Genomic DNA, 57,523 nt, shown 5'->3' on the forward strand with positions numbered 1-57,523 from the left:
CGTCACGTACAAAAAGTTGGCGCTGCCACAGGCCGGGTCGAGCACGCGGGTGGTGCACAGCTGGTGGTGGAATTTTTTAACCTCGGCGCGGGCCTCGGCCAGCTTGGCTTCTGCCGCCTTGCCCTCCAGCGCGGCGGCTTCGTGCGCCAGCACCAGGGCGGCGGCCTGGGCGTTGGCCCAGTCGGCGCGCAGGGGCTCGATCACCGTGGGCAGCACCAGCCGCTCTACATAGGCGCGGGGCGTGTAGTGCGCGCCCAGGGCGTGGCGCTCGGTGGGGTCCAGCGCCCGCTCCAGCAGGGTGCCGAAGATGGCGGGCTCCACCTCGCGCCAGTTGGATTGGGCGGCTTTGATGAGCAAATCAATCTGCTCGGGGGTGAGCAGCAGGCTGTAGCCGTCTTGCCCCGCGCCCTTGAAGAGCTTGCCGTTGAAGTGCAGCACGGGCTTGGCCAGCGCGGCGCTAAAGCCGCCCCGGTCCATGTCGGCCCACAAAATGCGCAGCATGTGCTGCAAGGTGGCGGGGTCGCCCCTGTGGGTTTGCAGCAGGCCCAGAAAGGCGCCTTTGGGCAGCAGCTCCACGTCTTCGGCAAACATGGAAAAAAGGCAGCGGGTGAGATAGGCTGCTACTGTTTCAGGAGCTATTGGCGCTTGCTTCGTAAGCGCTGGAGGCTGGTTTGGCTTGAAGTTTGCGCCATTACCCTCCAGCGACTTGGCCAGCTGCGCCAGCAGCGCGGCCACTTCGCGGGTGACCTGGGCGCTGATGCGGGCGGGGTTGAGGCTGTCGGGGTCGGTCCAGATGCGGCGCAGGCGGTCTTGCACCTCGGGCCGGGCCAGGTCGGCCAGCTGGAGGCGGTGGCTGCGCGGGTCGGGGTAGGGGGTGTAGGTGCCGCCGGTTTTGCTGAACTCGGCATACACCTCGATCACGGTGCCCACATCGACCACCAGCACAAAGGGCGGGCGGCCCTCGGCGCCGGGCAGGGCGCGCGCATAGGCCTCGCCCTGGCTGCGGGCGCGCAGCAGGCCGTCGTCAAAACCCTTGGTGTGGCTGCCGGCCTTGAGTTTTTTGGCCTCCAGCACAAAGTGGCCGCGCCGATAGCAATCAATGCGGCCGGCGCTGGTGCTGCCGTCGCCATGGGCAAAGGTGACCGGGCGCTCGAACATGTAGGTTTGCTCGGGCGTGGGGTGGGGCTTGTCCACGCCGAGCAGCTGGCACAGGTCCATCACAAAGCTTTGCGCGGTGGCCAGCTCGCTGGCGGTGTTGTGTTGCCAGCGCTGGATGAAGGCGTGGGCGGCGGCTGTGGTGGTGGTGTGTTCTCCCATGCCGGGGATCATAGCCACGGGGCGGGTGCTGGCCGGTGCCTGCGCGCTATGGAGTTGGCTTCGTTGAGACTGAAACACACCCGTTCGGGCTGAGCCTGTCGAAGCCTCGCGCAGCGCTGCGAGAGGCTCAGCGAGAACGGTTCAACGGGGTTTCACGGGATTCCATCAGGCCCGGCGCTTTGCGTGCTGGCGCAGCCAGGCGGCGAAGGCGTCTTCGGGGAGGTCGCCTGCGGCGACGGAGAGCATGGTGAGCGTGGTGTCGGCCTGGCTGGCGGTGAGCCTGTACCCGTTGACGTACAGAAACAGGCCGGTGGCCAGCAGCGCGGCGCGCTTGTTTCCGTCGACAAACGGGTGATTTTTGGCCACACCCACGCCATAGCTGGCCGCGAGGGCTGCAAAGTCCGGTTCACCGTAAGCGGCGAGGTTGATGGGGCGGGCGAGCGCCGAGTCCAGCAGCCCTTCGTCCCGCATGCCCTGGCCGCCGCCGTGTTCCGCCAGGCTTTCTGCGTGCAGCAGCAGCAACGCCTGTTTGCTGATCCAGCGCCAGCTCATTTGGCCAACTGGTGAAAGGTGTCGCGGTATTCGCGCATGAACTCGCGGCCTGCGGTGATTTCTTCTTCCAGCGCCGGGTCGTAGGGTGTGAGAATGAATCCCTCGGCGCATTCGGTCAGAAAGACCGATTCGCCCTTTTGCAGCTTCAGCCGTGCCAAAGCCTCTTTGGGCAGTACAACGCCCACGGAATTGCCGATCTGGGTGAGCTTCAGGGTGTGCATGGCGGCTCCAAATGTTATTACGGTTGTAAATACTAACATGCAAACCAGCCCATGGCCAGGCGCTGGCCAGGCGCTGGGTAACGCAGGCTGCAGCAGGCTTTGGTAACGTGGCGTCCACCCCCGCAATAACCTGCTCTACTGCCACCATGCCCGACACTGCCCACCTGGCCGCCCGCCTTCGCACCGCACAGCCCTGCCTGTGGACCAACCCGCAGCGTCAGGCGCAGCCGCCTGCCGTGGTGCAGGCGCTGGGGCATGGCATCAGCCTGCAAGACACGCACGCCGCCGCTGCGCGGTTCGCGCGGTTTGCGGGCCTGCTGGCCCAGGTCTTTGCGGAGCTGGCGGCCAGTGGCGGTGTGGTGGAGTCGCCCCTGCTGCCCGCCGCCGCGCTGCAACCCGCGCTGGGCATGGCGCCGGGGCAGGGGCGCCTGTTCATCAAGGCCGACCACCGCCTGCCCGTGGCGGGCTCCATCAAGGCCCGGGGCGGCATGCACGAGGTGCTGGAGTTTGCCGAGGGGCTGGCGCTGCAGCAGGGTCTGGTGGCGCCCGGCGGCGACTACCGCGCGCTGGCCACGCCCGAGGCGCGTGCGGTGCTGGGCCGCTACCAGGTGGCGGTGGGCTCCACCGGCAACCTGGGGCTGAGCATCGGGGTGGTGGCGTCGGCGCTGGGGTTTCAGGCCACGGTGCACATGTCGGCTGATGCCAAGGAATGGAAGAAAGACCGCCTGCGCCAGCGCGGCGTGCAGGTGGTGGAGCACACCGGCGACTATGAGCGCGCCGTGGCCGCAGGCCGTGCCGAGGCGGCCGGCAACCCGCTGTGCCACTTTGTGGACGACGAGCAATCGGTCTCGCTGCTGCTGGGCTACAGCGCGGCGGCCCTGCATCTGCAGCGGCAGCTGGCAGAGCAGGGCATTGCGGTGGATGCCGACCATCCCCTCATCGTGTACCTGCCGTGTGGCGTGGGCGGCGCGCCCGCGGGCGTGGCGTTTGGGCTGCGGCAGTTGCTGGGGCCGCATGTGCATTGCTTTTTTGCAGAGCCGGTGCAGTCGCCGTGCTTTCTGGTGCAGATGCTGGCAGGGCCGGGGGAGCACCCTTCGGTGTACGACTGGGGCCTGACCAACCGCACCGAGGCCGATGGCCTGGCCGTACCGCGTGCTTCGCTGCTGGCCGCCGGGCTGATGCAGCCACTGCTGTCGGGCGTGTTCACCGTGGCCGACGACACCTTGTTTGCCCACCTGGTGCAGGTGCTGGACACGCTGGGCGAGCGCATCGAACCCTCAGCCGCCGCAGGCTTCAGCGGCCCGGCGATGCTGGCCGGCACCCCCGTCGGGCAGGCCTGGCTGCGCAGCAGCGGCGTGGGCGCGGTGCTGCAGGGCGCCACGCACCTGGTGTGGACCACCGGCGGCCTGCTGGTGCCCGATGCGCAGTTTGCAGGCTTTGTGCAGCGCGGGCGGGCGGTGCAGGCTGTGCCTGTTGAATGACTACAGGAAAGAAAGGAAACCCCATGGAATCAGCAGACACCATCGTGATTGGCGCGGGCATTGCGGGCGCATCGGTGGCCTGGCAACTGGCGCAGTCGGCCAGCGTGCTGCTGCTCGAGCGCGAGTCGCAGCCCGGCTACCACACCACGGGCCGCTCGGCCGCGCTGTACATGGCGACCTACGGCACGCCCAACATCCAGGCGCTGACACGGGCCAGCCGCGCGTTTTATGACGCGCCACCGCCCGAGTTCGGGGCCAGCCCCATCCTGTCGCCCCGCGGCGTGGTGTATGTGGCGGGGCCAGACCAGCTGGCCATGCTGAGGCAGGCCTATGCCGAGGCCCACGCCATCTCGCCCAATGTGGAATGGGTGGAGCAGGCCGCCCTGCTGGCCATGCTGCCCTGCCTGAAACCCGAGGCCGTGGCTGCTGGCATGAGCGAGCCCGAGGCGGCCGACATCGACGTGCATGCGCTGCACCAGGGCTACCTGCGCGGGCTGCGCCAGCGTGGCGGCCAGGTGCTGACGAATGCCGAGGTGACGGCCCTGACGCGCCAGGGCGATGGCTGGCAGGTGACGTTGGCCGATGGCCGGGTGCTGCAGGCCAGAACGATCGTGAACGCCGCTGGCGCCTGGGCCGATGTGGTGGCAGGCCTGGCAGGCGTGCCGCCCATTGGCCTGGAGCCGCGCCGCCGCACGGCTTTTACTTTTGCGGTGCCCGAGGGCATGGATGCCACCCACTGGCCCGCGGTGATCGCCATTGACGAGAGCTTTTACTTCAAGCCCGATGCCGGCCAGCTGCTGGGCTCGCCCGCCAATGCCGACCCCACACACCCGCACGACGTGGTGCCCGAGGAGCTGGACGTGGCCACGGGGATCTATCACATCGAGGAAAAAACCACCTTCCAGATCAGGCGCCCCTCGCACACCTGGGCGGGGTTGCGCTCGTTTGTGCCCGATGGCGACCTGGTGATTGGCTGGGACAACCATGTGCCCGGCTTTTTCTGGCTGGCCGGGCAGGGTGGCTATGGGATTCAGAGTGCGGCGGGCGCCTCGCTGCTGGCGCGGCAGCTGTTGCGCGGCGAGCCTTTGGATGATGCGCTGGTGCGCGAGGGCGTGGTGGTGCAGGGGCTGTCGCCTGCGCGGCTGCGGTAGGCCGGGGAAGATCAGGCGAAGGTGTTGACCTGGGTGCCCAGCGTGCCCGATGTAGCCAGGGCGGGCTGGGGCATGGACTGCTGCATGGCATCGATCAGGGTGGAGGCCGACACGGCCTGCATGTCGAGTGCCTTCTTCAGCACCACCATGTTCAGCGCATCGGACGTTTTGGCACTGGCCAGCGAGGTGGCGGTGTTGACGATGCTGTTGGCGAGTGCGACGTCCATGGGGGTTCCTTCGGGTGTTGGTGTTTTATCGGCATGCCGAGGCCCGGCTTGAGCGCCGTTACAACTGCCCGCGTTGCCAGGAAGCCCGCCTATTCGAGTGCGGGTACGCCCAGGGCCGGGCAGGCCGCCAGATCGGACGGGCGCGCGCTGGCGGTCTGGCGTGCCGCGTCGCGCAGGGCCGTGCGCAGGCCTTCTTCAAGGGTGGGGTGGTAGAACGGCATGCCCAGCAGGGCATGCACGGTGAGTTTTTGCTGGATGGCCAGGGCCAGCAGATGCGCCATGTGTTCGGCGTGCGGCGCACACAGCTCGGCGCCCTGCAGCTGGCCCGTGGTGCGGTGGGCATGGATGCGGATGCCGCCGTGGTTGAGCTGGGCAGTGCGTGCGCGGCCCTGGTTGGCATAGCTGGCGCTGCCGGTGATGGTGTGGTCAGGGTCCAGGTCGGCAAGGCGCCGGCCTGCGGTGGCGATCTGGGGGTCGCAGAACACGATGCCCAGCGGGGTGCGTCGCTGAAAGGTTGTGGGGGTGTCGGCCAGGGCATTCATGCCTGCGATGTGGCCTTCGTCGGCGGCTTCATGCAGCAAGGGGGCGTGGGTGTTGGCGTCTCCGGCCAGAAACACGGGCAGGTCGCCAATCTGCTGGGTCTGGCGGTTGACGCTGGGCAGGCCGCGCTTGTCCAGCGGCACGCCCAGGGTTTCCAGGCCCAGGTGCTCGATGTTGGGCACGCGGCCCATGGCGGCAATCACCTGGTCCACCACCACGCGGTTGGGGCCGCTGCTCACTTCAATGCCGCCGGGCACCTCCCGCAGCTCGGCCGGTGCGCCCGTGTACAACACCATTTCTTTCTTGAGCAGCGCGGTCAGCTCGGCGTTGAGCGCGGGATCGCTCAGCCCCGCCACCGTATCGCCGGTGGTGAATGCGGCCACCTGCAGGCCCAGCCGCGCCAGGGCCTGCGAAATCTCCACGCCGATGGGGCCCATGCCGATGACGGCAATGCGGGGGCCGAGGCTGGGCTGCTCGAACAGGGTGTCGGTGGTGAGCATGCGGTCGCCAAAAGCCAGCCATTCGTCGGGCAGGCTGGGGCGGGAGCCGGTGGCGATGATGATGCTGCGGGTGGCGTAGGCGGTGCCGTCGATGTCCACCCGCTGTGGGCCCAGAAGGGTGGCGCGCCCCGAAACCGCCGCTTTGCCCAGTGTGCTGGTGGCTTTCACGGCGCCGGCGACAAAGTCATCCCGCAGGGCGCGCACGCGCTGCAGCACCGCGGGCATGTCGGCAGTGAGGGCACTGGCGCCGCGCAGGCCGAATTCTTCAAACGCGTGGCGGCGGTGGAAGGCGTTGGCGGCTTCGATCAGCGCCTTGGACGGCATGCAGCCCACGCGCGCACAGGTGGTGCCCCAGGGGCCTTCGTTGACGATGAGGTAGCGGTCGGTGCGCTTGCGCACTTCGCGCAGCGCGGCCAGGCCTGCCGTGCCTGCGCCAATGATGATGGTGTCGAGCGGTTGGCTCATGGAGGGTCCTCGTCAGCCGGTGATGCTGCGAGTGTGGCGGCACGGTGCTTGTGCGCGTGTAGGCGCAAAGGCATTTATGGCTGCACCGCCTGATCGGGCCTTGCCGGTGGGGGCTCAGTCTTCTGGCTCAGTCCAGCCCACGCGGCCCTGGCCGCTGTTGTTGATGCGCAGCACGAAGTCGGCGGCTTGCGCTTGTGGCAGGCGCAGCTGCAGGGTTACCAGCGTGCCGTGCTGCACGCCCGTCAGCTCGGCGCCTGCGGCGTCGATTTCGCGGCGCAGCAGGCCCTCGAGCGCGTAGGGCACGTGGCACTGCAGGGTGGTCATGCGCTGCAGCGTGACCTTGGGCGCGGTGAGCAGCGCCTGGGCAATGGTGTCGGTGTAGGCGCGCACCAGGCCGCCCGCGCCCAGCTTCACGCCGCCAAAGTAGCGCACCACCGTGGCCAGCACGCCTTCGAGGTCCTGGTGGCGCAGCACGTCCAGCATGGGGCGGCCCGCGGTGCCGCCGGGTTCGCCGTCGTCCACCGCGGCCGACTGCCCACCGGCCAGCAGGGCCCAGCAGATGTGGGCGGCGCCGGGGTGCTGCTTCCACAGCGCATCCACGGCGGCCTGGGCGCTGGCCCGGTCGGCCATGGGTTGCACGCAACCGATGAAGCGGCTCTTCTTGATCGTGATGTCGCTGTGCGCCGGCGCGGCCAGGGTGTAGGGCATGGGGCGCAGAGTGTAAAGCCGGGTGAACGCGGTGCTTTGGGTGGTGGCGGCACCGCCTGCGCGCCAGATAGTGTTGTTTTATGTCTTCTGTCACACACCGCGAAGGCATGCGTTCCTACACTGGAACCTTCTTGCTCCGGCCTACGCTCGTGCTACCAATTTGAAAGCACCCCGGTCAGCAGAAAAGGAACGCCATGTTTGCCACACCCGCCTCCGCCGCATCGCACGAACCCTCTTTGGCCAGCCGCGTGTTTGGCCGGTGGGCGGCCCAGCGTACGCCGGTGGGCACGGTGCCGGTGGCAAGCATGTCTGCCTCCCCGCAGGTTGCAGCCGCAGATGACGAGAACGTGCCCGATCTTGCGCAACGCGTGCGTGAAGTGGGGGAGTGGTAAGCGAGAAGCAGTGCTGCGGCTTGCCGCGGCTTTGCCCCACTGAATCCTGGCCCTGAGGGGCCATTTTTTTGCTGCACAGGGACACGGCGCCCTGCAGCGGCGCTGCAACCCCCAAGTCCCCCGTTATGCAAGGGCAAGGCGCAGGCAGCGACAAAATGACCCTGCGGCCGTAAAATCGCGGGTCAATCACCACCGCTGCGCCCCATGAGGCCCTTGACGCTCAAGGGCCGGCCGCGAACCTCCTTTGCATGAACGCCCCCGTTGACGTCTCCTTTTTTGCGCGCGCCGCAAAGCCCTTGACCAGCTACCGTCCGTACTGGGCCAAGCGCTTTGGCACGGCCCCGTTTTTGCCGATGAGCCGCGCCGAGATGGACAAACTGGGCTGGGACAGCTGCGACATCATCCTGGTGACGGGCGATGCGTATGTGGACCACCCGAGCTTCGGCATGGCCGTGATCGGCCGCACGCTGGAGGCCCAGGGCTTTCGCGTGGGCATCATTGCCCAGCCGGATTGGCAAAGCGCCGAGCCGTTCAAGGCACTGGGCAAGCCCAACCTGTTCTGGGGCGTGACGGCGGGCAACATGGATTCGATGATCAACCGGTACACCGCCGACCGCAAGATCCGCAGCGACGACGCCTACACCCCCGGCGACATTGGCGGCAAGCGCCCCGACCGCGCGGCCATCGTCTACAGCCAGCGCTGTCGCGAGGCCTACAAAGACGTGCCCATCATCCTGGGCGGCATCGAAGGCAGCCTGCGCCGCATCGCCCACTACGACTACTGGAGCGACAAGGTGCGCCGCTCCATCGTGGTGGACAGCAAGTGCGACCTGCTGCTGTTCGGCAACGCCGAGCGCGCACTGGTGGAGGTGGCCCACCGCATTGCGGCGCGCGAGCCGGTGGAGCAGATCACCGATGTGCGCGGCACCGCCTTTGTGCGCCGGCCCGATGATGAAAGCGGCAAGGGCTGGTTCGAGATCGACTCCACCAGCGTGGACGAGCCCGGCCGCGTGGAAGCGCACGTCAACCCGTACATGACCACCAGCGAGCAGGCGGCAGCGCAAGGCAGCACCTGCAGCAAGGACGACGGCAGTGCAAACGTTGCTCCTGAATCAATAGCTGCTGGCGCAAGCGGTATAAGTGCTGGCGGCCAAAAAGACCAAAAATTGGCCGAGCCCAACCCCGCCATCCAGCCCATGCTGTTCGTGGCCAACCCGGCGCTCAAGGCCAAGCTCAAGGTGCCCCCGCGCGACAAGAGCGTGATCCGCCTGCCCAGCTACGAGCAGGTGAAAAGCGACCCCGTGCTGTACGCCCACGCCAACCGCGTGCTGCACCTAGAGACCAACCCCGGCAACGCCCGGGCGCTGGTACAGGCCCATGGCGAGGGCGTGACGGCGCGCGACGTGTGGATCAACCCGCCGCCCATCCCGCTGACCACGGCCGAGATGGACTACGTGTTCGACCTGCCTTACGCGCGTGGCCCGCACCCGAGCTACGCCGACGAAAACGGCAGCCACGACGGTGCAACCAAGATCCCCGCGTGGGAGATGATCCGTTTTTCGATCAACATCATGCGCGGCTGCTTTGGCGGCTGCACCTTCTGCTCCATCACCGAGCACGAGGGCCGCATCATCCAGAGCCGGAGTGAAGACTCGATCATCCAGGAGATCGAGGACATCCGCGACAAGGTCAAGGGCTTCACCGGGACCATCAGCGACCTGGGCGGCCCCACGGCCAACATGTACCGCCTGGGCTGCCGCTCGCCCGAGATCGAGGCCGCCTGCCGCAAGCCCAGCTGCGTGTACCCCGGCATCTGCCAGAACCTGACCACCGACCACGGACCGCTGATCAAGATCTACCGCCGTGGCCGCGCGTTGAAGGGCATCAAGAAGATTCTCATCGGCTCGGGCCTGCGCTACGACCTGGCCGTGAAGAGCCCCGAGTACGTGAAGGAGCTGGTGCAGCACCACGTCGGCGGCTACCTCAAGATCGCGCCCGAACACACCGAGCAGGGGCCGCTGACCAAGATGATGAAGCCGGGCATCGGCAGCTATGACAAGTTCAAGCAGATGTTCGAGAAATTCAGCGAAGAAGCGGGCAAGAAGCAGTTCCTGATCCCGTACTTCATTGCCGCGCACCCGGGCACCAGCGACGAGGACATGATGAACCTCGCCATCTGGCTGAAAAAGAACGGTTTTCGTGCCGACCAGGTGCAGACGTTCTACCCCAGCCCCATGGCCACGGCCACGGCCATGTACCACAGCAACAAGAACCCGCTGCGCAAGATCACGCGCGACAGCGAGGCGGTGGACATCGTGCGCGGCGAAAAGCGCCGGCGCCTGCACAAGGCCTTTTTGCGCTACCACGACCCCAACAACTGGCCGCTGCTGCGCGAGGCGCTCAAGGCCATGGGCCGTGCCGATCTGATCGGCAACGGCAAGCACCACCTGATCCCGACCTTTCAGCCGCTGACGGACGGCGGCTACCAGAGCGCGCGCCGGAAGAACTCCACGCCCGTGGGACAGATGGCAGAAGTGCCCAAAGCCCAGCCCATGCGGGCAGCCAAGCCGGGTCAGCCACAGAAGGGTCGCATCCTGACCCAGCACACCGGCTTGCCGCCGCGGGTAACCGGCGCGGGCAAACCCTCCGCACGCAAGCCGCGTTGATCGCTGCCGCGCGATGAGGCGGTCGCGGCAAGCGACCGTCGGCCAAGGCTTGAACGCACCGGGATCTCGGGATCCTGTTGTTCAACCTTCCGCTGCGTGGGTGCCCACCACGACCGATTGCGGCCCCTCACCTGCAGGCTGCGAGATCAGGTCTTCGATGATGAAAGTGCGGTAGTAAAACGCAGTGACCGCGCCTTCGGGGGCGATGGCTTCCACCAGGGTGTCGGTGTTGTCCTTGTCGGCCATGGTGATCAGCATGCCGTGATGACCTTGTCCTGCCAGGTCGGCAATGCGGCGCACCATGTCGCCTTCGGCACCCACGGAGGGCAGGGGCGCGTCGGCCGTGCCGAGCGTGCGCACGATGTCTTGCAAGATGACGTCCGGGCTGGCATAGGCGGTTTCGCCGTGGTGGCCCGCTGCCTGCAATGCCGTGGCGGCCTGGCGCACACAGTCTTCATCGGGAAAAAGCGCAAACACATGGCCTGTGGGGTAGAAAACACCGCCCATGTTGGTCATGGAGGAGTCGAGAACAAGGTTTTTCATGGGCATCTCCCGGGGTGTTGTTTCAGACCCCCTGATTGCACCCAACTACGACCACTTTCGCTGTAGGCCAGCGGGCCAAATGCGGGTCAGCCTGGATTGAGATTTCAGGAGCAAAAAAGCGTTGCAGCGCTCTGCAGTGTTGCGCAATCAGCTATCAAAATAAAAGCGGGTGACGCGTTCACCCCAGCCCGCCGAATGCCCACACCAGCAGGGCAAGGCAGTTGAGCGCCACCGTCACCCAGTACATGCGCCGAAACGGTACCTTGGCCGTTTTGTGGCGCAGCAACTGCTGCGCAAACCATGCCCCGGGCCACCCGCCTGCCAGGCCCAGAAGGTGCAGGTGGCTTTCCGGCGTGCGCCGCTGGGCTCCGCCCTGTGCGGCGCTTTTGTCGAGGGCGTAAATGAGCACGGTGAGCACGTTCACCGAGACCGCCGCTCCCAGCACCCACAGGGGTATTTGCCCGGCCCGTGCCCCCCACGCCAGCGCTGCGGCCCAGGCGGCAACAAGCAGCAGTACGCCCCCTGTGGATGCACCGGAATGCCGGCCCCTGCGGCCGCGGTGTGGGGGATCGTTGCGTTGCGGCATGTAAGGGCTTGAAGCGGGGGATTGCTGTCAGGTGAGCGTGTGAAGCGGAATGTCTTGTGCCGCCGCCAGCGCGTCAAGTTCAGCCCTTGTCTTTGTCAGGACAAAGGCCGCGACGGCGGCATGGGTGGCCGCACTGCGCAAGGTGGCGGGGTTGCCGTCGGCAGGCAGGCCAGCGGCAGCGCACAGGCTGGCCGCAAAGTGGGGCTCCAGCGCAGCCACGGCCACGCGGCCATCTGCACAGGGGTAGATGCGGTAGCCCGCATGGTGGCCGCCCACGTCGCCGCCGGGCGTGGTCAGGCCCCAGTCGCGCGGCTGGGCCAGCCAGGCTGCGGCGTCGGCCAGGGCCACTTCGATGCACACGCCACTGCCCGTGTGGGCACGCTCCAGCTGGGCCTGCAGCACGGCCTCGCTGGCCATCAGGGCGCCGCCCATGTCGGCGTACAGGGTGGGTGGCATCTCGGTGCCGGTCACCAGGCCTGCGTCCGCCAGGTAGGTGAGGTCGTGGCCGGGTTCTTCGGCACGCTCGGCCGCAGCGCCCACGATGCGCACCAGCGAAAGGCGGGGGTATTTGGCTTGCAGGGTCTCCCAGGAGAGGCCCAGTTTGGTGAGCGCTGAGGGGCGAAATGAGGTGATCAGCACATCGGTGCGGGCCAGTTCCTTGTGCAAGGTGGCCTGACCTTCGGGTGTCTTGAGGTGGGCATGCACCACGCGGACGCCCTGGTGCAGCGTGGCATAGGCCGCCGGGCTGTAAATGCCCATGGGATCGGCACTGGGGTGGCCCGGCGCGGGCGGGGGTTCGAGCTTGGTGCACTCGGCCCCCATGCGTGCACACCGCACCAGGGCGGCGGGGCCGGGCAGGTTGAGCGCGAGGCTCAGGACGCGGACATTGCGCAGGGGCTGGGGCAGGGCAGTTGTCATGGGTGTGGGGTTGTGTCGGTGTTGTGGTTTTGAACGGAAGGAGAAAGCGCGGCGCTGGAACTTCACGGGGCGCGTGGGCTCATTCCCTGCGTTATACATAATTTGTTACGCTCCCCGACCCATGCAACGCAGAACCTCGTTGGCCGCCCTCACGGGCCTGGCCGCCTTTCCGGGAGCTTTCATGACCACGTCTCTGAGCAGCGCTGCCACGGCATCTGCGTTGCAGGCGCTCAAGCCCTCGCCCCGCATGCCCGTGCTGTTTGTGGGCCACGGCAGCCCCATGAACGCCATCGAGGACAACGCCTGGCGACGCAGCTGGCAGGCCTTGGGAGCGGAGCTGATGGCGCGCGCAGTGCAGCCGCAGCTCATCCTGTGTGTGTCGGCCCACTGGCTCACACGCGGCGGCTGGCAGCTGACGGGCATGGCCCACCCCAAGACCATCCACGACTTTGGCGGTTTCCCGCAGGAGCTGTTTGACCAGCAATACCCCGCGCCTGGCGCTCCGCAAGTGGCGCGCAGTCTTGCGGCCGAACTGAAGTCACCCGCTACTGGCGCCGCACTGGGCGTGGACGAAGCTGAGTGGGGCCTGGACCACGGCACCTGGTCGGTGCTCAAGCCCATGTTCCCCAAGGCGCAGATCCCTGTGATGCAGCTGAGCATGGACTACAGCCGCGCCCCGGCCGAGCACTACGCGCTAGGCCAGCAGCTCGAAGTCCTGCGCGAGCGGGGCGTGCTGATCGTCGGCAGCGGCAATGTGGTGCACAACCTGCGCCTCACGCGCCGTGGCACGGCCGCCAACGAGGCCTACGACTGGGCCACCGAGTTCGACACCGTGGTGCAGGAGCAGATTAAGAAGGGCCAGCTCGGCGCCCTGCAGGACTTCCAGAAACTGGGTGCCGTGGCCAAACAGGCGCACCCCACGCACGAGCACTATCTGCCGCTGCTGTACGCGGCGGGAGCCGTGTTGCCCAGCGAGATGCCGCGCTTCTTCAACACGGGCTACCAGTCGGCGTCGATCTCGATGCGGTCGGTGCTTTGGGGGTGATGGGGGCGTCCTGTCTGTAGTGGTTTGCTTCAATTTTTATAGCTGGTGGCGCTTATGGATAAAGCGCTAGAGGCCAAAATGGCTTGAAAACTATCCGCACTGGCGATCAGCGCGGGAGGTCATCCGCCCGGATCGTCAGCCACGGCCAGCGTCCGCTGTAGCTTTCCGCCTTGGCCTGGAACAGCGCCAGATGTGGACAGGCAGGGTTGGGGCGCAGCAATCCGGCATACAGCTCTTCAAGTCCGTAAGGCAGGTCGTAGTCCTTGATATTCGCAGTCGGCGCCCAACCCGACTTCAGGTTCCACACCGTCTGAAACAGGCAGCCCGCCACCAGCCAGACATCGGGCAGGCCCAGAAACGGCAAACGCTCCAGAAGGTCCGCGTTGTGCGGGTTCTGGAGCGCTTCGCTCACAAAGCGGCGCTGAAGATCAGAGTGAGGGTTCAAGGGGGCATTCAATGGATTGCGTATCGCCACTGCCCCCCGAACAAGCGCAGCCCATGCGAGGTAGCCGCGCAAGGGCCGCCCCGCCGCGCTGGCTGCGTCCCCCTTCCCGAATTGCGCAGCAATTCGAGAGAAAGGGGGAAGGCGCGCAAGCGCCTCAGGGGGTTAAACCACCTTGGCGATCGCCTGGCAGACGTAGTCGATGTTCTTGCTGTTCAGGGCAGCCACACACATGCGACCGGTGTCGGTGCCATACACGCCGAACTCGTTGCGCAGGCGCACCATCTGGTCTTTGGAGAGGCCCGAGTAGCTGAACATGCCGATCTGCGCGGTGATGAAGCTCATGTCCTGCTTCACACCGGCAGCCTTGAGGCCATCCACCAGCTTCTGGCGCATGGCCTTGATGCGCACGCGCATCTCGCCCAGTTCCTTCTCCCACAGCGCGCGCAGCTCGGGGTTGTTCAGCACGGCAGCCACCACTGCGCCACCGTGGATGGGTGGGTTGGAGTAGTTGGTGCGGATGACGATCTTGAGCTGGCTGAGCACGCGCGCGGCTTCTTCCTTGTCGGCGCACAGCACCGACAGGCCGCCCACGCGCTCGCCATACAGGCTGAAGCTCTTGCTGAAAGATGTGGAGACAAAGAAGTTCAGGCCGGCAGCCACGAACTTCTGGATAACAGCGCCGTCTTCGGCGATGCCGTGGCCGAAGCCCTGGTAGGCCATGTCGAGGAAAGGCGTGAGGTTCTTGGCCTTGACCACGGCGATGACCTGGTCCCACTGCCCGGGGGTGATGTCGTAGCCGGTGGGGTTGTGGCAGCAGGCGTGCAGCACGACGATGGTGCCGGGGGCTGCGGCGTTCAGGCTGGCGAGCATGCCTTCGAAGTTCACGCCGCGCTTTTCCGCGTCGTAGTATGCGTAGGTGCCGACTTCAAAACCGGCGTTGGTGAACAGCGCGCGGTGGTTTTCCCAGCTGGGGTCGGAGATCAGCACCTTGGCGCCCGGGCTGACCTTCTTCAGAAAGTCAGCGCCGATCTTGAGGCCACCGGTGCCGCCGATGGCCTGCACGGTGGCCACGCGGCCAGATTTGACGGGTTCGCTGTCGGCGCCGAACACCAGGCTCTTGACGGCGTTGTCATACGCCACGATGCCGTCGATGGGCAGGTAGCCACGGGCCGTGGGGGTGGACATCATGGTCTTTTCTGCGGCCTGCACACATTGCAGCAGGGGCAGCTTGCCGTTGTCGTCGAAATAAACGCCGACGCCCAGGTTGACCTTGTTGGGGTTGGTGTCGGCGTTGAATTGCTCGTTGAGGCCCAGGATGGGGTCGCGGGGGGCCATTTCGACGGCGGTGAACAGAGACATGAAAATCCTTGGAAAGAGGTTGTCAGTAGCGAGGAAGCCGGGTGTGGTGTACCGTTCCGGGTTCCGCCGATTTTAACGGCCCGCCCATTCCCATCGTTGACCGCCACCATGCCGGAACCCACTGAAGTCATTACGGAAAAGCAGGACGGCGAGTTCGTCCGCTTCCCCGATTCCCCGTTTGAGCTGTTCCAGCCGTATCCACCGGCAGGCGACCAGCCCGAGGCCATCAACAAGCTGGTGGAGGGGCTGCATGACGGGGAGACCTTCCAGACGTTGCTGGGCGTGACGGGCTCGGGCAAGACCTTCACCATGGCCAACGTGATCGCGCGCATGGGCCGCCCGGCGATCGTGTTCGCGCCCAACAAGACGCTGGCCGCTCAGCTGTACAGCGAGTTCCGCGAGTTCTTTCCCAAGAACGCCGTGGAGTACTTCGTGAGCTACTACGACTACTACCAGCCCGAGGCGTACGTACCCCAGCGCGACCTGTTCATCGAGAAGGACAGCGCCATCAACGAGCACATCGAGCAGATGCGGCTCAGTTGCACCAAGAGCCTGATGGAGCGGCGCGATGTGGTGATCGTTGCCACCGTGTCGGCCATCTACGGTATTGGCGAGCCCGAGAGTTACCACCGCATGGTGATGACGCTGCGGGTGGGGGACAAGCTGGGGCAGCGTGACGTGATTGCCCAGCTGATCCGCATGCAATACCAGCGCAATGAGGCTGATTTTTCGCGGGGCAAGTTCCGCGTGCGGGGCGACACCATCGATGTGTTCCCGGCCGAACACTCCGAGCTGGCCATCCGTATCGAGTTGTTTGACGACGAGATCGAGAGCCTGCAGCTTTTCGACCCGCTCACGGGCCGCGTAAAGCAGAAGATTCCGCGCTTTACCGTGTACCCCAGCAGCCACTACGTGACACCCCGCGACAAGGTGCTGGCCGCCGTGGAGACCATCAAGCTGGAACTGGCCGAGCGCCTGCAGCAGCTGGTGGCAGACGGCAAGCTGGTGGAAGCGCAGCGGCTGGAGCAGCGCACCCGGTTTGATCTGGAAATGCTGAGCGAAGTGGGCCACTGCAAGGGCATCGAGAACTACACGCGCCACCTCTCCGGCGCCGCGCCGGGCGATCCGCCGAGCACGCTGACCGACTACATGCCCAAGGACGCGATCATGTTCCTGGACGAGAGTCACCAGATGATCGGGCAGCTCAACGCCATGTACAGCGGCGACCGCTCGCGCAAGACCACGCTGGTCGAATATGGGTTTCGCCTGCCGTCAGCGCTGGACAACCGGCCGCTCAAGTTCGAGGAGTTCGAGCAGCGCATGCGGCAGGTGATTTTTGTTTCGGCCACACCGGCCGACTATGAAAAGACCCATTCCGGGCAGGTGGTGGACCAGGTGGTGCGACCTACCGGGCTGGTCGACCCCGAGGTCGAAGTGCGCCCAGCCACCCATCAGGTGGATGATGTGCTACAAGAAATACGCATTCGCGTTGAAAAGCATGAGCGTGTACTCATTACTACGCTGACCAAGCGCATGGCCGAGCAGTTGACCGACTACCTGACCGATAACGGCGTGAAGGTGCGCTACCTGCACAGCGATGTGGATACCGTGGAGCGGGTAGAGATCATCCGTGACCTGCGCCTGGGGGCGTTTGACGTGCTGGTGGGGATCAACCTGCTGCGCGAGGGGCTGGACATACCCGAGGTGTCACTGGTGGCCATTCTCGATGCCGACAAGGAAGGCTTCCTGCGCGCCGAGCGCAGCCTGATCCAGACCATCGGCCGTGCGGCGCGGAACCTGAACGGCCGTGCAATTTTGTACGCAGACCGGATCACCGACTCCATGAAAAAAGCCATGGGCGAGACGGAACGTCGGCGCATCAAGCAGATCGCACACAACGAGGCCCACGGAATCACGCCGCGCAGCATTGTCAAGCGGGTGAGAGACCTGATTGACGGCGTTTACAGCGAAAAAGCCGGCAAGGACGCCGAGCGGCTGGAGCAGGAGGCCTTGCAGCGGGCGCAGGTGGAGGACATGTCCGAGAAGGATGTGGCCCGAGAGATCAAGCGCCTGGAAAAGCTCATGCTGGAACATGCGCGTAATCTGGAGTTTGAGCAGGCTGCCCGGGTGCGCGATCAGCTCACGCGGCTCAAGGACCAGGCTTTCGGGGCGCATGGCAACGATTCCGTGGCCTTGTGAAGGGCGAACGATGGAAAATAACTATCAGGTCGATTAAAAACCAGTTGGTTATTTAACCCGACAGAATCGATAGGGATTTGTGTTATACTCCTGCAAAATACTCAAGAAAACAGCCCAGCGATGAAGGGCTCCGTGCCAGGCAACTGTGCGGAGTAAGGGGCGGAGACGGTGCCTCGCTGACGACCAGTCAGTGCAGGTGGTTTCTACAACGAACAAGCCTTAGCACAAGGAGCTTGCGATGCGTCTCACAACCAAAGGCCGTTTTGCGGTCACCGCCATGATTGACCTGGCCCTGCGCCAGAACAATGGACCTGTCACCCTCGCCGCCATCAGCCAGCGCCAGCAGATTTCGCTGTCGTACCTGGAGCAACTCTTTGGCAAGCTTCGTCGCCATGAACTGGTGGAATCTACACGTGGCCCTGGCGGCGGTTACACACTGGCCCGCAAGGCAGGCGACATCACGGTGGCAGACATCATCGTGTCGGTGGACGAACCCATCGACGCCACGCAATGCGGCGGCAAGGAAAACTGCCTGGGCGAAGCCGGCCGCTGCATGACGCATGAACTGTGGGCATCGCTCAACCAGCGCATGGTTGAGTTCCTGGACTCGGTCACCCTGCAAAAGCTGGTGGACGAGCAGATCGCCAAGGGTGTCCAGATCGAAGACAAGCCAGTTGTGCGCCGCGCCATCTCTACCACCCCGGTGGTGAAGCCGATTCGTGTGAATGCTCCGAACTCCGTATTTGCGCTGGGCAACGTTTTCGCCAAATCCTGACTGCCGAGAGAGGCCTGTGCCGGCCCCCGGGTCGGCACCGCCGTGAGCCCTGTTTGAACCCCATTTGTTTTATTGCGTTTGCCAGCCAGCAACCCTACTGAGCCAGCCATGGACATGACCCCGCACTTTCCCATCTATCTCGACTATGGCGCCACCACGCCTGTGGACCCCCGCGTCGTGGATGCCATGATTCCCTGGTTGCGCGAGCACTTCGGCAATCCGGCGTCGCGCAGCCACGCCTGGGGTTGGGAGGCCGAAGAGGCCGTGGAAAAGGCGCGCGTTCAGGTGGCAGACCTGATCGGTGCCGACCCCCGCGAAATTGTCTGGACCAGCGGTGCGACCGAGTCCATCAACCTGGCCTTGAAGGGTGCTGCCCATTTCTACAAAGGCAAGGGCAAGCACCTCATCACGCTCAAGACCGAACACAAGGCCGTGCTGGACACCATGCGCGAGCTGGAGCGCCAGGGCTTTGAAGCCACGTACATGGATGTCCAGGAAGATGGTCTCGTCAACATGGATGCCCTGAAGGCCGCCATCCGCCCCGACACCGTGCTGGTCAGCATTCTGTTCGTCAACAACGAAATCGGCGTGATCCAGGACATCCCTGCTATCGGCGCGCTGTGCCGTGAAAAGGGCATCCTGCTGCATGTGGATGCCGCCCAGGCCACCGGTCGTGTCGAGATTGACATGAACGTGCTGCCCATCGACCTGATGAGCATGACCGCCCACAAGACCTATGGCCCCAAGGGCGTTGGCGCGCTGTATGTGCGCCGCAAGCCTCGTGTTCGGCTGGAAGCGCAGATGCACGGCGGTGGCCACGAGCGCGGCATGCGTTCGGGCACCTTGCCCACGCACCAGATCGTGGGCATGGGTGAGGCTTTCCGCATCGCCAAGGAAGAAATGGCCGAGAGCAATGCCAAGGCCCATGCCTTGCAGCAGCGCCTGCTGGATGGCTTGAAGGACATTGAACAGGTGTTCATCAACGGCAGCATGGAGCGCCGCGTGCCGCAGAACCTGAACATGAGTTTCAACTTCGTCGAAGGCGAATCGCTCATCATGGGCATCAAGGGCTTGGCGGTGTCTTCGGGCTCGGCCTGCACATCGGCCAGCCTGGAGCCCAGCTATGTGCTGCGCGCCCTGGGCCGCAGCGACGAGCTGGCGCACAGCAGCCTGCGCATGACCATCGGCCGCTTCACGACGGAAGAAGAGATCGACTACGCCATCTCCACCATCCGCGAGAACGTGGCGCGCCTGCGCGAGCTGAGCCCGCTGTGGGAGATGTACCAGGACGGCATCGACATCAGCACCATCCAGTGGGCTGCGCACTGATCCCCTGAAGACTTTGTATGAATTGAAGAGGTAAACATCATGGCTTACTCCGAAAAAGTGGTTGACCATTACGAGAACCCCCGCAATGTGGGTTCCTTCGACAAGGGGGATGATTCGGTGGGCACCGGCATGGTGGGCGCGCCCGCTTGCGGCGACGTGATGAAGCTGCAGATCAAGGTGAACCCGGAAACCGGCGTGATCGAAGACGCACGCTTCAAGACCTACGGTTGCGGCTCCGCCATCGCCTCGTCGTCGCTGGTGACCGAATGGGTCAAGGGCAAGACGCTGGACGAAGCAGCGGCCCTCAAGAATAGCGAGATCGCTGAAGAGCTGGCCCTGCCGCCCGTGAAGATCCACTGCTCCATCCTGGCTGAAGATGCCATCAAGGCCGCTGTGCTCGACTACAAGACCAAGCACACAGCCGCTGCCGCTGCCTGATTTGACAGATTAATAGATCGAGAGACATGGCCATTACGCTGACAGAAGCCGCTGCCCGGCACGTCAACCGCTACTTGTCCCGCCGAGGCAAGGGCCTGGGCGTGCGCCTGGGCGTCAAGACGACCGGCTGCTCCGGGCTTGCCTACAAGCTCGAATATGTGGATGACAGCGAGCCGGAGGACATCGTGTTTGAGAATCACGGCGTCAAGGTGCTGATCGATCCCAAGAGCCTGGCCTATATCGATGGCACCGAGCTCGACTTCGTGCGCGAGGGGCTGAACGAAGGCTTCAAGTTCAACAACCCCAACGAGCGTGACCGCTGCGGTTGTGGGGAGAGCTTCCGCGTTTGAGCGCACGCTGTCCTTCGCGCCGACAAACCGCCATCGCGCTGCGTGCTGGCGGTTTTTTCTTGGTATTTTTGACTTTCCGTCTGCTTTCCAGCGCATGAACCTGCAATCTGACGACTTCGAACTGTTTGGCCTGGAGCGCCGCTTTGCGCAGGAGCGTAGCGCCATCGACGCGCGCTGGAAGGAACTTCAGCGCGAAGCCCATCCCGACAAGTTTGCGGCGCAGGGCGGGGCCGCGCAGCGTGTGGCCATGCAGTGGTCGGTGCGCATCAACGAGGCCTACCAGCGCCTCAAGGATCCGATGCGCCGCGCCGCCTACCTGTGCGAACTTCACGGAGCGCCCATCAACGCCGAAGACAATACGGCGATGCCCGCGGCATTTTTGATGCAGCAGATGGAGTGGCGCGAGGCGCTGGAAGATGCACGGGAAGAGAGCGCGCTTGATGCGCTGGAAGATGGCGTCAGCCAGGCCCGCCGCGCGGCGCTGGCGCAGTGCGAGCAACTCATCGACCGGCTACAAGACTACGCGGGCGCGGCCCGCCAGGTCAGAGCCCTCATGTTCATTGCGCGATTTGCTGACGACATTGAACGTCGCCGAGAGCAGCTGGGACAATAGAACATTGAGCGGTTTAGCTTTCCCACAGGGAGCCCGGTTGTTGTGATGGCGGGCTCCACCACGTTGAGACCCGAAATTTCATGGCGCTTTTGCAGATCTCCGAACCCGGCCAATCCCCCGCCCCGCACCAGCGGCGTATTGCGGTAGGCATTGATTTGGGCACCACCCATTCTTTGGTGGCGGCCGTGCGCAATGGCGTGGCTGAGTGCTTGCCCGACGCCCAGGGCAGGGTGTTGTTGCCCTCAGTGGTGCGTTATCTGGAAAAGGGCGGGCGCCAGATCGGATACGACGCCGTTGCCGCGCAAACACACGATGCACGCAACACCATCGCCTCGGCCAAACGCTTCATGGGGCGTGGCCTGAACGATGTGGCGCAAGCGGACAAGTTGCCGTACGACTTTGTAGCTTCCAGCGATGCGCAGGCGGGGGGGATGGTCAGTGTTGCCACGGTAGATGGCAACAAGTCTCCCGTCGAGGTGAGTGCCGAGATTCTGGCCACCCTGCGCTACCGCGCCGAAGACACGTTCAATGATGACCTGTACGGTGCCGTCATCACGGTGCCGGCCTATTTCGATGACGCCCAGCGGCAGGCCACCAAGGATGCCGCCAGGCTCGCGGGCATCCATTTGCTGCGTCTGATCAACGAGCCCACCGCGGCTGCGATTGCCTATGGACTGGACAATGCCAGTGAGGGGGTCTACGCCGTGTACGACCTGGGCGGGGGCACCTTTGACATCTCCATCCTGCGCCTGACCCAAGGGGTGTTTGAAGTCATTTCCACAGGCGGCGATTCGGCGCTGGGCGGCGACGATTACGACGCTGCGCTGGCAGACTGGGTGCTGCAGCAGCTCGCGCTGGAGGCGACCACGCCTGCAGACAAATCAGCAGTGCGCATGGCTGCGCGTGCCTGCAAGGAGGCGTTGACTGCTACTGATATTGCAGCATTCAGCGCTTTACTATCAAGCGCTGAGGCCCGATTTGACGTCAAACTTAGTGACTTCGAAGCGATAACGGCCAATTTGACCGCGCGCTCCATGGCCGCTGTGCGCCGTGCGTTGCGCGATGCCCATCTGGGTCGCGATGAGGTGCAGGGTGTGGTCATGGTGGGCGGCTCCACGCGCATGCCCCAGGTGCGGCGTGCCGTGGAGGAATTTTTCGGCAAACCGCCTCTGACCAACCTCAATCCCGACGAAGTGGTGGCGCTGGGCGCAGCCATCCAGGCCAACCAGCTGGCGGGCAACAACACCGCAGGCGACCTGCTGCTGCTCGATGTGATCCCTCTGTCGCTGGGTATTGAAACCATGGGCGGGCTGGTGGAGCGCATCGTGGCGCGCAACGAGACCATTCCTACTGCCAAGGCGCAGGATTTCACCACCTACAAGGACGGACAGACCGCTCTGGCGATCCACGTGGTGCAGGGAGAGCGTGACCTGGTACAGGACTGCCGCAGTCTTGCGCGCTTTGAGCTTCGGGGCATCCCGCCCATGGCTGCGGGAGCCGCTCGCATCCGTGTGACCTTCACGGTCGATGCCGATGGCCTGTTGAGCGTAAGCGCGAAGGAGCAGGGCAGCGGCGTGGAGGCGCGGATAGACGTGAAGCCGTCTTACGGCCTCTCGGATGACCAGATAGCCCGCATGCTGCAAGACGGCTTCGCGACCGCCGCGCAGGACATGAAAGCGCGCGCCGTGGTCGAAGCCCGTGTGGACGCCGACCGCATGCTGATCGCTACCCAGAGCGCGCTGGACGCGGATGGCGATGTGTTGAGCGCGCAGGAGCGTGCCGCCATTGATGGCCTCATGGTGACTTTGCGGCACCAGCGCGACTCCGAAGACGCTGCGGTCATCGAGGCTGCGACCGATGCCCTGGCCAAAGGTACCGAAGCCTTTGCGGCCCTGCGCATGAATCGCGGAATTCGGCAGGCCCTGGCTGGCAAGAACGTGCAGGCCCTCTGAGCCTGGTGAACGCACCCCACCGTACAAAAAATACAACCCCCATGCCCGTCATCAAGATCCTTCCCCATCCCGAGTACTGCCCCGCAGGCACCGAAATCACGGCACCCGCCGGCACCTCGATCTGCGAAGCCCTGCTCGACAACCACATCAACATCGAGCATGCCTGCGACATGAGCTGCGCCTGCACCACGTGCCACGTCATCGTGCGCCAGGGTCTGAACTCGCTGAATGCCGCTGAAGAAGAGGAAGAGGACCTGCTGGACCGCGCCTGGGGCCTGGAGCCGCAGTCGCGTCTTTCCTGTCAGGCCATCCTGGCGCAGCAGGATCTGGTGGTGGAGATTCCGAAGTACACGATCAACCACGCCAAGGAAAACCACTGATGTCCAGGCAGATCGTTCTCGATACCGAAACCACCGGCCTTTCGGCCGAAGGCGGGGACCGCATCATTGAGCTCGGCTGCGTGGAGCTGCTCAATCGCAAGCTGACCGGCAACAACCTGCATCTGTACTTCAACCCCGGCCGTGAAAGCCATGAAGACGCGCTGAAGGTGCATGGCATCAGCAACGAGTTCCTGAAAGACAAGCCCAGATTCGCCGAAGTGGTGGAAGACATCCTTCAGTACCTGCAGGGCGCCGAGATCATTATCCACAACGCTGCGTTCGACGTGGGCTTTCTGAACAAGGAGCTGGAGCTGGTGGGCCGTCCGGCTTTCCGCACCTATGTGGAGAGCGTGACCGACACGCTGGCCATGGCCAAGGAGATGTACCCGGGCAAGCGCAATTCGCTCGATGCCCTGTGCGACCGCCTGGGGGTGGACAACTCCGGCCGGACCTTGCACGGCGCCTTGCTGGATGCGGAGCTTCTGGCCGATGTGTACATCAGTCTCACGCGCGGCCAGGACGCCCTGTTGATGGTGGATGATGAAAACGTCACCAGTGATGGACTGAAGGTTGCAACGATCGACTTGCGGCTGTTGAGCCTGCCCATCCTGCGCGCCAGCGAGCAGGAGCAACTCCAGCATGCGGATGTGCTGGCGCAGATCGACAAGGCAAGTGGCGGCAAAACAATTTGGCGTGCCGTTCAGACAAGCTGAAAACCTGTGCCATAATCGTGGGCTGTCACAGAGACACGGGTGATTAGCTCAGCGGTAGAGCACTGCCTTCACACGGCAGGGGTCACATGTTCGATCCATGTATCACCCACCACGCTTTCTGACGGTCGCGAATGCATTCTGATCAGAGTGCCATCGTCGGGTGATTAGCTCAGCGGTAGAGCACTGCCTTCACACGGCAGGGGTCACATGTTCGATCCATGTATCACCCACCAATTTGAAACCCCTGCAGATTCCGTCTGCAGGGGTTTTTTCATGCCCATGCGCATCCAGTGATGGGGTGCGCGCTGGCGGCGCCAGTGCAGCTAAAGTGTTGTGTCGTCTTCCAATGCGGCTGCTTTTGGCGGCTGCCCCGATAGTCCTCTCACCCCTCTCGCAGTGGATGCGCCCGAACCATGATCACGTTTCACAACCCTCTTCATCAAGGCCATGCGCCGGCCCACGAATTTTTTCGGGGTGAACGTGTGCCCTGTTTCGAGAAGCCCGCACGCGTGGACTACGTGGAAGCGGCGTTGCGGGCGCGGGGTCACGGTCTGCTGCCGCCCGACACAGATAGCGGGCCAACGTTGTCCGAGGTGCATGCGCCGAGATACCTGGCCTTCCTGCAGACTGCTTGGCAGCAATGGCTGGAGCTTGATCCTGCGAATTCCGCCATCCAGCCGTTTCCGTCGGTCTGGCCGGTACGCACCCTGCGCAGCGATTTGGAGCCACTCAATTTCGTGGCCCGCCTGGGGCTTTATTCGATGGACAATGGCACCCCCATGGCGCCGGGAACCTGGGCTGCAGCCAAGGCCGGTGCGGATGCGGCTGCAAGCGCTGCGTCCAGGGTTGCCCAGGGTGCGCGCGCAGCGTTCTGCTGTACACGCCCTCCGGGCCACCATGCGGGCCCCGACTTCATGGGCGGCTACTGCTTTCTGAACAATGCGGCTGTGGCTGCGCAGGTACTGCGCCACCAGGGTGCGCGGCGTGTGGCAGTGCTGGATGTGGACTACCACCACGGCAACGGCACGCAAAGCATCTTCTATGACCGGGCCGACGTGCTGTTTGTCAGCATTCATGGCGATCCGCGTACCGAATACCCGTTTTATCTGGGCCATGCTGATGAAACCGGCGTGGGAGAGGGCGAAGGTTTCAACCTGAACCTTCCGCTTCCTGCGGGCACCAGTGCCGCCGCCTGGTTGGATGCTCTGGAGTTTGCCTGTGCGCGTATTGACCGCCACGGGGCTGACGCCCTCGTGATTTCACTCGGACTCGATACCTTCGAGGGTGATCCCATTTCCAAGTTTGCGCTTGCGTCCGCTGATTTCCGCCGGGTGGGTGAGCGCCTGGCCGGTTTGCGACTGCCCGCCGTCTTTGTGCTTGAAGGCGGCTATGCGGCTGCAGAGCTGGGGACCAATGCCGTCAATGTGCTTGACGGGTTCGAGCAGGTCTGAGGACTTCGCATTCATTTAAGGTTTGTGTGATGGCAGATGACGTGGAATGTGTGGTGGTTGGCGCTGGTGTGGTGGGGCTGGCGGTTGCGCGCGCACTTGCCCTGCAGGGCCGCGAAGTGATGGTGCTGGAGTCCGCGGACGCCATCGGGACCGGAACCAGCTCGCGCAACAGCGAGGTGATTCACGCCGGGCTCTACTATCGCCCTGGCTCGTTGAAGGCCGGGCTGTGCGTGCGGGGGAGGGACATGCTGTATGCCTACTGCGCCGAACGGGGCGTACCCCACAGCCGCTGCGGCAAGCTCCTGGTGGCCACGTCAGAGGGCCAGCTCCCGGGTCTTGAGTCCATCCGGGCGCGCGCACATGCCAACGGCGTGCTGGAATTGCGCTGGATGGAACGGCACGAAGCTCTGGACCTGGAGCCCGCGTTGGACTGCGTCGCCGCATTGATCTCGCCCAGCACCGGCATCGTCGATAGCCACGCACTGATGCTCGCACTGCAGGGTGATCTGGAGCACGCTGGAGGAATTGTGGTGCTCAATACGGCTCTGGGGCTTGCTGAGTGTGCGCAGGATGCTATCTATTTGGGAGCAATGGACGGCACGCGGTTGCGAGCGCGCACCGTGGTCAATGCGGCGGGCCTGCACGCACCCGGACTCGCCAGCCGGTTCGCTGGCTTGGCGCCGGTTCATGTGCCGCACGCCCGCTATGCCAAAGGCAGCTATTTCACTTTGTCGGGAAAATCCCCCTTCAGGCACTTGATCTACCCGGTGCCTGAAGCGGCAGGCCTGGGGGTGCACTTGACCCTGGACCTGGGTGGTCAGGCCAAATTCGGGCCCGATGTGGAGTGGGTCGATTCGCCCGAGGATTTGCTCGTAGACCCCGCGCGCGGGGACGATTTCTACGCTGAGGTACGCAAATACTGGCCCGGGCTGCGTGACGGATCCCTGTCACCGGGATATGCGGGCATACGTCCCAAAATCCACGGCCCGGGCGAGCCTGCGGCGGACTTTGTGATTCAGGGACCATCAGCCCATGGTATCCCGGGCCTGGTCAACCTGTTCGGGATCGAATCACCGGGGTTGACAAGCGCTCTGGCAATTGCCGAACATGTGGCCGAACTCGTTTGATCTGCGGCAAGGCATTTTCAATCCGTTACCTCATGCGACCCCGTCCTACGAAGGGGAACAGCACAGGTGGATAAGATGAACTGGTGTTCTGAATGGCTCGGCCGACAGGGCTGCCCTATTTTTTTGTTGCTTCAAGAAAGGCTTGTATGACTGCTTCCGACACCACCACCACCCAGGGCGAACTGGAAAAGCTGGTTTCTGATCTGCGGGGGCTTCTGGCCAACAAAGATCTCGACGCAGTCCCTGAGATCAAGCTGCTGCGCCAGCGCTTGGACGATGGCATGCACAACGTTCGCGAATCTGCCGTGCGCGCTGCGCAAGACGCAGCTCGGCAGGCCAAGGAAGCGGCCCTTGCAGCGGACCGCTATGCGCATGACGAGCCTTGGCGCGTAGCAGGCGCCGCACTCGCGGTGGGGGCACTGGTGGGTTTTCTGCTGGCGCGCCGCTGATCCGGGCTGCTTGGGCTTGAGTACGCAACACAAGGGCTGCGAATGAACTGGCTTTCTCTTCTGGGGCTGGAGGCACTGGTAGCCCGTTGGCGCGCCAATGTGATCGAAGGCGCGATTGCGGTGGAAGACCGGATGGACCTGGCCAGGCTGGAATGGCACGATCAGAAGCAGCGTTTGCAGCAAATGCTGGTGCTGACCATCGTGGTCGCAGGGCTCACGGTGGTGGCGTTGATCATGCTTTCGCTGGCGGTGCTGGTGCATTTCTGGGATACGCCCCATCGTACGCTGGTGGCCTGGCTGGTTGCCGCTGTATGGACCGTGGGATGGGCCGCGATGCTGATGTCGCTGGTGTCTGTGGTTCAGAAGGCGGGGAATGGTTTTGCCCTGACGCGCCGCGAACTCGCGCAGGACTGGCGGGATATCAAGGAACGTCTGTGATGGCAACCCCGACTTCATCGCTTCAACCCATGACGCAGCAGGCTGTTCCATCGCCGACGGCTGACCAGCAAAGGGTGCTGGACCGTATTGCTCTGCAACGCGAACGTCTTCGCGCCCGCAGGGCCGCACGGGCCCAGTCGTTGGCACTGGCGCAGCGTGAACCGCTTGGCGCCGCCTTGGACGAGTCTATGCTTTTGCGTGTTGCAGGTTTTGCGCGGCAGCATCCTGTGGCGGTGGCCACCATGGCAGGTGTTGCTCTGGTAGCGGGGCCGCGCCGCCTGATCCGGTGGGCTGGGGTGGTTCTGCCGATGCTCATGCGGTTGCGACGCTGAGCAGGCGCCGGTATTGGGCCTCAAGATGCCCGCCACTTCACATCAAAAAGCCGCTGTTGACAGCGGTTTTTTATTGGACACGGGACTGCCGGAGATATCGTGTATTCATCTCATGGCTTTGATGGCCTTTGCCGCCTTGACCACCAGTGCAGGGCCTTCGTAGATCAGCCCCGTATAGATTTGCACCACATCCGCACCCGCGCGGACTTTGCTGACCGCGTCTGCTGCGCTCATGATGCCGCCCACCCCAATGATGGGAAAGCGGCTGCCAAGCGCGGCGCGCAGCTGGCGGATAACCTGGTTGCTGGCCTCCAGCACCGGCGCTCCGCTGAGTCCACCGGCTTCCTCGGCATGGCGCAGGCCCTGCACTGCGGTGCGGCTGATGGTGGTGTTGGTGGCGATCACGCCGTCCATCCCGTGGCGTTGCAGTGTGGCGGCGATCACCGACACCTGGGCTTCATCGAGGTCGGGGGCAATTTTCACGAACACCGGCACGCGGCGACCATGCTGGGTGGCCAGGGCCTCACGCCGCTCGGCAATGGCACCCAGCAAGGCGTCCAGGGCAGCGTCGCTTTGCAGGGCCCGCAGGTTCTGGGTGTTGGGTGAGCTGATGTTGACCGTCACGTAGTCAGCGTGGGGATAGACGCCCTCCAGACAGGTCAGGTAGTCGCTGGTGGCATTCTCGATGGGGGTGGTGGCGTTCTTTCCGATGTTGAGGCCCAGCAGCAGGGGATGTTTGCGGCTTTGCGAGCGAAATTGCGCCTGCTGCACGTTGTGCAGGAACGCGTCCAGGCCCTCGTTGTTGAAGCCCAGGCGGTTGATCAGCGCGCGTGCTTCGGGCAGGCGGAACATGCGCGGCTTGGGGTTGCCAGGCTGCGCCTTGGGCGTCACCGTGCCGACCTCGACAAAGCCGAAGCCCATGGCCCCCAGCGCGTCGATGCAGCGGGCGTTCTTGTCCAGGCCTGCCGCCATCCCCACGCGGTTGGGAAAGGTCAGGCCCGCCAACACCACGGGGTCGTCCACGGTTTCATTGCACCAGGCCCATTGCAGCGGGGTGCGCTGCCCGCGTGCCAGCATGTCCATGGTGAGTTCGTGGGCGGTCTCGGCATCCATGCCAAAGAGAAAGGGGCGGGTGAGGGCGTAGGGGATGAGGGACATGGAGAGATAATTCAAGGATTACCCCCGATTTTCTCCCATGACGACCACTCCTTCCCTCACCCAAGACGAACTCAAGACCCTGGTAGGCCAAGCCGCGCTGCAATACGTGGTGCCTGGCGAGATCGTGGGCGTAGGCACCGGCTCCACCGTCAACAAGTTCATCGACGCTCTGGCCACCATGAAGAACCAGATCAAAGGTGCTGTCTCCAGTTCAGTGGCCAGCACGGAGCGGCTCAAGGCGATCGGGATCCCAGTGTTGGATGCCAACGACGTGGAATCGCTCGCGGTCTACATCGACGGAGCGGATGAAATTGATGGCAAAGGCCACATGGTCAAAGGTGGTGGCGCCGCCTTGACGCGCGAAAAAATCGTTGCGGCGCTGGCCAGGCGCTTTGTGTGTATTGCAGACGAATCCAAGCTGGTCCAGGTTCTGGGGCAGTTTCCTCTGCCGGTGGAGGTGATCCCGATGGCTGCCAACCATGTTGCTCGGCGTTTTGCAGCGATGGGTGGCCAGGCGCAGCTTCGGATGCGGGATGGGCAACCGCTGGTCACCGACAACGGTCAGCAGATCCTGGATGTCCGCGGGCTCTCGATCACGGACCCGTTGGCGTTTGAATCCGACATCAATCAGTGGCCGGGGGTGGTGACGGTGGGGGTTTTTGCGCACCAGAAGGCATCTGTCTGTCTTCTGGGCACCGCACAAGGTGTGAATACGCTTACTTACTGACCTGCGCTGCGGATGAGTGGTGACAAGCACAGGTGCCCGATCTCGCCGACACGCGTCTAGTTGAGATAGCGTCGGGCTGCGGGCAGGGTGAAGTCAACGGGACGACGTGTCTTCCGCAACCGGAGGGGAGAACAGATCCCAACTGGCCATGAAAAGTGCTGCGATGACCGGGCCAATGACAAACCCGGTGAGTCCGAACAAGGCCATACCGCCCAGCGTGGAAATCAGCACCACGTAGTCGGGCATCTTGGTGTCCTTGCCCACCAGGATGGGGCGCAGTACGTTGTCGACCAGCCCGATCACGAAGATCCCGAAAGCAGTCAGCACCACGCCTTGCCATATGGCACCCGTGGCCAGAAAGTAGATGGCAACGGGTACCCAGATCAGTCCCGCGCCCACCGCGGGCAGAAGCGACAGGAACGCCATCAGTACGCCCCACAGTACGGGGCCCTGGATTCCGAGAAACCAGAACATCATTCCGCCCAGTGCGCCCTGGGAGGCCGCTACGACGATGTTGCCCTTGACAGTCGCACGGATCACGGTGGTGAATTTCCCCACCAGTTGCCGCTTGTGCGTCTCATCCAGCGGGGTGGCCTGCCGGATACGCAATGCCAATCGGGCACCATCGCGCAACAGGAAGAACAGCAGGTAGAGCATGATGCCGAAGCTGACGATGAACTGCAGCGTGTTCTGCCCAATGCTCAGCGCCTGCGTGGCAATAAACTGGCTGGCCTGTACGGCGAACGAAGACAGCTTTTGTTGAAGCTCACCGAGGCTGGTGAGTTCAAGACGGTCCATCAAGCTCGCAGCCCATGGCGGAAGGGCTGCGATGACCTGTTGCAGGTACAACCCGAAGTTGATCTGGCCGGAGCGAACCCGCTCATAGATCACCGTGGCTTCTTGAATCAGTGACACGGTGATGGCGGCCATCGGCAGGATCACTACCACGAGACACAGGCCCAGCGTGCACAGCGCAGCCAGCGTGGGGCGTCTGGGCATTCGGCGCAGCAGCTTGCGGTGCAGCGGCGCAAAAAGAACGGCCAAAATCACCCCCCAGAAAACCGCCCCATGAAACTGCCACAGGATTGCGCCAAATGCGATCGTGACAAGGATGAGCAGTAATAGGAAAGCTTTGTCCTGAAGGTTGTGATGCAGCATGGATAGGCAAAGGAGTGAGACCCCGGAATGTACGCGAGCCCGGACGCCGCACTGCTGTCAGGCGCTGCGACGGGGCTTCAGATGGAAGCTTCGGCGGGCCAATGGTGTTCGGTGGCACAATAGCGGCCGTACCAAGGCCCTTCCCCAGCCACAGTCGCATCCGCCAACCGGTTCAGCCGTGTCGCGGAAGGTTTCTCAACCAGCTAATGCTTTCCCAAGGAAAGCGGAGGTCAGCGGAATATGAGCGATACGACATCCGTCTATCAAGCCTACCAAGGCAACACTTACCTCTTCGGCGGCAATGCGCCCTATGTCGAAGAGATGTACGAGAACTATCTCGCCAATCCAGGCAGCGTGCCTGATACATGGCGTGAGTATTTTGATGCGCTGCAGCATGTGCCTGCAGTCGACGGCAGCAATGCCAAGGACGTTCCGCACCTCCCGGTCATCAACGCTTTTGCCGAGCGCGCCAAGCAGGGCGGCACCAAGGTGGTCGTGGCCTCCGGGGCGGATTCGGAAATGGGCCGCAAGCGTACCGCCGTCCAGCAACTGATCGCCGCCTACCGCAACGTGGGCCAGCGCTGGGCGGATCTTGACCCCCTCAAGCGCACCGAGCGCCCCGCGATTCCCGAGCTGGAACCGTCTTTCTACGGCTTCAACGATGCTGACCAGGAAGTCGTGTTCAACACCAGCAACACGTTCTTCGGCAAGGAATCGATGACGCTGCGCGAGTTGATCAACGCGCTGCGCGAGACCTACTGCGGCTCCATCGGTGCCGAATACATGTACGCCACGGACCAGAATCAGAAGCGCTGGTGGCAGGAGAAGCTCGAGACGATCCGCAGCAAGCCCAGCTTTGGCCCTGAGAAGAAGAAGCAGATCCTTGACCGCCTGACGGCGGCGGAAGGGCTGGAGCGCTTCCTGCACACCAAGTACGTGGGTCAAAAGCGGTTTTCGCTGGAAGGTGGTGAGAGCTTCATTGCCGCGATGGATGAGCTCATCCAGTCTGCGGGCGCCAAGGGCGTGCAGGAGATCGTGATCGGCATGGCCCACCGCGGTCGCCTGAATGTGCTGGTCAACTCGCTGGGCAAGATGCCCAAGGATCTGTTCGCAGAGTTCGACCACACAGCGCCTGAAGACCTGCCTGCCGGTGACGTGAAGTACCACCAGGGTTTCAGCTCGGACGTGACCACCCCCGGCGGCCCGGTGCACCTGTCGCTCGCGTTCAACCCGTCTCACCTTGAAATCGTGAACCCCGTGGTGGAAGGTTCGGTGCGCGCGCGCATGGACCGTCGTGCCGACCCCTTGGGTCAACAGGTGCTGCCTGTGCTGGTGCATGGCGATGCTGCCTTTGCGGGCCAGGGCGTGAACCAGGAAACCCTGGCGCTGGCGCAGACCCGTGGTTACTCCACGGGTGGCACGGTGCACATCATCATCAACAACCAGATCGGCTTCACCACTTCTGATCCGCGCGATGCGCGTTCCACGTTGTACTGCACCGACATTGTCAAGATGATCGAGTCGCCAGTCTTGCACGTGAATGGCGATGACCCGGAAGCCGTGGTGCTGGCCACCCAGCTGGCACTGGAGTTCCGCATGGAGTTCCGCAAGGATGTGGTGGTGGACATCATCTGCTTCCGCAAGCTGGGCCATAACGAACAGGACACGCCGGCACTCACGCAGCCGCTGATGTACAAGAAGATCGGCCAGCACCCCGGCACGCGCAAGCTGTATGCCGACAAGCTGGCAACTCAGGGCCTGGGCGAATCGCTGGGCGACGACATGGTCAAGGCGTACCGCGCTGCGATGGACGCGGGCAAGCACACGGTCGACCCCGTGCTCACCAACTTCAAGAGCAAGTACGCCGTGGACTGGAGCCCCTTCCTCGGCAAGAAGTGGACCGACGCGGGTGACACCGCCATTCCTCTGGCCGAGTGGAAGCGCCTGGCCGAGAAGATCACCACCATTCCCGAGAGCGTGACCCCCCACCAGCTCGTTAAGAAGGTGTACGACGACCGCGCGGCCATGGGCCGTGGCGAAATTCCTGTGGACTGGGGCATGGGCGAGCACATGGCGTTTGCCTCACTGGTGGCCAGCGGTTACCCGGTGCGCCTGTCGGGCGAGGACTGCGGTCGTGGCACCTTCACGCACCGTCATTCCGTCATCCACGATCAAAAGCGTGAAAAGTGGGACACCGGCACCTATGTGCCCCTGCAAAACGTGGCCGAAAATCAGGCACCGTTTGTGGTTATCGATTCCATCCTTTCGGAAGAAGCGGTGCTGGGCTTTGAATACGGCTACGCGTCCAACGACCCGAACACACTGGTGATCTGGGAAGCGCAATTCGGCGACTTTGCCAACGGCGCGCAGGTGGTGATCGACCAGTTCATCGCCTCTGGCGAAGTCAAGTGGGGCCGTGTGAACGGCATCACGCTGATGCTGCCGCACGGCTATGAAGGCCAGGGCCCAGAGCACAGCTCGGCGCGCCTGGAGCGCTTCATGCAGCTGGCGGCTGACGCCAACATGCAGATCGTGCAGCCAACCACGGCCAGCCAGATCTTCCATGTGCTGCGCCGCCAGATGGTGCGCGACCTGCGCAAGCCGCTGATCATCATGACGCCCAAGTCGCTGCTGCGTAACAAGGACGCCACGTCGCCGTTGTCCGAGTTCACCAAGGGCAGCTTCCAGACGGTGATTCCGGAGCAGGATGAGTCGATCGCCAAGAAAGCCGCCAAGGTCAAGCGGGTGATTGCCTGCTCCGGCAAGGTCTACTACGACCTGGTGAAAAAGCGTACGGAAAAAGAAGCCGATGACGTTGTGATCCTGCGCGTCGAGCAGCTGTACCCGTTCCCGCACAAGGCGTTTGCCGCAGAGCTCAAGAAGTACCCCAACGCTACCGATGTGGTCTGGTGCCAGGACGAGCCACAGAACCAGGGTGCGTGGTTCTTCGTGCAGCACTACATCCACGAGAACATGCTGGATGGTCAGAAGCTCGGCTACGCCGGCCGTGCCGCCTCGGCGTCGCCCGCGGTGGGCTATGCCCACCTGCACCAGGAGCAGCAAAAGGCGCTGGTGGATGCCGCATTCTCCAAGCTCAAGGGTTTTGTCCTGACCAAGTAAGGCCAGCAACACCTACCGAACACAGAACAGAACCCTACTGAAAGAATTCAAAATGGCTATCGTAGAAGTCAAAGTCCCCCAGCTGTCTGAATCCGTGGCAGAAGCCACCATGCTGACCTGGAAAAAGAAGGCCGGCGAGGCCGTGGCCGTGGACGAGATCCTCATCGAGATCGAAACCGACAAGGTCGTGCTCGAAGTGCCCGCGCCCTCCGCAGGGGTGCTGGCGGAGATCATCCAGGGCGACGGCGCCACCGTGGTGGCCGAGCAGCTCATCGCCAAGATTGACACCGAAGGCAAGGCCGGTGCAGCCGCGCCTGCCCCTGCCGCATCTGCGCCGGCACCCGCCGCAGCCGCCCCAACGGCAGCCCCCGCCGCCGCTGGCGGCTCCAAGGGAGATGTCGCCATGCCTGCCGCTGCGAAGCTTCTGGCGGAGAACAACCTGTCAGCATCCGCGGTGGCTGGTACCGGCAAGGACGGCCGCGTGACCAAGGGCGATGTGCTGGCTGCCGTGGCCGGTGGCGCCAAGGCCGCAGTCGCCCCCAGCGTGATCCCCACCGGCGTCCCCACCAAGGCACTGCCGCAGGTGTCGGCACCTGCCGCGAAGGAAGACCTGGGCGACCGCCCCGAGCAGCGCGTGCCCATGAGCCGCCTGCGCGCCCGCGTGGCCGAGCGCCTGCTGCAGTCGCAATCGACCAACGCCATCCTGACCACGTTCAACGAAGTGAACATGGCGCCGGTGATGGAGATGCGCAAGAAGTTCCAGGACACCTTCACCAAGGAACATGGCGTGAAGATCGGCTTCATGAGCTTCTTTGTGAAGGCTGCTGTGCACGCCTTGAAGAAGTTCCCTGTGCTGAATGCTTCGGTGGATGGCAACGACATCGTCTACCACGGCTACTTCGACATCGGTATTGCCGTGGGCTCGCCCCGTGGCCTCGTGGTGCCCATCCTGCGCAACGCAGACCAGATGAGCTTTGCCGACATCGAAAAGAAGATTGCTGAATTCGGCAAGAAGGCCGCAGAAGGCAAGCTGGGCATTGAAGAAATGACCGGCGGCACGTTCTCGATTTCCAACGGTGGCACCTTTGGCTCGATGATGTCCACCCCCATCATCAACCCGCCCCAGTCGGCCATCCTGGGCGTGCACGCCACGAAGGACCGCGCTGTGGTGGAAAACGGCCAGATCGTTGTCCGCCCGATGAACTACCTGGCGATGTCCTACGACCACCGCATCATCGACGGCCGCGAAGCCGTGCTGGGCCTGGTGGCCATGAAGGACGCGCTGGAAGACCCATCGCGCCTGCTGTTCGATATTTGAGCGCCGAGCGCTGAAAGCATCGACCCACCCATGTGGCCTGGCCTGTGCTGGAGCCCGTCGGTGGGTCTTTCTCCAACTGATCGAGTGAGATTTCCCCATGAGCAAACAATTTGATGTCGTCGTGATCGGTGGCGGCCCCGGCGGCTACATCGCTGCCATTCGTGCAGCGCAGCTGGGCATGAACGTGGCCTGTATCGATGAATGGAAAAACGACAAGGGCGGCCCGGCCCCCGGCGGCACCTGCACCAACGTGGGTTGCATTCCGTCCAAGGCGCTGCTGCAATCGTCCGAGCATTTCGAGCATGCCAACAAGCACTTCGCCGAGCACGGCATCACCGCCACCGGCGTCAAGATGGACGTGGCCAAGATGATTGCCCGCAAGGACACCGTCGTGAAGCAGAACAACGACGGCATCCTGTACCTGTTCAAGAAGAACAAGGTCAGCTTCTTCCACGGCCGCGGTTCGTTCGTGAGGGCCGCCGAAGGGGGCTACGAGATCAAGGTGGCTGGCGCGGCAGAAGAGTCGCTCACCGGCAAACAGATCATCATCGCCACCGGCTCCAACGCCCGTGCGCTGCCCGGCACGCCGTTCGACGAAGAACTGGTGCTGTCCAACGACGGCGCGCTGCGCGTGGGCGCGGTGCCCAAGAAGCTCGGCCTGATCGGCTCGGGTGTGATCGGCCTGGAAATGGGCTCGGTGTGGCGCCGCCTGGGCGCCGAGGTCACCATCCTCGAAGGCCTGCCCACCTTCCTGGGCGCGGTGGATGAGCAGATCGCCAAGGAAGCCAAGAAGGCTTTCGATAAGCAGGGCCTCAAGATCGAACTCGGCGTGAAGGTTGGCGAGATCAAGACCGGCAAGAAGGGCGTCTCCATTGCCTACACCAACGCCAAGGGCGAAGCCCAGTCGCTAGAGGTGGACAAGCTCATCGTCTCCATTGGCCGCGTGCCCAATACCATCGGTCTGAACACCGAAGCCGTGGGCCTGCAGCTCGACGAGCGCGGCGCGATCGTGGTCGATGCCGACTGCAAGACCAACCTGCCCGGCGTGTGGGCGGTGGGCGACGTGGTGCGTGGCCCGATGCTGGCGCACAAGGCCGAGGAAGAGGGCGTTGCCGTGGCCGAGCGCATTGCCGGCCAGCACGGTCATGTCAACTTCAACACCATTCCCTGGGTGATCTACACCAGCCCCGAAATCGCATGGGTGGGCCGCACGGAGCAGCAGCTCAAGGCCGATGGCGTCAAATACAAGGCCGGCAGCTTCCCGTTCCTGGCCAACGGCCGCGCACGCGCGCTGGGCGATACCACCGGCATGGTCAAGATGCTGGCCGATGCCGAGACCGATGAAATCCTGGGCGTGCACATCGTTGGCCCACAGGCCAGCGAGCTGATTGCCGAGGCTGTTGTCGCGATGGAATTCAAGGCCAGCAGCGAAGACATCGCGCGCATCTGCCACGCGCATCCTTCCCTTTCGGAAGCCACCAAGGAAGCGGCCCTGGCCGTGGACAAGCGCACTCTGAACTTCTGATTTTTGAATAAAATCAGGCTCTAGCGCTTACGGGGTAAGCGCTAGCAGCTATAAAACTCATAGCTTCAGGGTATCGAATTCGTGACTGTCAAACAGGCTTACCTGGCTGAGCTGGCCGCCAAGGGCTACCAAAGTGATCCTGCGCAGCTGCGCGCGGTCGATGCGCTGCAGCGCTGCGCTGACGACTGGGCGGCCTACAAGGCGCGACGGTCCAATGCGCTCAAGAAGCTGATCAACCGGCCTGACGTGCCGCGCGGCGTGTACATGTATGGTGGGGTGGGGCGGGGCAAGAGCTTCCTCATGGAATGCTTTTTTGATGCCGTGCCCCTCAAGCGCAAGGTCCGTCTGCACTTTCACGAGTTCATGCGCGAAGTACACCGCGAACTCGCCGGCCTGCAGGGTACGGTGGACCCGCTGGATGTGCTGGGTGCGCGCATCGCCAAGCGCTACAAACTCATCTGCTTTGACGAGTTCCACGTGGCGGACATCACCGATGCCATGATCCTGCACCGCTTGCTGGCAGCACTGTTTCACAACGGCGTGGGGTTTGTGACCACGTCGAATTTCAAGCCTGATGACCTGTACCCCGACGGTCTGCACCGCGACCGGATCCTTCCCGCCATCGCGCTGTTGAATGAGCGGCTCGAGGTGGTGAACGTGGACAACGGAGTGGACTATCGCCGGCGCACCCTGGAACAGGTGAAGCTGTACCACACCCCGCTGGGGCCGCAGGCCGATGCGGAGATGAACACGGCGTTTGACCAGCTGGCGGAAGTGCATGACGAGGACCCGGTGCTGCACATCGAGGCCCGAGAGATCCGCGCCCGCCGCAAGGCGGGGGGGGTTGTCTGGTTTGATTTCCGAACGCTGTGCGGCGGCCCGCGCTCGCAAAACGACTACCTCGAAATCGCGACGCAATTTCATACGGTGCTGCTGTCGGATGTGCCGTACATGCCGGTCAGCATGGCATCGCCTGCGCGGCGGTTTACCTGGCTGATCGACGTCTTGTACGACCGGCGCGTCAAGCTCATTCTGTCTGCTGCGGTCCCGCCTGAGCAGTTGTACACCGAAGGCCCTCTGGCCCATGAGTTTCCCCGCACGGTATCGCGGCTCAACGAGATGCAGTCCAAAGAGTTTCTGGCCCTGGAGCGCCGCACCGTGGATACGGGGCTGACATGAGCGGCACGCGGTGGTTTGGCCCAGTTTTGGCGCTGGTGGCCGGTTGGGGCTTTGCTGTGGCGGCCATCGCGCAGCCTTCGCTTGGGTCTGAAGGTGTAGCCGGCCAGCAGCACGCGCCCCTAACGGCAGCGCGCGAGGCAGAACACGACCGCGTCCGCCAAGAGCGGGAGGTTCTCAACGCCCGGCGTCAACGCGATGAATCCGTGTGCTATCGGCGGTTCATGGTGGAAGACTGCCTGCGGGGTGTGCGGGCACAAGCGCGGGATGATGAGGCCCGTCTGCGCGTGCGGGAAATTGAACTCAACGACGCAGAGCGCAAGGAAAAGGCTGCGGCACGGTTGAAGAGCATTGAAGACAAGCAGCGTGCAGTGCCGCAAGGTGTGGGCACCCAGGGGCCTGTGTTGCGCCGGGCGTTGCCGGAGCCCAAGGCCGATAAGGGGCTGCGTGATTCGCAGGCGGCGCAGCGTGCTGAGCACCAGCGCAGCAAGCTCCAGCAGCGATCCCGGGAGCAGGCTGCGCGGGAGAGAGCTGAATCTGAACGCGCGGCCCGCGCGCGGGTGCGCCATGCGCAGCGGCTTGAGGCAGCGCAGCAACGCCGTGAGCGCGTGGCTCAGTCAGAGGCAGAGGCTGCCTTGCAGGGTCGCAAGCGGCCAGCGCCGCTGCCCGCGGGGTCGGCCGTCGTCAGCCCTTGAGCATCAACCGGACAGCGTAGGGCGTATCCGCTTGAAGAGGTAGTGAGCACCAGAGCCCCGGCGGGAGGCCCGAGCTTGATCAGGGCTTCGCGGCGTCTACCGGTGCCAGGCGAGCGACTTTTTTCTCTTCCACCAGCGCCTCTATCTTCACGATGACCAGGGAGAGGTTGTCCCCACCGCCGCGTGCGCGCGAGCGGGCTTTTTCAATGAGGAACTCGGTGGCTTCCCGCGGGGAAAGGGAGTCCACCACCGAGCCGAGTTCGGTGGGCGAAAAGTAGTGCCAGACGCCATCGCTGCACGCCATGAGCACATCGCCAGGTTGCAGTTGCGGGATGATGTGGGTGGTGATGGGTGGATCGCTTTCAGTGCCCAGGCAACCCACGAGGATGTTGGAGTGCGGGTGGTTGTTGGCCTCTGCCTCCGTCAGCTCTCCCCGGTCCACAAGCGCCTGAACATAGGAGTGATCGCTGGTACGGAACACCATGCGCGCACCCTGAAAGTGGTAGATGCGCGAGTCGCCGGCATGCACCCAGTGGCAGTCGCCACGCGGGTTGATGAGGAAGGCCGCAATGGTGCTGTGGGGTTCCTGCTCGGCCGAAATGGCGGTGAGCCGGATCACGATATGGGCCTCTTCCACCATGCTCTTGAGCATGGCAACCGGGTCATCTGTGTCTGGCGAGTAGCGCTCGAAGAGCTGGCGTGCGGTCATCATGACCTGATCCGACGCCTTGCGCCCGCCGCTGCGTCCGCCCATGCCATCGGCAATGACGCCCAGCACGCAGCCGTTGTGCCGTTCGTGGGAGATCAAGGTCACCTGATCTTGCTGGTACTCCCGGTCACCCTTGTGGATGCCGGTGGACGCGATGAGGCGAAACGCTTTGGTCATGCTGGTGATTGTGGGGGCGCTTGTGCAGGAGAGCTTCGCGCAAAGGGAACCAAACGCGTATTATCCGCCCGCCTGTGGCATTTTTGCCATCCTGCAGCACTTGCCTTGAACCTCCACCCGCCGAACCCGACTCTTTCGCAGCTTCCTGTGCAGCGCGCCTGCCACACTGCGCGCGCGTGATGGACCTGTCGGCAATGGTTCAGGAGGTCTTTGCCCCAGGCGGCGTTCTGGCGCGCGCCGACGTGCACTTTCAGCCCCGGCAGGGCCAGACGCAAATGGCGCTGGCCGTGGCCGAAACCGTGGAAAAGGGCGGGGCGCTGGTGGTGGAGGCGGGAACCGGCGTGGGCAAGACCTTTGCCTACCTCGTTCCTGCCCTGTTGAGCGGTGAGCGGGTGCTCTTGTCTACCGCCACAAAGGCGTTGCAAGACCAGCTGTTTTCACGTGACCTGCCGCAGGTGGCTCAGACGCTCGGTCTGCCCGTGCGCATGGCGCTTCTGAAGGGCCGTGCGAGCTATCTGTGCCTGTACCGGATGGAGCAGGCTCGCCACGACGTATCAGGCAGCGGGCCGGGTGTTGCACGCGTGTTGGCCAGGGTCGAACGCTGGTCGCAGGGCACCCGCTCGGGAGACCTCGCCGAGCTGACGGGACTGGATGAACGGTCGCCGGTGGTGCCGTTGATCACATCCACGCGTGAGAACTGCCTCGGTTCGCTGTGCCCACGGTTTCGGGAATGCCATGTCCATCTGGCAAGGCGGGAGGCCTTGGCTGCGGACATTGTTGTCATCAACCACCACCTCTTTTTTGCCGATGTAGCGGTCCGCGAGTCGGGTATGGCCGAGCTCTTGCCGACCGTGCGTGTCGTGGTGTTTGACGAAGCGCACCAGATCAACGAGACCGGCGTGCAGTTTCTGGGGCTCTCACTGTCCACGGGTCAACTGATCGATTTTGGCAAGGACCTGCTGGTGGCTGGGCTGCAGCATGCGCGGGGCTTCGCGGACTGGACGGGGCTGGCACACCGGCTGGACCAATCGGTCCGGGATCTGCGCCTGGCTGGAGGCACCCGCGCCATCGATACAAGGCTGCGCTGGACGGGCGAAGCACCCGAGGGGTGTGCGCCGGACGCCTGGCAGGCGGCCCTGCGCGGCGTGGCACTGGCGTGCGCACAGGCGCAGGAGGCGCTCGACGCTGCCAGTGAAACTGCCATCGACTTTGTGCGCCTGTATGAACGCGGGGCCGAGTTGCTCGCGCGTCTGAGCCATTTTGCGGGGTCTGCAAAACTGGATGCCGTGCGATGGGCTGAGCTGGGTGCGCAATTGCGGCTGACAGAATCCCCGCTGGACATCGCCGAGGCCATGCGGGCACGGATTCTTGCGAGTCCCGCAGACCAGGTAGATGACGATGGTTGGCCCGGGGAGAGCGCGCCCGGGCCCGGCAGGGCATGGATTTTTACCTCGGCCACCCTGGGTGACGATGACAAGCTGAGCTGGTTTACCGAGCGCGCAGGCTTGCAGGACGCGCGCATTCTGCGCGTTCCGAGCCCGTTTGATTACGCTTTGCAAGCAGCGCTGTATGTGCCAGGGCACCTGCCGTCCCCGTCTGATCCAGCGCACAGTGCAATGCTCGCGAGATGGGTCGCCCATTGGGCAGCGCAGCTGGGTGGCCGCACGCTGGTGCTGACGACCAGCCTGAAGGCCTTGCGCACGATTGGCGATGCACTGAAGGCGCAGTTTTCTGCGACGGGCGTGCTGGACGTGCTGGTGCAGGGAGAGTGGCCCAAGCGCGCGCTGATGGAGCGCTTTCGTGAAGGGGGTGATCACGGACAACGGGGCTGCGTGCTGGTGGCTTCGGCCACGTTCTGGGAGGGTTTTGACGTGCCGGGCGACGCCTTGCAGCTGGTGGTTATCGACAAGCTGCCTTTTCCGCCACCAGGAGATCCTCTCGTGGAGGCTCGCACGCAGCGCATCGAAAAAAATGGCGGTAAAGCATTCAGGTCGTACGCTTTGCCCGAAGCTGCGGTGGCGCTCAAGCAGGGCGCGGGAAGACTGATACGGCGTGAGACCGATCGTGGGCTGCTGGTGGTGGGAGACACCCGCCTGGTGACCATGGGCTATGGCAAGCGGCTACTCGGCGCGCTGCCGCCGATGCGGCGTCTGGAGTCAGAAGCTGAATTCGAAGCCGCTGTTCAGGCGCTCACCAGAACTTCCACCACGGATCAGACTTTTCCTTGAAGCCGTCGCGCAGATAGGCGCTTTGCGGATACGACGTGTCCATCACACGGCGGGCGTCGTCACGAAGCTGGGTCATGCCCAGCGCATCATATGACTGAATGAGGATGTACAAGGCCTCTTCCAACGCCGGCACTCCCTGGTAGTCTGCCACGGCTGCCTGCGCGCGGCCGATTGCAGCCACGTACGCTCCCCGCTGAAAGTAGTAGCGGGCCACATGCACTTCATACTGGGCCAGCGAATTCACGATGTACGTCATGCGCAGGCGAGCGTCCTGCGCATAGCGTGATTCGGGGAAACGCGTCACCAGCTCACTGAAAGCCTCGAAGGAATCCTTGGCAGCTTTCTGATCGCGTTCGGAAAGATCCTGACGGGATATGAACGAGAACAAACCGAGGTTGTCGTTGAAGTTCACGAGGCCCTTGAGGTAGAGCGCGTAATCAAGGGCGGGGCTGGCGGGATGCAGCTTCATGAAGCGGTCCAGCGTGGCAATCGCCTGGGCTTTTTCACCGCCCTTGTAATGCGCATAGGCCTTGTCGATCTGGGCTTGCTGGGCCAACGGCGTACCTGCAGCACGCCCTTCGAGCTTTTCAAGCAGGGGGACCGCCTTGTCATAGGCGCCGCTGTTCATCTCATCCTTGGCTTCTGAATGAATGCGGTTGGGGCTCCAGGTGGCCGTTTTGTCTTCGGTTGTGCTGGAGCAACCTGCCAGCAGACCGGCAAGCAGCAAGGCAGAAACGAGGGGCAATGGGGCACGCAGCATCGAAGGCAGCTTTCAGCAAAAGAAGAAACGGGGTGCAGGATATCCGGGCCTCAAAGAGGCGGACGCAGTCGGCATCGCACGCACTTCGGAGCATTGTAGCGGGGCGGCGCCGGTAAAGAGGTGGAGTGCCGACAGCATTCGACGGGTCGGCGCGGCAGGCTTTCTACAATGGCTCCATGTTTGTTCACTTGCGCCTGCACACCGAGTTTTCCGTCGTTGACGGTACCAATCGAATCGATGAGGTGGCCAAGGCGGCCGCCAAAGATGGCCAGCCTGCGCTGGCCATCACCGATCTCAACAACCTTTTTGGCGCGATCAAGTTCTACAAGGAAGCGCGAAGCAAGGGTGTCAAGCCCATCCTGGGGGCCGAGATTTTTCTGGAAGGCGAGGCGGGCGCAGCCCCCTCACGACTGATCGTTCTTGTGCAGAATCGCCAAGGTTACCTGAACCTGTCGGAACTGATCGCGCGTGCGTGGACGCGCAATGTCGTCAAAAACCTGGCGCTTTGTACCTGGGCCTGGTTGGAGGAGTTGTCGGAAGGGTTGATCGCACTGGCTGGGGCACAGGCCGGGCCTGTGGGGCAGGCGCTCCTGAAAGGGGACGAGCCGGGGGCCGCAGCGCTTGCCCTGCGCCTGGCAGGACTGTTTCCACACCGGTTTTACATCGAGTTGCAGCGCGCTGGCCGCGTGGACGATGAAAGCCATGTGGTGGCCGCGGCGCAACTGGCCGCCCGCCTGAGCTTGCCGGTGGTGGCAACCCACCCGGTGCAGTTCGCCACGGCCGATGACTACGAGGCGCACGAGGCGCGCGTCTGTATTGCGGAGGGAGAGATTCTGGCCAACCCGCGCCGCGTGCGCAAGTTCACGCGCGACCAGTATTTCAAGTCGTCCGCCGAAATGCAGGCCTTGTTTGCTGACATTCCTTCTGCCGTTGCGAACACGGTCGAAATCGCACAGCGTTGCAACCTCACGCTGGTACTGGGCAAGCCCCAGCTGCCGGACTTCCCCACCCCCAACGGCATGCCGATCGACGAGTTTTTCCGGTTTGCCTCGTTCGAGGGGCTCGAGGAGCGTCTGAAACTTCTCTTCCCCAAGGAGTCCGACCGCAACCAGCACCGTCCTCGGTACGTAGAGCGGCTGGAGTTCGAGATCGGCACCATCCTCAAGATGGGGTTTCCGGGCTACTTCCTCATCGTGGGCGATTTCATCCAGTGGGCCAAGAACAACGGTTGCCCCGTGGGGCCTGGACGGGGGTCGGGTGCGGGCTCGCTGGTGGCGTATGCGCTCAAGATCACCGACCTCGACCCCCTGCAATACAACCTGCTGTTCGAGCGGTTTTTGAACCCCGAGCGGGTGTCCATGCCGGACTTCGATATTGACTTTTGCCAGTCCAATCGGGATCGGGTGATCGACTATGTGAAGGAAAAGTACGGCAAGAATGCCGTGAGCCAGATTGCCACCTTCGGAACCATGGCTGCCAAGGCCGCCATCCGCGACGTGGGCCGGGTGATGGACATGAGCTACATGTTCTGCGACGGCATCTCCAAGCTGGTGCCGGGCAAGCCCGGCATGTCGTACACGCTGGCCTATCCGCCCGAGGTCAAAAAAGACGGCGACAAGAACAACTACGCGCTGGAGCTTGAGCCGCTGCTGTACGAACGCGTGCAGAAGGAAGAAGACGTCAAGACCATCATTGAGATGGCGCAAAAACTCGAAGGCATGACCCGCAACATCGGCATGCACGCAGGCGGAGTGTTGATTGCGCCTGGCAAGCTCACGGATTTCTGCCCGCTTTACCAGCAGCCGGGCAGCGAATCGGCAGTGAGCCAGTTCGACAAGGACGATGTGGAAGCCATCGGCCTTGTCAAATTCGACTTTCTGGGTTTGGCCACGCTCACCATCCTGGAGATTGCGCGCCAGTTCATCATGAAGCGCCACAAGGGGCAGGAAAACTTTGCGTACGACGCAGTCCCACTGGACGATGGGCCCACCTATCGGCTGTTCTCTGAGGGAAAAACGGAAGCCGTGTTCCAGTTTGAAAGCCGGGGTATGCAAGGCATGCTTAAAGAGGCGCGACCCAGCCGGCTCGAAGACCTGATTGCACTCAACGCCCTCTACCGCCCCGGGCCCATGGACCTGATTCCCAGCTTCGTGAATCGCAAACACGGCAAGGAAGTGGTGGAGTACCCGCACCCGCTGGTGGAGAAGGTGCTGGCAGAGACCTACGGGATCATGGTGTACCAGGAGCAGGTGATGCAGACCGCCCAGGTGCTGGGGGGCTACAGCCTGGGTGGCGCCGACATGCTGCGCCGCGCCATGGGCAAGAAAAAGGCCGAGGAAATGGCCGAGCACCGTGCCATTTTCCGAAAGGGCGCAGCCGAAAAGGGCATCAGCCAGGAGAAAGCTGATGAGGTGTTCGACCTGATGGAGAAGTTCGCCGGCTACGGCTTCAACAAGTCGCACGCTGCCGCTTACTCCTTGCTCGCTTACCACACGGGCTGGCTCAAGGTGCACTACACCGCCGAATTCTTCTGCGCCAACATGACCGTGGAAATGGACGACACCGACAAGCTCAAGGTGCTGTTCGAGGACGCGCAGAAAATGGGGCTCTCGTTCGAGCCGCCCGATGTCAATCGGGGCTTCTACCGCTTTGAGCCTGTCACCGACAGGATCATCCGATACGGCCTGGGCGCGGTGAAAGGAACTGGCCAGCAGGCCATTGAAGCCATCGTGGCAGCGCGCGAGGGGCGCGGAGACGGACCGCATGGGTCAACCAAAGGCCCTTTCAAGAGTCTTTTCGATTTTTGCCTGCGGGTGGACAAGGCCCGCATGAACAAGCGCACGGTGGAGGCCCTGATCAAGGCAGGTGCCTTCGACTCTATCCACATGAATCGCGCGGCCTTGGTGGCATCCATCGACCGGGCCTTTGACTTTTCGGCGGCCACCCTGGCCAATGTGAACCAGGGGGGGCTTTTCGACATGATGGGCGACGACGCCCATGGCTCCAGCACGCAAGAGCCGGATCTGGTGGACGCCGTGCCCTGGGGTATCAAGGAGCGGTTGACGCAGGAAAAAACCGCTGTTGGGTTCTATCTTTCAGGGCATCTGTTCGATGAAGTGGCCACCGAAGTGCGCCGGTTTGTGCGCACCTCCATCGATGAACTGCTCGACAGCCGCGAACCGCAGGTGCTCGCGGGCATCGTCAGCGACTTCCGCGTGATCAATGGTCAGCGCGGCAAACTGGGCCTGTTTCGGCTGGATGACAAATCGGGCGTCATTGAGGCGTCTGCGGACGAAGCGCTGCTCAATACCTACCGCAACCAGCTCAAGGAAGACGAATTCGTCGTGATGATGGGACGCTTGCAGCTCGACCATTTCAGTGGGGGCCTGCGCGTGAAGGTGCAGCAGGTGTGGGACCTGGCGGGTGCGCGTTGCCGGTTCGGAAAATACCTGCACGTTCTGGTGGGCGACAAGGGGCCAGACGTGCACCGCCTGGTCAAGGAGTTCCCTCCACGCCGCGAGGAGCTTGCCGAGGGTGAATTGTTCCACGGGCTGCGCGTGCGCATGGGTGTGCGCTGCATCGCCGAGGACGCCACAGCTGTGGCAGAACTACAGCTGGGCGAAAGCGCCCGGTTTTATCCCACGGACGCTGCATTGGCCGCCTGGACGGCCCAGGCAGGCAGCGGATCGGCCACCGTGGTGTACGAGTAGTCCGGGCACTCGGCAATCGCTCGGTGAAATATCGTGAAGCCGGTAGCTTGAAAAAAACCGGATCAACGTCAGATTTCTCTCACGGCAGCGCCCCCCGCGGATCGCTAGAATGATTTTCATGGCAACAAAACCACCTTCACCCCCCACCGCGCCGCCGGTTACACGGCCTGCGCGGGATGACGGCGGGTCGGTCGTGCTCGAAAGGCGCACGCAAAAGACCCAGCCGCCCCAGATGTACCAGGTGGTCATGCTGAACGATGACTACACCCCCATGGAGTTCGTCATCGTGGTTTTGCAGGAGTTTTTCAGCAAGGACCGAGAACAAGCCACCCAGATCATGTTGAAAATCCACCTCGATGGCAAAGGCGTCTGCGGCGTTTATTCCCGTGATGTGGCTGCCACCAAGGTGGAACAAGTGCTTGACGCCGCCCTCAAGGCGGGCCACCCACTGCAATGTGTCAGTGAGCCTGTTGAATAACAGGTTTTTGATCCCGATCTAAAGTTATCCCTTCCACGCAAGCACAAAGGAGTTCACATGATTGCCCAGGAACTGGAAGTCAGCTTGCACATGGCCTTCGTTGAGGCCCGTCAGCAGCGCCACGAGTTCATCACCGTGGAGCATCTGTTGCTTGCATTGCTCGATAACCCCAGCGCAGCGGAGGTGCTGCGCGCATGTTCGGCCAATATCGATGATCTGCGTTCATCGCTGTCGAATTTCATCAAAGACAACACGCCCCAGGTCGCTGGCAGCGATGAGGTGGACACGCAACCCACGCTGGGGTTCCAGCGTGTGATCCAGCGCGCCATCATGCACGTGCAGTCCACCGGCAACGGCAAGAAGGAAGTCACGGGTGCCAACGTGCTCGTAGCCATCTTTGGCGAGAAGGATTCGCATGCCGTGTACTACCTGCACCAGCAGGGCGTGACGCGCCTGGATGTGGTCAACTTCATTGCCCACGGCATCAAGAAGGGCGAACCGCCAGAGCCCGCAAAAGCCGAGAACCAGGCTGAAGGTGAGGAAGGCGGTGGTGGCGAGCGCAGCGAAAAGGCTTCGCCGCTGGAGCAGTTCACGCAGAACCTGAACCAGGCCGCCAAAGACGGCAAGATCGACCCGCTGATCGGCCGCCACTATGAGGTGGAGCGCACGATCCAGATCCTGTGCCGCCGCCGCAAGAACAACCCGTTGCTGGTGGGCGAAGCTGGCGTGGGCAAAACGGCCATTGCCGAGGGCCTGGCCTGGCGCATTACCCAGAACGACGTGCCCGAGATCCTCGCTGAGGCCACCGTGTATTCGCTGGACATGGGCGCGCTGCTTGCGGGTACCAAGTACCGCGGTGATTTCGAGCAGCGCCTCAAGGGCGTTCTCAAGTCGCTCAAGGACAAGCCCAACGCGATTCTGTTCATCGACGAGATCCACACCCTGATCGGTGCGGGCGCTGCGTCGGGCGGCACGCTCGATGCGTCGAACCTCTTGAAGCCAGCGCTCTCCAGCGGTCAGCTCAAGTGCATTGGCGCCACCACGTTCACCGAATACCGTGGCATTTTCGAGAAGGACGCAGCGCTGTCCCGCCGCTTCCAGAAGGTGGACGTGGTCGAGCCCAGCGTGGCCGAGACCATCGACATCCTGAAGGGTCTCAAGAGCCGTTTTGAAGAGCACCATAGCGTGAAGTACGCCGCCGCCGCCCTGCAGGCTGCGGCGGAGCTGAGTGCCAAGTACATCAACGACCGCCACCTGCCCGACAAGGCCATTGACGTCATTGACGAGGCCGGTGCCGCCCAGCGCATCATGGTGCCCAGCAAGCGCAAGAAGACCATTGGCAAGGCCGAGATCGAAGAGATCGTGGCCAAGATCGCGCGCATTCCGCCCGCCAATGTGTCCAACGACGACCGTGGCAAGCTACAGACGCTTGAACGCGACCTGAAAAGCGTGGTGTTCGGCCAGGACAAGGCGCTGGAAGTACTCGCCAGCGCCGTCAAGATGGCGCGTTCGGGCCTGGGCAAGGGCGACAAGCCGATCGGCTCGTTCCTGTTCAGCGGCCCTACAGGGGTCGGCAAGACCGAAGCTGCCAAGCAGCTCGCGTACATCATGGGCATCGAGCTGATCCGCTTCGACATGTCCGAGTACATGGAGCGCCACGCCGTGAGCCGCCTCATCGGCGCGCCCCCGGGCTACGTGGGGTTCGACCAGGGCGGCCTTCTGACCGAAGCCATCACGAAGAAACCGCACGCCGTGCTGCTGCTCGACGAAATCGAGAAGGCGCACCCGGACATCTTCAACGTGCTGCTGCAGGTGATGGACCACGGCACGCTGACCGACAACAACGGGCGCAAGGCCGACTTCCGCAACGTGCTCATCATCATGACCACGAATGCGGGCGCCGAGACCATGAACAAGGCGACGATTGGCTTCACCAACCCGCGGCAGGCGGGCGATGAGATGGGCGACATCAAGCGCCTGTTCACGCCCGAGTTCCGCAACCGGCTGGACGCCATCGTCAACTTCAAGGCGCTCGATGAGCAGATCATCCTGCGTGTGGTGGACAAGTTCCTGCTGCAGCTCGAAACCCAATTGGCCGAGAAGAAGGTGGAAGTCACCTTCACCGACACGTTGCGCAAGCACCTGGCCAAGAAGGGTTTCGATCCGTTGATGGGCGCGCGCCCGATGCAGCGCCTGATCCAGGATACCATCCGCCGCGCGCTCGCCGACGAACTCCTGTTCGGCCGCCTGACCGAAGGTGGTCGCCTGACGGTGGACATCGAGATGAAGACCGACGACAAGGGTGTGGAAACCCCCGAGGTGCTGCTGGACATCCAGCCGCTGCCGAAGAAGGACCGCGCCGCCAAGTCCGAACCAGCCGAGCCGGAAGAGGCCACCGCCGACTGAGGCATGCAGGGTGATGCGCGGCGGGCCCACCGGCCAGCCGCTTTCCATCCAGGCGTCTTTACCCAGGCCGACCGTCCTTGCGACGGTCGGCTTTTTTATTGTTAGCTCCCGTTTTGATAGCTACCAGCGCTTGATGGTTGAGCGTTTGAGCGCCATGAAGGCCAAAAATGGCGTGGAACGGGCGCAAGGTGCTATGAGATTTGTAGTCTGCGCCTGCGCGTGCCCACTGCGCTGATACGTTTGCGAACAGGTCCGCAAGGTGACAGACACCCGCAGCGCGGCACTGCAGCACATACTGCGCGCTTCCTGCACGAAAGGCGCGGCATGACGCTCTCCCTCCGACGTTTCGAACCTCCGCTGCGCGCAGCCGGAGCGTGCCTTGCGGGCGTCCATCGCCGCATTCGCCATCATCAGCCTGTGTGTAGCGGTGGCTGCCTGTGGGGGAGGCGGCGGCGCCGACCCCGCACCCGGCCCGACACCCGGGGCGCCCGCTCCCGCGCCGTCCGCGCCTGCTCCTACGCCAGCACCGGCACCGGGCACCGCCAGTTACGGCGATCTGAACGGAGCTGCGCTGGGCGTGGACGCCTCGCTGATCGGCGCGGTGCCTTTTCCGGCCGACAACGCGTGGAACACCGACATCAGCACGCGCCCGGTGGACTCCAACTCCGACAACCTGATCGCCAGCATCGGCCTGGACCGCGGCCTGTCCCCCGACTTTGGATCGGGCCTGTGGGAAGGCGCGCCCATCGGCATCCCTTACGTGGTGGTGCAGGGCAGCCAGCCGCGCGTGCCGGTGGTGTTTACCGACTATGCGGCCGAAAGCGACCCCGGGCCGTATCCCATTCCGCCCAACGCGCCCATTGAAGGCGGCCGGCCAGCGCTGGCGACCGCCATGTGGTCGTCATCGACCGGGACAACAACCGCCTCTACGAGACGGGCAACAGCTACCCCCAGCCGGACGGCAGCTGGCGCACCTCCGGCGGGGCCGTTTTCCATCTCGACAGCAACACCGTGCGCCCCACGGCGCAGCCGCGCTGGACCAGCGCCGACGCGGCCGGCCTGCCGATTTTTCCGGGCCTGGTGCGGTATGACGAGGCCTCGCGCGGGCCGGGCGGCATACGGCATGCGCTGCGCTTTACCGTCAGCCAGACCCGCCGCGCCTATGTGCCGCCGGCCACGCACTGGGCCTCCAGCAGCACCAGTGCCAACCTGCCGCCCATGGGCATGCGCGTGCGGCTCAAGGCCAGCTACGTGATCCCGGAGAGCTTCTCGGCCGAGAGCCGGGCCATCCTCACCGCGCTCAAGACGCACGGGATGATGGTGGCTGACAACGGCTCCAACTGGTTCCTGAGCGGCGCGCCCGACGAGCGCTGGAACAACGACCGCCTCAAGTCCGAACTGCGGCTGGTGCTGGGCCGGCATTTTGAGGTGGTGCGCATGGACGGGCTGGTCACGCCCTGAGGGTCCATGCGCACAAGTTAAGCGCAGCGAAATTCAGGGCTGCGCAGTCAGCCGCTCCAGCAGCTCCAGAGTCGGGTAGCCGTCCGCCACCGCGCCCACGCTCTGCTGATACCGCCGCAGTCCCGCCCGCGTGGCGGGGCCGGCCACGCCGTCGGGCTTGCCGGTGTCAAAGCCGCGCTCGTTCAGCGCCGTCTGCAGGGTGCGCACCTGCTCGCGCGACAGGGGTTGCAGGTCGCGGGGCCAGGCGGCCACCACGCCCGGCCCGCCGTCGATCTGCTGCGCCAGCAGCGCCACACCCAGCGCGTAGTTCACCGCGTTGTTGTAGCGCAGCAGGGTGCGAAAGTTGGGCCCCACCAAAAAGGCGGGCCCGCGCGCGCCGGCCGGGGCCAGGATGGACGCTTCGGCCAGCGTGGGCAACGTCTGTCCCTCCACTGCCTGCACACCCTCTGCTGCCCACTGCGCCGCGCCCTGGCGCACGCTGAGCTCGGCCCGGGTGTAGTCAAAGCCCGGCGGCAGGCGCACCTCGGCGCCCCAGGGCTCGCCGCTGCGCCAGCCCGAGCGGGCGAGAAAGTGCGCGGTGGACGCGGCCACGTCCGGGATGCTGCCCCAGATGTCGCGCTGGCCGTCGCCGTCGGCGTCCACTGCGTAGGCCAGGAACACGGTGGGCATGAACTGCGTATGGCCCATGGCGCCGGCCCAGGAGCCCACCATGCGGTCGGCACCGATGTGGTCCTGGTCCACGATGCGCAGTGCGGCCAGCAGCTCGCCCTGCGCCCACGCGCGGCGGCGCCCTTCATGGGCGAGCGTGGCCAGCGCATCCACGGTGCGGAAGCTGCCGAAGTTCTGGCCAAAGTTGCTCTCCAGCCCCCAGATGGCCGTGAGCACCGGGGCGGGAACGCCATAGCGCGCGGCGGCGGCGTCCAGCACGGCCTGGTGCTCGGCCCGCTTGGCCTGGCCGTTGGCAATGCGCTGGGGTGAGGCCGCGCTGTCGAGGTAGACCCACGGCGGGCGCGTGAATTCGGGCTGGGATCGGTCGAGTTCCACCACGCGGGGCAGCCACTGGGCCTGGCCGAGCACGTCGCGCACGGTGTCAGGGCGGATGCCCGCTGCCAGTGCCTGCTGGGTGAAGGCGGCGCGCCAGGCGGAAAATTCTGCGGTGTGCGGATCGGCAGGCGTGGAGGGCGTGGACAGGGCGGGTGGGGGTGGCGCGATGGGTGGCGCGTTTTGTTGCGACGTGGGTGGCGAGGTGGCAGATGCGCAGCCGGCCAGCGCCAGGGCTGCTGCCATGGGCCACGGTGCCAAGGTGCGCAAAAGGGAGTTCGGTGCGTGCATGGCCCCATTGTCCCGCGTGCCGACTTATCCCCTGTGTCTGTGTGTTGCACTATCGTTTTGATAGCTGCTAGCGCTTTATGGATATGCGCTGGGGGCCAAAAACACCTTAAAACCGGTTACATTTGACGGCTGTTCCCGCCCCGCCCGCCATGCACGCACACACCTTTCTCTGGCACGACTACGAAACCTTTGGCGCCAACACACGGCGTGACCGGCCTGCGCAGTTCGCGGCCATCCGCACCGATGCCGAGCTGAACGAAATCGGCGAGCCGCTGATGCTGTACTGCCAGCCCGCCAACGACTATCTGCCCGACCCGGTGTCGTGCCTCATCACCGGCATCACGCCCCAGCAGTGCCTGGAGCAGGGCGTGCCCGAGCACCAGTTTGCCGCGCGCATCGAGTCCGAGTTTGCGCAGCCCGGCACGATTGGCGTGGGCTACAACACCATCCGGTTTGACGATGAGATCACGCGCTTCATGTTCTGGCGCAACCTCATCGACCCCTATGCGCGCGAGTGGCAGAACCAGTGCGGCCGGTGGGACCTGCTGGACGTGGTGCGCATGACCTATGCGCTGCGGCCTGACGGCATCACCTGGCCAAAGAAGGACGACGGCACGCCCAGCTTCAAGCTCGAACATCTCTCCAAAGCCAACGGTCTGGTGCACGAGGCCGCACACGATGCGCTGTCGGACGTGCGCGCCACCATTGCGCTGGCCCGCCTCATCCGCCAGCACAACACCAAGCTGTTCGACTTTGCGCTGAGCCTTCACAAGAAGGACCGCGTGGCCGCCGAGCTGCGGCTGCCCGCCACCACAGTCACGGCGCGGGCGTTTCTGCATGTGTCGGGCATGTTCCCCACCGAGCGTGGCTGCCTGGCCGTGATGTGGCCGCTGGCCAGCCACCCCACCAACAAGAACGAGCTGATCGCCTGGGACCTGGCCCACGACCCGCGCGAACTGGCCACTTTGAATGTGGAGGACATCCGCCTGCGCATGTTCAGCAAGGCCGATGCGCTGCCCGAGGGCGTCACGCGCCTGCCCATCAAGACCATCCACCTGAACAAGTCGCCCATGGTGGTGGGCAATGTGAACACGCTCACGCCCGCGCTGGCGCAGCGCTGGGGCATCGACCTGGCCCAGGCCGCGCAGCACGCCGAGGTGGCGTGCGCGCTGCCCGACATGAGCGGCATCTGGCCGGCGGTGTTTGCCCGCCCGCAAGAACCCGCGCCGGATGTGGACCAGGACCTGTACGGCGGTTTTGTGGGCAACAACGACCGGCGCCTGCTGAACGACCTGCGCACCCTGAGCGGCGACCAACTGGCCAAGGCGCGTGCGAACTTTGACGACCCGCGCCTGGCCGAGCTGCTGTGGCGCTACCGGGCGCGCAACTTTCCGCAGACGCTGTCGCCCGAGGAGCAGGAACGCTGGGAGGCCCACCGCGCCGCCTGCCTGTTCGACGGGCAGGGCGGGGCGCGCACGGTGGAGCAGTTGTTTACCGAAATCGACGAACTCTCGGAGACCGCCGACGACGAGCGCACGCAGGACATCCTGGGTGCCTTGTACGATTACGCTGAACACATCGCACCGGAAAGGTAGCCCCCCTGAGGCGCTGCGCGCCTTCCCCCCTGAGGGGGGACGCACCCGGTGGCCTGGCAGAGCCAGTTCCACGGGTGCGCTGGCGTCAAGGGCGCGCCGGTATATATCGTCCCGCCTTGCACGTAGACCAGATGAAACAGAGCAGCCGCAGATTTTTATGACGACACCGCAGAACCACAGTTTCACCACCCAGATCGTGCACGCCGACCGCCTGGGCGGCGCCGAGCAGGGGGCCATCCACAAGCCCATCCACACCTCGGTGCAGTACGGCTACGAGAAGGTCGAGGACCTGATCGCCGTGTTCCAGGGCACGGCCAAGGGCGGCTTCAACTACGCGCGCCAGGGCACGCCTACCACGGCGGCGCTGGAGGCCAAGATCACGCAGATGGAGCGCGGGCATGGCTCCATCGTTTTCTCCACCGGCATGGCGGGCATTTGCGCGGTGTTCCTCACGCTGCTCAAGGCGGGCGACCATCTGGTGGCCAGCCAGTTTGTGTTTGGCAACACCAACAGCGTGTTCGGCACGCTGGCCGACCTGGGCATTGAAGTGACTACGGTGGACGTGACCGACGCCGCCAACGTGGCCGCCGCGCTGCGCCCCAACACCCGCATGGTGTTTGTTGAAACCATTGCCAACCCCGGCACGCAGATCCCCGACCTGGAAGGCATTGGCGCACTGTGCCAGCAACGTGGCGTGCTGTACGTGGTGGACAACACCGTGGCTTCGCCCTACCTGTTCCGCGCGGCCACGGTGGGTGCGGGCCTGGTGGTCAACTCGCTCACCAAGAGCATTGGCGGGCAGGGCGATGCACTGGGCGGCGCCATCACCGACACGGGTCTGTTCGACTGGTCGGGCTACCCCAACATCTTTGCGGCCTACCGCAAGGGTGATGCCAAGAGCTGGGGCCTGCAGCAGATACGAAAGAAGGGCCTGCGCGACATGGGCGGCACGCTGTCGTCGCACGCAGCCCACCAGCTGGCCTTGGGCGCGGAGACGTTGGCGCTGCGCATGGACCGCACCAGTGCCACCGCCCTGGCGCTGGCCCAGTGGCTTCAGAAGCACCCGGCCGTCTCGCGCGTGCTGTACCCCATGCTGCCCTCGCACCCGCAGCACGCGTATGCGCGCAAGCACCTCAAGGCGGGCTCGTGGCTGCTGTCGTTCGAGCTGCGCAACCCCGACCAGTGCCTGGCCGTTTGCAATCGCCTGCAGCTGCCCATCAAGGCCACGGGTTGGCCGACACGCGCACGCTGATCATCCCGGTGGCGCACACCATTTTCTGGGAGGCCGGCCCTGCCGTGCGCGCTGCCATGGGCATGGGCGACGGCATGATCCGCGTGTCCGTGGGCCTGGAAGAGGTGGAAGACCTGCTGGCCGACTTTGAGCAGGCGCTGGGCTGATCACTTTTCAGGTACCAGCGCTGGCAGCGCCGCCAGGTGCTGGCCGGCCTTGTAGCCCTGCTCCACGGCGCGGCGCAGGTCGCTGAGCTGGGCCAGCCAGTCCACCGCCGCGGCCACGTCCACCGTGCCGCCCGCGCCTGCCTGCAGCAGCGCGGCTTTGGCGGCCTGGTAACGCTCCTCGAAGGCGTTGTGGGCCTCCTCCGCCAGCCAGGTACCGCCCGCTTCGTCTGAAGCAAAGAAATCCAGCGCCGCCGTAAACACCGGGACCACGCAGGTCAGCAGTGCGTCGTGTGCCCCCGTGGCAGGCGCGGCGGGGGCCCAAGGGATGGTCACGGCGGGCACGGGCGGGCGCAGCGTGTGCACGGCCTGCTGGCCCACGTGGTGCATCACGCGCGCCAGCGTGTCGAAATAGGTGGCAATGCGCAGCAGCTCGGGCAGCTGCCGTGCCACGTCCTGCGGCATGGGCTGGCGGCTCACCTCGCTCACGAAAGCGCCTATCTGGCTTTGCAGCTGCTCCACCGTCTGCAGCTGGCGCGCCAGCCGCGCGTCGGACTGCGGCGCGGGTGCGGGCCAGTGCAGGGTCACCGGGTTCAGCCGTGCGGCGTCGGACGCCAGCCGCAGCGCACAGTGGCCCAGGTGGGCCAGCTCGCGGCGCAGGGCCTGCAGGGCCAGCTCGGGCACGGCGGCCACGTTGTGGTCCAGGTAGCGGGCGCGGGCGGCATCTTCCTCGGCCGAGCGGAAACGCACCAGCAGAAAGCGCACCAGCGGCCCCGACAGCGGCCACATCAGCAGCACGCCCAGCGCGTTGAAGCTGGTGTGAAACAGCACAAGCTGCGTCACCACATCGCCGTTGCCGGTCAGCCAGACCCCCAGCCCATGGATCAACCGCAGCAGCGGTGACAGCAGCACCATCGCGACCACGGCGGTGACCACGTTGAAGAGCACATGTGCCGCCGCCAGCCGCCGCGCATTGGACGTGGCGCCGATGGCGGCCAGGATACCGGTGAGCGTGGTGCCCACGTTGGCGCCAATCACCATGGCCGCGCCCGCCTCTACGGGCAGCATGCCGCCCGCCACGGCGGTAAGCACCAGCGCGAGGGTGGCCGACGAGGCCTGCAGCACGATGGTGAGCAGCAGACCCATCAGCACGGCCAGCGCCATGCTGGCCCCGTCGGTGCCGAAGGCCGGCAGCGACTGCGGGCCCAGCCCTTCGAAGCCGTCCTTGAGCAGGTCGATGCCCAGAAACAGCACACCAAACCCCGCGAGCGACGTGCCCAAAGCACCGCGCCGCGTACCCTCGCCCGTGAGCTTGAGCGCCATGCCCACGCCGATGAAGGGCAGGGCGAAGGCGTCAATCTTGAAATTGAAGCCGATGGCCGCCACCAGCCAGCCCGTGACGGACGAACCCAGGTTGGAGCCGAACACCACCCACAACGCCGCGGTGAAGGACAGCAGCCCCGCGTTGACAAAACCGATGGCCGCAACCGTCATGGCCGTGGACGACTGCATCAGCGCCGTGAGCAGAACGCCCGTGAACAGACCGTGCAGACGGGTGCGCGTCCAGGCGGCGAGGATGCGCTCCAGCGCCCGGCCCGCCGCCACCTTGAGACCGTCGGTCAGCATGGTCATCCCCAGCAGGAACAGGCCGATGCCGCCCAGCAGCGTGGCGCCAAGTAAAAGGGGAGACGTGGATGGCATGGTGTCGATGCTATCAACAAAATAGCTGTAGGCGCTTTATGGACGAGCGCTGGAGCCTCTTTTGGCATGCAATTGACTGCATTTGCCACAATGGCGCCCATGTCCTCACCGCAGCAGACCCCCGCCACCATCGGAAAGTACCGTATCGAACGCGAACTGGGCCGGGGCGCCAGCGGCATCGTTTTTTGGGGCTGGATGGTTTCCGGGGCCGCAAAGTCGCCATCAAACAGACCCATGCTCACCTGCTCAAGCAGCCCGAGCTGGCCGAGCGCTACCGCAAGCTGCTGCGCAACGAGGCCGCGCTGTCAGGCCGCCTGCGCCACCCCAACATCGTGCGCCTGCTGGATGCGGACGAAGACGCGCTGCCGCCGTATCTGGTGCTTGAATACGTGGACGGCCAGCCGCTGTCCGACTTTGCAACGCCCGATACGCTGCTGCCCGTGCCCCAGGTGCTGGACATTGCCTTCAAGTGCTGCAACGCGCTCGAATACGCCTGCCGCGAGGGCCTGGTGCACCGCGACATCAAGCCCGCCAACCTCATGCTGGCGCGCGGCGGCGATGTGAAGCTGACCGACTTTGGCGCCGCCCTCTCTCTGCGCAGCGACGCGACGCAGCTCTCGGGCCTGGTCGGTTCGCCGTCGTACATGTCGCCCGAACAGGTGCGCGAGCAGGACCTCACCCACCACAGCGACATGTTCTCGCTGGCCGTGGTGGTGTACGAGCTGCTCACCGGCCGCCGCCCGTTCGATGGCGACACCGACTTCGCCACGCTCTACAAGATCAGCCACGAAGCCCCCACCCCGCCCAGCCTGCTGCGCGCATCGCTGCCGGCGCATGTGGACGAGGTGCTGCTGCGCGCGCTGGCCAAGGAGCCCGCCGACCGCTTTGCCACCTGGGCCGACTTTGCCCAGGCGCTGCTGGCGGCCCACCGGGGCCTGCCGCGTCAGCGCTCGCAAGACACTGAGGCCGAGCGCTTTGCCGCCCTGCGCGCGCTGCCGTTTTTTGCAGACTTTCACGACGTCGCGCTGTGGG

Annotated in this window: 49 protein-coding genes, 2 tRNA genes and 1 pseudogene (1 of these 52 cut by a window edge); 35 read left to right on the top strand and 17 right to left on the bottom strand. The window is 64.1% G+C overall.

Translation table 11 applies throughout. The features are described 5' to 3' along the window. The 3 genes from KYG_RS09955 to KYG_RS09965 all read right to left on the bottom strand — a co-directional run. Positions 1-1,317, bottom strand: a 1,317-nt coding sequence (locus KYG_RS09955; protein WP_034694090.1) for a type IIL restriction-modification enzyme MmeI, incomplete at its 3' end; no start/stop codon positions are given. Positions 1,318-1,482: 165 nt separating this feature from the next. Continuing rightward, complete coding sequence (locus KYG_RS09960) at positions 1,483-1,869, bottom strand: type II toxin-antitoxin system death-on-curing family toxin (RefSeq protein WP_008904762.1); 387 nt, start codon at positions 1,867-1,869, stop codon at positions 1,483-1,485. After that, the gene (locus KYG_RS09965; protein WP_008904763.1) at positions 1,866-2,090 is read right to left on the bottom strand and encodes a transcriptional regulator; all 225 of its coding nucleotides are present in this window, start codon (positions 2,088-2,090) and stop codon (positions 1,866-1,868) included. The genes KYG_RS09960 and KYG_RS09965 overlap by 4 nt, the downstream gene beginning before the upstream one ends. Before the next feature lie 146 nt (positions 2,091-2,236). Between KYG_RS09965 and KYG_RS09970 the strand changes: the two genes are divergently transcribed. After that, entirely contained in the window at positions 2,237-3,571 is a 1,335-nt protein-coding gene (locus tag KYG_RS09970) for a D-serine ammonia-lyase (RefSeq protein ID WP_008904764.1), read from the top strand. A 23-nt stretch (positions 3,572-3,594) separates the two neighbouring features. Next, on the top strand, positions 3,595-4,722 hold the full coding sequence (locus tag KYG_RS09975) for an FAD-binding oxidoreductase (RefSeq protein WP_008904765.1): 1,128 nt from the start codon (positions 3,595-3,597) through the stop codon (positions 4,720-4,722). 11 nt (positions 4,723-4,733) lie between these two features. On the opposite strand, the gene KYG_RS09980 is transcribed toward KYG_RS09975, so the two are convergent. The 3 genes from KYG_RS09980 to KYG_RS09990 form a co-directional block, all read right to left on the bottom strand. Next, entirely contained in the window at positions 4,734-4,949 is a 216-nt protein-coding gene (locus KYG_RS09980; RefSeq protein WP_008904766.1) for a YjfB family protein, read from the bottom strand. Positions 4,950-5,038: 89 nt separating this feature from the next. Next, complete coding sequence (locus KYG_RS09985; protein WP_008904767.1) at positions 5,039-6,454, bottom strand: dihydrolipoyl dehydrogenase; 1,416 nt, start codon at positions 6,452-6,454, stop codon at positions 5,039-5,041. Positions 6,455-6,568: 114 nt separating this feature from the next. Beyond that, positions 6,569-7,162 carry a YigZ family protein gene (locus KYG_RS09990; RefSeq protein WP_008904768.1) on the bottom strand — a complete coding sequence of 198 codons (594 nt, stop codon included), beginning with the start codon at positions 7,160-7,162 and terminating at the stop codon, positions 6,569-6,571. Positions 7,163-7,356: 194 nt separating this feature from the next. Here KYG_RS09990 and KYG_RS09995 point away from each other — a divergent pair, with 194 nt between their 5' ends. After that, positions 7,357-7,554: a hypothetical protein gene (locus tag KYG_RS09995; protein WP_008904769.1), complete on the top strand. Its 198-nt coding sequence runs from the start codon at positions 7,357-7,359 to the stop codon at positions 7,552-7,554. A gap of 248 nt (positions 7,555-7,802) precedes the next feature. Further along, positions 7,803-10,220, top strand: coding sequence for a YgiQ family radical SAM protein (locus KYG_RS10000; RefSeq protein ID WP_008904770.1), 2,418 nt, complete (start codon positions 7,803-7,805; stop codon positions 10,218-10,220). 81 nt (positions 10,221-10,301) lie between these two features. Here KYG_RS10000 and KYG_RS10005 read toward each other — a convergent pair whose 3' ends face one another. The 3 genes from KYG_RS10005 to KYG_RS10015 all read right to left on the bottom strand — a co-directional run bounded on the left by KYG_RS10005 (position 10,302) and on the right by KYG_RS10015 (position 12,267). Further along, positions 10,302-10,763 carry a hypothetical protein gene (locus tag KYG_RS10005; RefSeq protein ID WP_034694093.1) on the bottom strand — a complete coding sequence of 154 codons (462 nt, stop codon included), beginning with the start codon at positions 10,761-10,763 and terminating at the stop codon, positions 10,302-10,304. 178 nt (positions 10,764-10,941) lie between these two features. Next, positions 10,942-11,349, bottom strand: coding sequence for a DUF1294 domain-containing protein (locus tag KYG_RS10010; RefSeq protein WP_008904772.1), 408 nt, complete (start codon positions 11,347-11,349; stop codon positions 10,942-10,944). Between the two features lie 27 nt (positions 11,350-11,376). Continuing rightward, positions 11,377-12,267, bottom strand: coding sequence for a CoA transferase (locus tag KYG_RS10015; protein ID WP_008904773.1), 891 nt, complete (start codon positions 12,265-12,267; stop codon positions 11,377-11,379). 139 nt (positions 12,268-12,406) lie between these two features. Here KYG_RS10015 and ygiD point away from each other — a divergent pair, with 139 nt between their 5' ends. Beyond that, positions 12,407-13,312, top strand: coding sequence for a 4,5-DOPA dioxygenase extradiol (gene ygiD, locus KYG_RS10020; RefSeq protein ID WP_008904774.1), 906 nt, complete (start codon positions 12,407-12,409; stop codon positions 13,310-13,312). A 106-nt stretch (positions 13,313-13,418) separates the two neighbouring features. Here the strand turns inward: ygiD and KYG_RS10025 are convergent, their stop codons facing one another. Beyond that, entirely contained in the window at positions 13,419-13,757 is a 339-nt protein-coding gene (locus KYG_RS10025) for a nucleotidyltransferase family protein (protein WP_008904775.1), read from the bottom strand. Between the two features lie 162 nt (positions 13,758-13,919). After that, complete coding sequence (locus tag KYG_RS10030) at positions 13,920-15,116, bottom strand: amino acid aminotransferase (RefSeq protein ID WP_008904776.1); 1,197 nt, start codon at positions 15,114-15,116, stop codon at positions 13,920-13,922. Between the two features lie 108 nt (positions 15,117-15,224). On the opposite strand from KYG_RS10030, the gene uvrB reads away from it, so the two are divergent. The 16 genes from uvrB to KYG_RS10110 all read left to right on the top strand — a co-directional run bounded on the left by uvrB (position 15,225) and on the right by KYG_RS10110 (position 27,662). Then, complete coding sequence (gene uvrB, locus KYG_RS10035; protein WP_008904777.1) at positions 15,225-17,315, top strand: excinuclease ABC subunit UvrB; 2,091 nt, start codon at positions 15,225-15,227, stop codon at positions 17,313-17,315. Positions 17,316-17,553: 238 nt separating this feature from the next. Continuing rightward, positions 17,554-18,090, top strand: a complete 537-nt coding sequence (gene iscR, locus KYG_RS10040; RefSeq protein WP_008904778.1) for a Fe-S cluster assembly transcriptional regulator IscR — start codon at positions 17,554-17,556, stop codon at positions 18,088-18,090. Positions 18,091-18,198: 108 nt separating this feature from the next. Continuing rightward, positions 18,199-19,419 carry an IscS subfamily cysteine desulfurase gene (locus KYG_RS10045; protein ID WP_034694019.1) on the top strand — a complete coding sequence of 407 codons (1,221 nt, stop codon included), beginning with the start codon at positions 18,199-18,201 and terminating at the stop codon, positions 19,417-19,419. Between the two features lie 39 nt (positions 19,420-19,458). After that, positions 19,459-19,857, top strand: coding sequence for a Fe-S cluster assembly scaffold IscU (gene iscU / locus KYG_RS10050; RefSeq protein WP_008904780.1), 399 nt, complete (start codon positions 19,459-19,461; stop codon positions 19,855-19,857). 26 nt (positions 19,858-19,883) lie between these two features. Then, the gene (iscA, locus tag KYG_RS10055) at positions 19,884-20,207 is read left to right on the top strand and encodes an iron-sulfur cluster assembly protein IscA (protein WP_008904781.1); all 324 of its coding nucleotides are present in this window, start codon (positions 19,884-19,886) and stop codon (positions 20,205-20,207) included. Between the two features lie 94 nt (positions 20,208-20,301). Continuing rightward, entirely contained in the window at positions 20,302-20,820 is a 519-nt protein-coding gene (gene hscB / locus KYG_RS10060) for a Fe-S protein assembly co-chaperone HscB (protein ID WP_008904782.1), read from the top strand. A gap of 80 nt (positions 20,821-20,900) precedes the next feature. Beyond that, positions 20,901-22,772, top strand: coding sequence for a Fe-S protein assembly chaperone HscA (gene hscA / locus KYG_RS10065; RefSeq protein WP_008904783.1), 1,872 nt, complete (start codon positions 20,901-20,903; stop codon positions 22,770-22,772). Positions 22,773-22,813: 41 nt separating this feature from the next. Continuing rightward, the gene (fdx, locus tag KYG_RS10070; protein WP_008904784.1) at positions 22,814-23,152 is read left to right on the top strand and encodes an ISC system 2Fe-2S type ferredoxin; all 339 of its coding nucleotides are present in this window, start codon (positions 22,814-22,816) and stop codon (positions 23,150-23,152) included. After that, complete coding sequence (gene dnaQ / locus KYG_RS10075; protein ID WP_008904785.1) at positions 23,152-23,865, top strand: DNA polymerase III subunit epsilon; 714 nt, start codon at positions 23,152-23,154, stop codon at positions 23,863-23,865. The genes fdx and dnaQ overlap by 1 nt, the downstream gene beginning before the upstream one ends. A gap of 37 nt (positions 23,866-23,902) precedes the next feature. Continuing rightward, a tRNA-Val gene (locus KYG_RS10080) sits at positions 23,903-23,977 on the top strand. 46 nt (positions 23,978-24,023) lie between these two features. Then, positions 24,024-24,098: transfer RNA gene (locus tag KYG_RS10085), tRNA-Val, on the top strand. Positions 24,099-24,278: 180 nt separating this feature from the next. Then, complete coding sequence (locus KYG_RS10090) at positions 24,279-25,316, top strand: histone deacetylase family protein (protein WP_008904786.1); 1,038 nt, start codon at positions 24,279-24,281, stop codon at positions 25,314-25,316. A 29-nt stretch (positions 25,317-25,345) separates the two neighbouring features. Continuing rightward, a complete protein-coding gene (locus KYG_RS10095; RefSeq protein WP_008904787.1) occupies positions 25,346-26,443 on the top strand; it encodes an NAD(P)/FAD-dependent oxidoreductase in 1,098 nt (365 codons plus the stop codon). A gap of 146 nt (positions 26,444-26,589) precedes the next feature. After that, positions 26,590-26,892 carry a DUF883 family protein gene (locus tag KYG_RS10100; protein ID WP_008904788.1) on the top strand — a complete coding sequence of 101 codons (303 nt, stop codon included), beginning with the start codon at positions 26,590-26,592 and terminating at the stop codon, positions 26,890-26,892. A 42-nt stretch (positions 26,893-26,934) separates the two neighbouring features. Then, the gene (locus tag KYG_RS10105) at positions 26,935-27,330 is read left to right on the top strand and encodes a phage holin family protein (RefSeq protein WP_008904789.1); all 396 of its coding nucleotides are present in this window, start codon (positions 26,935-26,937) and stop codon (positions 27,328-27,330) included. After that, on the top strand, positions 27,330-27,662 hold the full coding sequence (locus KYG_RS10110; RefSeq protein ID WP_008904790.1) for a hypothetical protein: 333 nt from the start codon (positions 27,330-27,332) through the stop codon (positions 27,660-27,662). The genes KYG_RS10105 and KYG_RS10110 overlap by 1 nt, the downstream gene beginning before the upstream one ends. A gap of 105 nt (positions 27,663-27,767) precedes the next feature. Here the strand turns inward: KYG_RS10110 and KYG_RS10115 are convergent, their stop codons facing one another. Then, positions 27,768-28,820: a quinone-dependent dihydroorotate dehydrogenase gene (locus tag KYG_RS10115; protein ID WP_008904791.1), complete on the bottom strand. Its 1,053-nt coding sequence runs from the start codon at positions 28,818-28,820 to the stop codon at positions 27,768-27,770. 37 nt (positions 28,821-28,857) lie between these two features. On the opposite strand from KYG_RS10115, the gene rpiA reads away from it, so the two are divergent. After that, a complete protein-coding gene (gene rpiA, locus KYG_RS10120) occupies positions 28,858-29,547 on the top strand; it encodes a ribose-5-phosphate isomerase RpiA (RefSeq protein WP_008904792.1) in 690 nt (229 codons plus the stop codon). 93 nt (positions 29,548-29,640) lie between these two features. On the opposite strand, the gene KYG_RS10125 is transcribed toward rpiA, so the two are convergent. Beyond that, entirely contained in the window at positions 29,641-30,705 is a 1,065-nt protein-coding gene (locus tag KYG_RS10125; RefSeq protein ID WP_008904793.1) for an AI-2E family transporter, read from the bottom strand. 240 nt (positions 30,706-30,945) lie between these two features. Here KYG_RS10125 and KYG_RS10130 point away from each other — a divergent pair, with 240 nt between their 5' ends. The 5 genes from KYG_RS10130 (at position 30,946) to KYG_RS10150 (ending at position 38,539) form a co-directional block, all read left to right on the top strand. Continuing rightward, positions 30,946-33,825: a 2-oxoglutarate dehydrogenase E1 component gene (locus tag KYG_RS10130; protein ID WP_008904794.1), complete on the top strand. Its 2,880-nt coding sequence runs from the start codon at positions 30,946-30,948 to the stop codon at positions 33,823-33,825. Between the two features lie 52 nt (positions 33,826-33,877). After that, complete coding sequence (odhB, locus tag KYG_RS10135) at positions 33,878-35,143, top strand: 2-oxoglutarate dehydrogenase complex dihydrolipoyllysine-residue succinyltransferase (protein WP_008904795.1); 1,266 nt, start codon at positions 33,878-33,880, stop codon at positions 35,141-35,143. Positions 35,144-35,240: 97 nt separating this feature from the next. Next, complete coding sequence (gene lpdA, locus KYG_RS10140; RefSeq protein ID WP_008904796.1) at positions 35,241-36,668, top strand: dihydrolipoyl dehydrogenase; 1,428 nt, start codon at positions 35,241-35,243, stop codon at positions 36,666-36,668. Between the two features lie 81 nt (positions 36,669-36,749). Then, positions 36,750-37,847 carry a cell division protein ZapE gene (zapE, locus tag KYG_RS10145; RefSeq protein ID WP_008904797.1) on the top strand — a complete coding sequence of 366 codons (1,098 nt, stop codon included), beginning with the start codon at positions 36,750-36,752 and terminating at the stop codon, positions 37,845-37,847. Further along, positions 37,844-38,539 carry a hypothetical protein gene (locus tag KYG_RS10150; protein WP_008904798.1) on the top strand — a complete coding sequence of 232 codons (696 nt, stop codon included), beginning with the start codon at positions 37,844-37,846 and terminating at the stop codon, positions 38,537-38,539. The genes zapE and KYG_RS10150 overlap by 4 nt, the downstream gene beginning before the upstream one ends. Before the next feature lie 79 nt (positions 38,540-38,618). Here KYG_RS10150 and KYG_RS10155 read toward each other — a convergent pair whose 3' ends face one another. After that, a complete protein-coding gene (locus KYG_RS10155; protein ID WP_008904799.1) occupies positions 38,619-39,425 on the bottom strand; it encodes a PP2C family serine/threonine-protein phosphatase in 807 nt (268 codons plus the stop codon). A gap of 179 nt (positions 39,426-39,604) precedes the next feature. Here KYG_RS10155 and KYG_RS10160 point away from each other — a divergent pair, with 179 nt between their 5' ends. Further along, positions 39,605-41,653: an ATP-dependent DNA helicase gene (locus tag KYG_RS10160; RefSeq protein WP_034694029.1), complete on the top strand. Its 2,049-nt coding sequence runs from the start codon at positions 39,605-39,607 to the stop codon at positions 41,651-41,653. On the opposite strand, the gene KYG_RS10165 is transcribed toward KYG_RS10160, so the two are convergent. Further along, positions 41,616-42,413, bottom strand: a complete 798-nt coding sequence (locus KYG_RS10165) for an outer membrane protein assembly factor BamD (protein ID WP_008904802.1) — start codon at positions 42,411-42,413, stop codon at positions 41,616-41,618. The two genes, KYG_RS10160 and KYG_RS10165, sit on opposite strands and share 38 nt — an antisense overlap. A 176-nt stretch (positions 42,414-42,589) precedes the next feature. Here KYG_RS10165 and dnaE point away from each other — a divergent pair, with 176 nt between their 5' ends. The 4 genes from dnaE (at position 42,590) to KYG_RS23290 (ending at position 50,468) form a co-directional block, all read left to right on the top strand. Then, positions 42,590-46,123: a DNA polymerase III subunit alpha gene (dnaE, locus tag KYG_RS10170; protein ID WP_008904803.1), complete on the top strand. Its 3,534-nt coding sequence runs from the start codon at positions 42,590-42,592 to the stop codon at positions 46,121-46,123. A 109-nt stretch (positions 46,124-46,232) separates the two neighbouring features. Then, positions 46,233-46,601, top strand: a complete 369-nt coding sequence (gene clpS / locus KYG_RS10175; protein ID WP_029414237.1) for an ATP-dependent Clp protease adapter ClpS — start codon at positions 46,233-46,235, stop codon at positions 46,599-46,601. 57 nt (positions 46,602-46,658) lie between these two features. Beyond that, positions 46,659-49,007, top strand: a complete 2,349-nt coding sequence (gene clpA, locus KYG_RS10180) for an ATP-dependent Clp protease ATP-binding subunit ClpA (RefSeq protein WP_008904805.1) — start codon at positions 46,659-46,661, stop codon at positions 49,005-49,007. 894 nt (positions 49,008-49,901) lie between these two features. After that, the gene (locus KYG_RS23290; protein ID WP_008904807.1) at positions 49,902-50,468 is read left to right on the top strand and encodes a hypothetical protein; all 567 of its coding nucleotides are present in this window, start codon (positions 49,902-49,904) and stop codon (positions 50,466-50,468) included. Positions 50,469-50,501: 33 nt separating this feature from the next. On the opposite strand, the gene KYG_RS10190 is transcribed toward KYG_RS23290, so the two are convergent. Continuing rightward, positions 50,502-51,800 carry a lytic murein transglycosylase gene (locus tag KYG_RS10190; RefSeq protein ID WP_034694033.1) on the bottom strand — a complete coding sequence of 433 codons (1,299 nt, stop codon included), beginning with the start codon at positions 51,798-51,800 and terminating at the stop codon, positions 50,502-50,504. A gap of 149 nt (positions 51,801-51,949) precedes the next feature. Between KYG_RS10190 and sbcB the strand changes: the two genes are divergently transcribed. Further along, a complete protein-coding gene (sbcB, locus tag KYG_RS10195) occupies positions 51,950-53,395 on the top strand; it encodes an exodeoxyribonuclease I (RefSeq protein ID WP_008904809.1) in 1,446 nt (481 codons plus the stop codon). A gap of 157 nt (positions 53,396-53,552) precedes the next feature. Then, positions 53,553-54,793: pseudogene (locus tag KYG_RS10200) on the top strand (cystathionine gamma-synthase family protein). On the opposite strand, the gene KYG_RS10205 reads toward KYG_RS10200, so the two are convergent. Beyond that, entirely contained in the window at positions 54,794-56,491 is a 1,698-nt protein-coding gene (locus KYG_RS10205) for a Na/Pi cotransporter family protein (RefSeq protein ID WP_008904810.1), read from the bottom strand. 185 nt (positions 56,492-56,676) lie between these two features. Here KYG_RS10205 and KYG_RS10210 point away from each other — a divergent pair, with 185 nt between their 5' ends. Next, positions 56,677-57,523 carry the 5' portion of a protein kinase gene (locus KYG_RS10210; protein ID WP_008904811.1) on the top strand. It continues 392 nt past the right edge of the window, so the window shows 847 of its 1,239 coding nt (coding positions 1-847); it begins with the start codon at positions 56,677-56,679; the stop codon falls past the right edge of the window.

The organism is Acidovorax sp. NO-1 (genome assembly GCF_000238595.1).
GTDB lineage: Bacteria > Pseudomonadota > Gammaproteobacteria > Burkholderiales > Burkholderiaceae_C > Acidovorax.

Coding starts and splice junctions, on each gene's coding strand:
- KYG_RS09960 (WP_008904762.1), bottom strand. CDS start 1,869: ATGAGCTGGCGCTGGATCAGCAAACAGGCGTTGCTGCTGCTGCACGCA.
- KYG_RS09965 (WP_008904763.1), bottom strand. CDS start 2,090: ATGCACACCCTGAAGCTCACCCAGATCGGCAATTCCGTGGGCGTTGTA.
- KYG_RS09970 (WP_008904764.1), top strand. CDS start 2,237: ATGCCCGACACTGCCCACCTGGCCGCCCGCCTTCGCACCGCACAGCCC.
- KYG_RS09975 (WP_008904765.1), top strand. CDS start 3,595: ATGGAATCAGCAGACACCATCGTGATTGGCGCGGGCATTGCGGGCGCA.
- KYG_RS09980 (WP_008904766.1), bottom strand. CDS start 4,949: ATGGACGTCGCACTCGCCAACAGCATCGTCAACACCGCCACCTCGCTG.
- KYG_RS09985 (WP_008904767.1), bottom strand. CDS start 6,454: ATGAGCCAACCGCTCGACACCATCATCATTGGCGCAGGCACGGCAGGC.
- KYG_RS09990 (WP_008904768.1), bottom strand. CDS start 7,162: ATGCCCTACACCCTGGCCGCGCCGGCGCACAGCGACATCACGATCAAG.
- KYG_RS09995 (WP_008904769.1), top strand. CDS start 7,357: ATGTTTGCCACACCCGCCTCCGCCGCATCGCACGAACCCTCTTTGGCC.
- KYG_RS10000 (WP_008904770.1), top strand. CDS start 7,803: ATGAACGCCCCCGTTGACGTCTCCTTTTTTGCGCGCGCCGCAAAGCCC.
- KYG_RS10005 (WP_034694093.1), bottom strand. CDS start 10,763: ATGAAAAACCTTGTTCTCGACTCCTCCATGACCAACATGGGCGGTGTT.
- KYG_RS10010 (WP_008904772.1), bottom strand. CDS start 11,349: ATGCCGCAACGCAACGATCCCCCACACCGCGGCCGCAGGGGCCGGCAT.
- KYG_RS10015 (WP_008904773.1), bottom strand. CDS start 12,267: ATGACAACTGCCCTGCCCCAGCCCCTGCGCAATGTCCGCGTCCTGAGC.
- KYG_RS10030 (WP_008904776.1), bottom strand. CDS start 15,116: ATGTCTCTGTTCACCGCCGTCGAAATGGCCCCCCGCGACCCCATCCTG.
- uvrB (WP_008904777.1), top strand. CDS start 15,225: ATGCCGGAACCCACTGAAGTCATTACGGAAAAGCAGGACGGCGAGTTC.
- iscR (WP_008904778.1), top strand. CDS start 17,554: ATGCGTCTCACAACCAAAGGCCGTTTTGCGGTCACCGCCATGATTGAC.
- KYG_RS10045 (WP_034694019.1), top strand. CDS start 18,199: ATGGACATGACCCCGCACTTTCCCATCTATCTCGACTATGGCGCCACC.
- iscU (WP_008904780.1), top strand. CDS start 19,459: ATGGCTTACTCCGAAAAAGTGGTTGACCATTACGAGAACCCCCGCAAT.
- iscA (WP_008904781.1), top strand. CDS start 19,884: ATGGCCATTACGCTGACAGAAGCCGCTGCCCGGCACGTCAACCGCTAC.
- hscB (WP_008904782.1), top strand. CDS start 20,302: ATGAACCTGCAATCTGACGACTTCGAACTGTTTGGCCTGGAGCGCCGC.
- hscA (WP_008904783.1), top strand. CDS start 20,901: ATGGCGCTTTTGCAGATCTCCGAACCCGGCCAATCCCCCGCCCCGCAC.
- fdx (WP_008904784.1), top strand. CDS start 22,814: ATGCCCGTCATCAAGATCCTTCCCCATCCCGAGTACTGCCCCGCAGGC.
- dnaQ (WP_008904785.1), top strand. CDS start 23,152: ATGTCCAGGCAGATCGTTCTCGATACCGAAACCACCGGCCTTTCGGCC.
- KYG_RS10090 (WP_008904786.1), top strand. CDS start 24,279: ATGATCACGTTTCACAACCCTCTTCATCAAGGCCATGCGCCGGCCCAC.
- KYG_RS10095 (WP_008904787.1), top strand. CDS start 25,346: ATGGCAGATGACGTGGAATGTGTGGTGGTTGGCGCTGGTGTGGTGGGG.
- KYG_RS10100 (WP_008904788.1), top strand. CDS start 26,590: ATGACTGCTTCCGACACCACCACCACCCAGGGCGAACTGGAAAAGCTG.
- KYG_RS10105 (WP_008904789.1), top strand. CDS start 26,935: ATGAACTGGCTTTCTCTTCTGGGGCTGGAGGCACTGGTAGCCCGTTGG.
- KYG_RS10110 (WP_008904790.1), top strand. CDS start 27,330: ATGGCAACCCCGACTTCATCGCTTCAACCCATGACGCAGCAGGCTGTT.
- KYG_RS10115 (WP_008904791.1), bottom strand. CDS start 28,820: ATGTCCCTCATCCCCTACGCCCTCACCCGCCCCTTTCTCTTTGGCATG.
- rpiA (WP_008904792.1), top strand. CDS start 28,858: ATGACGACCACTCCTTCCCTCACCCAAGACGAACTCAAGACCCTGGTA.
- KYG_RS10125 (WP_008904793.1), bottom strand. CDS start 30,705: ATGCTGCATCACAACCTTCAGGACAAAGCTTTCCTATTACTGCTCATC.
- KYG_RS10130 (WP_008904794.1), top strand. CDS start 30,946: ATGAGCGATACGACATCCGTCTATCAAGCCTACCAAGGCAACACTTAC.
- odhB (WP_008904795.1), top strand. CDS start 33,878: ATGGCTATCGTAGAAGTCAAAGTCCCCCAGCTGTCTGAATCCGTGGCA.
- lpdA (WP_008904796.1), top strand. CDS start 35,241: ATGAGCAAACAATTTGATGTCGTCGTGATCGGTGGCGGCCCCGGCGGC.
- KYG_RS10150 (WP_008904798.1), top strand. CDS start 37,844: ATGAGCGGCACGCGGTGGTTTGGCCCAGTTTTGGCGCTGGTGGCCGGT.
- KYG_RS10155 (WP_008904799.1), bottom strand. CDS start 39,425: ATGACCAAAGCGTTTCGCCTCATCGCGTCCACCGGCATCCACAAGGGT.
- KYG_RS10160 (WP_034694029.1), top strand. CDS start 39,605: ATGGACCTGTCGGCAATGGTTCAGGAGGTCTTTGCCCCAGGCGGCGTT.
- KYG_RS10165 (WP_008904802.1), bottom strand. CDS start 42,413: ATGCTGCGTGCCCCATTGCCCCTCGTTTCTGCCTTGCTGCTTGCCGGT.
- dnaE (WP_008904803.1), top strand. CDS start 42,590: ATGTTTGTTCACTTGCGCCTGCACACCGAGTTTTCCGTCGTTGACGGT.
- clpS (WP_029414237.1), top strand. CDS start 46,233: ATGATTTTCATGGCAACAAAACCACCTTCACCCCCCACCGCGCCGCCG.
- clpA (WP_008904805.1), top strand. CDS start 46,659: ATGATTGCCCAGGAACTGGAAGTCAGCTTGCACATGGCCTTCGTTGAG.
- KYG_RS10190 (WP_034694033.1), bottom strand. CDS start 51,800: ATGCACGCACCGAACTCCCTTTTGCGCACCTTGGCACCGTGGCCCATG.
- sbcB (WP_008904809.1), top strand. CDS start 51,950: ATGCACGCACACACCTTTCTCTGGCACGACTACGAAACCTTTGGCGCC.
- KYG_RS10205 (WP_008904810.1), bottom strand. CDS start 56,491: ATGCCATCCACGTCTCCCCTTTTACTTGGCGCCACGCTGCTGGGCGGC.